Source organism: Actinospineispora eucalypti, assembly GCF_039543365.1.
In the GTDB taxonomy this organism is placed as follows: Bacteria; Actinomycetota; Actinomycetes; order Mycobacteriales; family Pseudonocardiaceae; genus Pseudonocardia; species Pseudonocardia eucalypti.
The window spans coordinates 507,324-562,915 of record NZ_BAABJP010000001.1; the positions used below are offsets into that span (position 1 = coordinate 507,324).

Here is a 55,592-nt window from a genome sequence, read left to right on the forward strand (position 1 = left end):
GAAAATTGCTGGTCACGGGGTGTCTCCAGGTTCGCCGTGTCCGGTGCGGGCACCAGACATCGAGCTAGGACACCTCCCCGCTCTGTCCTGTGGACCTGAGAGTTTCGGCGCTCGTCGGCGCTTAGCCCCTTCGGTAAGCGCACGGCCTGGCCGGCCGGCACTTTCTCCAGAGTTGCCTCGGCGCCACGGTACTGAAGCCTGAGAGATTCCCGGGAGGAAGTTGCTCCTTCGGCGTCCCGTGAGACCACGAGACTCTCCCGCTGCGCGTCGTCGGCGTATTCGGTTGTGTGGCCGACGGTACACAGGATGCAGATTTTTGTCTGCCCCTAGACTCCGGTCATGACCACCGGCCGAATCTCCCGGCAATGGTTTGGCCCCGCGGTGCTGGCCACGCTGGGCGTGTTGTTGGTGGTGCTCGGCATCGTCGGCGCGACCATGTTGGTCAAGACCCTGAACGCCACCAAGGCGCCGGCCGTCACCCATATGGGCCAGCCGTTCGAGGTCTCGGACGGGATCTCGGTGCAGGTTGACCCGCCGAAGCACTTCAAGCCCAGCACCCTGGCCACCAACGCGGCCGGCGCGATCCGGTTCGTCTCGGTCACCGTCACCATCGTGAACAACTCCGGGGAGAACCTGGACCCCAGCGAGTTCGCCCTGGCCGCCAGCGCCGACGGCATGGCGTTGAGCGAGGTGCGCGACGCGCCGAAGGGCGTGGTCGGTGCGCCCCGGACGACGATCGTTCCGGGCGGTTCGGTGAGCTACAAGACCGCGTTCGGCCTGCGCTACAACCACCGCATGCAGCTACAGATCGACGCCCGCCTCCCCGACCGCGACCCCGCGATCTTCGTCGGCCAGGCCTAGCCCCAAGGCCGTTCAGTTGGCGTTCTGGGCTTGTCGTTGAGGCTGGCGCGCCGCGATCTGCGTGTTGTCTTGGTGTGCGGGTCGGTCCGGTGGCTGAGCTTGGGTCGTCGGTCCGCCGGTCCGGCGGGGGTCGGGTTCGAAAGATCGGCCTGGAGGGCGCGGACGGCTTGGTCCGGCGCGGCTCGGGTCCCGCCCGGCGGCTTTTCAGTCGGGCGCGGCTCCGGTCCCACCCGGCGGCCGTTCCGGTCGGCGTCCGCGCCGTGCTCACGACCAGCGGTTGGCGTAGCGGCCTTCGTCACGCGGCGTTGCCAACCGCCGAGGCCCCACGGACGATTCCACGTCGGTTCCTCGGCGAGTGCGACACCAGCCTAGTTCGATCTTGAGAAACACCAGACTGGTGTCGACTTCGATGAATGGGACGAACCGAACCCGGCCAACACCGGTCACACTCCGTATCGAGGCTGGCGGCCGGGAGCGTGAACCGCGGCAGGGCGGCCACCGCGCCGCCGTCCAGGCCATCTTTCGAACCCGACCCTCGCCGAACCGGAGGGGCGAAAGCGCCTTGTGCGGCCTCTTAACTGAACGGCCTTGGGCCTAGCCCCCGAGCAAGGGGTTCCGGGTCTTCAGCGGCCCGAACCGGTTGAAGTCACGGTCAGCGGTCCAAAGTTCCCGCGCGCCGTGCGTCAGGCACAGCGTGGCGACCCGTGCGTCGTGCACCATCGGCCCGCTGACCTTGCCGGCGAGCAGCAACGGTTTCAGCCGCGTCCAGTAGTCCGGCGACTCGTGCAGCAGGAACAGGGTGGGCGCGGCCAGCCAGGCGTCGAGCTGGGTGATCGCCTGCTCGCGGGTGCTCGGCGGGTCGTAGATCTTCGGATGGGTGGCGATGGCGAAGAACTCGTGCAGGCACGGCCACGGGATTGCCCAGGCCGAGCGCCCCTCCGCCAGGTCGCGCACGCAACGTGCCGCGGCGGGGTGGAACTCGGCATCCCGCCGGTGCGCGTAGACCAGGATGTTCGTGTCGACCGCGATCACGGCCGGGCCGGGTAGATCGCGTCGCGCACGTGCTCCCAGGGAGCGTCGCGGAACTCGGGGTGCGGGCCGTTGCCGGCAACGCTCGCGTCCTCGAGCCGGAACGCCGGGGTACCTACCCGGAGGTGAGGTGTTCGGTGGCTTCGTGGCCGGCTTCGGTCATCCGGCGCAGGAAGCCGGCGAGCAGCTCCAGCTCGGCCGGCGAGTAGTCGGCGCAGATCCGGTCCATCGCCGCGCTCATCCCGGCGTAGAGGCCGAACAGTTCGTGGTTGCGGTCCGGCAGCGCGCGCACGGTGACCGTGCGGCGGTCGGTGTCCGGGTCGCCGTCGGCCGGTCGGTCGCGGGTGATCCAGCCGCCGCGCTGCAGCCGGTCCAGGATGCCGGTCAGGGTGGCCGGGTGCACACCGGCCCGGCGGGCCAGTGCGCTGGGGCTGAGCGGGCCGTGCATGGCGACCAGCTCGAGGCAGTCCAGGTCCAGGTTCTTGATGGTGAGACGCCCACTGACCTGCTGGTTCAGCAGGGACAGCTGGTTGCGCAGACCGCGCATGGCGGTCTTGATCTCCGTGGTGAGCCGCCGTCGGCGCCGGGCTTCAACAACGTCCATTTTTCCTCTCGAACACATATAGTATGAAACTCATAAGATCTGCGATGCACATCGTATGAGGGAGAGTGTCATGTTCGTTGCTTACCTGGTGGTCACCGGCCTCGCCATCGCGGCCAACGCGTTCTCCGCGACCTGCGACTTCATCAAGCTGGAGCGGATCACCGTGGCCATGGACCAGGCCGGCGTCCCGCGCGGGTTGCTGCCCGTGCTCGGGTTGCTCAAGGCGGCCGGCGCGATCGGGCTCCTGGTGGGCTTCGCGGTGCCCGTGATCGGCACGGCCGCCGCGATCGGGCTGGTCCTGTTCTTCATCCTCGCGATCCTGGCCCACGTGTGGGCCGGCGACCGTGCGTTCGGCCTGGCCGCCGGGTTCTTGGTACTGGCCGCCGGCACCCTGGCCCTGGGACTGCCCTACACCCTCTCCGCTTGACTCGGGCCCGTGACCCGGGTCACTCTGTCGGGTGACGGTTGAGCCGTCAACGAATCGGGGCCGGTCAGCGTCGACTGGGAGGGGGCCACGTGCCTGCGCGTAGCCGATGGGCAATCGTTCTCCTGATGTTGTTCATGGCCCTGAACTTTGCTGACAAGTCAGTGATCGGGCTGGCGGCGCCGCCGATGATGGCCGACCTGGGCCTGACCGCCACCGAGTACGGCACCATCGCCAGCTCGTTCTACCTGCTGTTCAGCGTCTCGGCGATCGCCTTCGGGTTCCTCGGCAACCGGTTCTCCGGGAAGTGGCTGCTGGCCGGGCTGGCCGTGGTGTGGTCGGTCGCCCAGTTGCCGGTGATGATCCCGGCGGCCGGCTTCGCGGTTCTGCTGATCACTCGGGTGCTGCTCGGCGCGGGCGAGGGGCCGGGCCTGCCGCTGGGCGTGCACAACGCGTTCACCTGGGTGCCGCCGAAGAGCCGGGGACTCACCGCCGCGCTGCTCACGGTGGGTTCGGCGCTGGGCGTGATCGTCGGGGCGCCGCTGCTCAACGCGGCGATCCACGGCCTGGGCTGGCGGTCCGCGTTCGGCATCCTGGGGTTGCTCGGGCTGATGTGGGTGGCGGCCTGGTTGCTGGTCGGCGGCGACGGGCCGTACGCCGAACGCGGCCGGCCCCCGGCCGGCGGCGAGGCCGGCATCGGGACCGGCGGCGCGGCGGCCGGCTGGCCGCCCACCTACCGCGCCATGCTGGGCACCGGCACCTGGCTGGGCACGCTGGCCTCCGGGTTCGCCGTGTACTGGGGCCTGGCGGTGGCCATCGCGTTCCTGCCGCTGTACTTCGGCAAGGTCGGCTACGGGCCGACCACGATCGGGTTCCTGGTCACCTTCCCGGCCTACCTGAGCGCGGCGGGCATGCTGCTCGGCGGCTGGCTGTCCCAGCGACTGATCAAGCGAGGGGTGTCCCGCCACCTGGCCCAGGGCATGTTCGGCGGGGCGTTCGCGGTGATCTCCGGGCTGAGCATGCTGGGCATGACCCGGTTCGACAGTCCCTGGCTGGCGCTGCCGCTGGCCGCGCTGGCCTTCGGCGTGGGCAACTCGCAAACCCCGCTGTCCCAGGCGGCGGTGGCGGACACGGTGCCGGCCCGGCGCCGGGGCGCGGTGCTCGGCCTGTGGTACGCGCTGGTCAGCACGGCCAGCATCGTCGCGCCCACGGTCACCGGCATGCTGGTGGACGCCGCGCCCGTTCCCCTGGTCGGCTACGGCTGGGCGTTCGACCTGGCGGGCGCGATGGCGGTGGTCGGCGGGTTGATCGCGGTCTTCGTGGTGCGCCCGGACCGGGACGCCGCCCGCATCGGCGGCGACGCCCCGGCCCGCGAACCCGCTCAGGCCGCGTAGCCCGCTCAAGCCGCGTAGCCCGCTCAAGCCGCGGAGGCGGCTCAGGCGGCGTAGTCGGCCGGCTTGCGGGACAGCCGGAACAGCTTGCGCAGCACCTGGAAGTACTGCTTTCCCAGCCGCCCGGTGGTGTACGGCAGGCCGTACTCGGTGCACAGCGCACGCACCTTCGGCGCGATCTCCGCGTACCGGTTGCTCGGGAGGTCGGGGAACAGGTGGTGCTCGATCTGGTGCGACAGGTTGCCGGTCATCAGGTGGAACAGCTTCCCGCCGGACAGGTTGGCCGAGCCCAGCAGCTGCCGCAGGTACCACTGACCCCGGGTCTCACCCTCCAGCTGGTCCTCGGTGAACACCACCGTGCCGTCGGGGAAGTGCCCGCAGAAGATCACCGCGTGCGACCAGACGTTGCGCACCGTGTTCGCGGAGAAGTTGCCCAGCAGCACCGGCAGGAAGAACGGGCCGGCCAGCGCGGGGAACAGCAGGTAGTCCTTCAGCAGCTGCCGGCGCGCCTTGCGGGCGATCCGGCCGAGCTGGGCCAGGAACTCGGGGAACGGCCGGTTCCCGGCGAACGCCCGCTCGTACTCCAGGTCGTGCAGCGCCACGCCCCACTGGAAGAACAGCGACAGCAGCCCGTTGTAGACCAGGTTGCCCCGGTAGTACGGCCGCCACGGCTGCTCCTCGGTGATGCGCAGCAGCCCGTAGCCGACGTCCCGGTCCTTGCCCAGCACGTTGGTGAACGTGTGGTGGGCGTAGTTGTGCGAGTTCTTCCAGCCCTTGGCGTCGCTGACCAGGTCCCATTCCCAGGTGCTGGAGTGGATCTTCTCGTCCTTCATCCAGTCCCACTGGCCGTGCAGCACGTTGTGGCCGATCTCCATGTTCTCCAGGATCTTGGCCACCGACAGCATCGCGGTGCCGGCCACCCAGGCCGGCGGCAGGATGCCGGCGAACAGCATCGCCCGGCCGCCGATCTCCAGGTAGCGCTGGGCCTTGATCACCCGGCGGATGTACGCGGCATCGCTGGCGCCCCGGGCGGCCAGGATCTCCTCGCGGATCGCGTCCAGCTTGCGGCCGAACTCCTCGACCTGCGCGGTGGTCAGCCCGAGCGCCTCCGGCGCGGGCGTGGACGGGACGGGCCGAATCACGATCCGCGGGTTGGTGGTCTCGCGGGTGTCCAGGACAGTCATTGGAACCTCCGGTGTCTCCCGCGTGCGCCGAACTGGGCGCACGCTCCGTACGCGCTTTCCGCGCTAAATTCCCAGCTCGGCCGGGCCGGCCGCGCCGTTGATGCAGGTCTGGATGAGGTCGCCGGGCTCGCCGTGCACCTGGCCGGAGCGCAGGTCACGCACCTGCCCGGCGCGCAGCGGCACCAGGCATCCGAAGCAGATGCCCATCCGGCACCCACTGGGCATGGCAAAGCCGGCCCGCTCACCCGCCTCCAACAAGCTCGCGGCCGGCCCCACCTCCACCTCCCCCGAGTCGGCGTTCTCAGCACACTGAGTCGACGTTCCTGGCCCACGGTCCGAGGCGAACCGCACCCGTCCGCCGGTACCGGCCACCCGGGGCGGCGGGGTGAAGCCCTCGGTGCGCAGCCGGTCCGGGGCGTCCGACCAGTGCGCCCGTGCGGCGTCGCGCAGCGCGGCCGGGCCGCACACGAATGCCGCGCGGTCCGCCCAGTCGGGGCAGTGCTGATCCAGTTCGGCCAGGTCGAGGCGGCCGTCCAGGGCGGTCTGCCGGATCTCGACGCGCAGCTCCGGGTGCGCGGCGGCCAGTGCCCGCAGCTCGTCGTGGAAGACCACGTCGGCGGTGCGCGGGGCGCTGTGCAGCAGCACCGTGTCGGGCATCCGGCCGCGCGCGGTGTTTCCGTCGGGCGCCAAACTGGGCGCCCGACCGAGCCCGCCGGCTCCGCCGGCGGCGAGCGTGCGCAGCATGGCCATCACCGGGGTGATCCCGCTGCCCGCCGTGATCATGAGCAGCTTGGCCGGCACCGGGTCGGGCAGCACGAACTCGCCGGCCGGCGGGTCGGCGAGGTACAGCAGGTCGCCGACCTCGGTGCCGTGCGCGAGCTTCGGCGAAACCACGCCGTCCGGCTGCGCCTGCACGGTCACTTCCAGGTCGGCGCTGCCGGGCACGCTGGTCAGCGAGTAGCTGCGCCAGTGCCGCACACCGTCCACGTCCACGCCCAGCCGCAGGAACTGCCCCGCCCGGTGCCCCGCGCCGCGGGCCGACCAGCCGCGACCGGGGCGGATGCGCAGCGTGGTGGCCCGTTCGGTCTCCCGCCGTACCGCGACCACCCGGCCGCGCGGCGCGGACCGGGACCAGAGCGGCGAGACCAGCTCGGTGAAGTCCTCCGGCAGCAGCGGGGTGGTGAGCAATCGAAGCATGACATCAGGACACCACAACTTGATGTCACATGGCAACTGAAGATCTTTGAATTCTGTGTCACACAAGCATTGTGATACGGTCTGTCACATGTCAGTCGAAGAAGTCGATGTCGAAAAGGACGCCGGCTGGCGCACGATCGACGAGCTGGCCCAGGTCAGCGGGGTCACCGTGCGCAACATCCGCGCCTACCAGGCCCGGGGCCTGCTGCCGCCGCCCCAGGTGCGGGCCCGCACCGGCTACTACGGCCCCGGCCACGAGGCCCGGCTGGAGCTGATCCGCGAGCTGCAGGGCGAGGGCGTCAAGCTCGACACGGTCAAGAAGTTGCTGGAGACCACGGGCGGCACCACCGAGGAGGTGGTGCGGTTCATCCGCACGGTGCGGCAGCTGTTCGCCACCGAGGAACGGCAGATCGTGCACCTGGACGAGCTGGCCGAGCGGTTCGGCGGCGCGGACGCCGACTCGGGCATCCTGCGCCGCGCGGTCAAGATGGACCTGCTCCGCGAGGTCGGCGACGACCAGTACGAGGAGGTCAGTCCCCGCTTGGTGAACGTGGCCCGGTCCATGGTGGACATGGGCATCCCGCTGAACCGTGCGCTGGACGTGGTGGAGCAGCTGCGCAAGCACGCCGACGGGATCGCCAAGACCTACGTGGAGCTGTTCCTCGGCGAGGTGTGGCGTCCGTTCGACGACTCCGGCCGCCCGGCCGAGCGCTGGCCCCAGCTGTACGAAACTATCGGCCAGCTGCGCACCGTCTCCGGCGAGGCCATGCTCGCGGTGCTGGAGCTGGCGGTGGCGGAGCGCCTGGACGTCACGTTCGGCAAGGACATAGTGCGCAACGTCCGCACCACCAGCTCCGCCCCCACCTCCGACCCCTCTTGATTCAGTGCTTTCTGCAGCCTGATTCAGTCACTCCAGCAGTGAGTCACCCGGCCAAAGTGACTGAATCAGCCTGCCAATGTGACTGAATCGGCGTGCTGGAGGCACTGAATCAGTGCAGGGGCACCGGGTCGCCGAGGGCTTTGCGCAGGGCGTCGGGGATGGGGCGTTTGGTGTAGTCGGCGGTGTTGACCACTACGTAGGTCGTGCGGCCGTTGGTGGTCACCTCGTCGCCGTTGCGGCGCACCTGGAAGTCCAGCGCGAAGCTGGTGTTGCCCAGCTTGGACGGGCTGACCAGCACCTCGACCTGGTCACCCCAGCGCACCCCGGCCTTGAAGTCGATCTCCGTGCGGACCAGCTGCACGTCGAAACCCTGGGCCACCATGGCCTGGTATGCCAGGCCCCGGTCCGCGAGGAAGTACGTCATCGCCTCGTCGAACCAGGTGAGGTACCACCCGTTGAACACGACGCCCTGGGCGTCGACCTCCATGTACCGCACGTTGACCGGGAAGCTGAACACAACCCGATCCTAATAATCAGCGCCCGAGCAGGCCGCCCAACAGTCCGCCGGCCGCCCCGCCGCCGGCCTGGTCGCCGGAGCCGGTGCCGGAGATCAAGCTCGCGGGCAGCTCTTCCGAGGGCTGCACCACGACGAACCCCTGCCCGGCGAAACTCATCGTGTAGGACTCGCCGGTGGTCCGCCCGAGCAGCGTGCCCAGGCCCAGCTGGTCGGCGCGGTGGAAGCCGGTGCGCAGCCCGGCCGACCAGCACACGGCGGCCTGCGGGTCGGCGTAGGTGGGCTGGTCCACGTTCAGCACCACCGGGGTGCCCTTGCAGGTGATGGCGATCCGGCCCCGGCCGCTGAACAGGCAGTTGAACAGCCCGGACGTGGACAGCATCCCGGCGCCCTGTACCCGGTGCAGGTCCCAGGACAGGCTCGGCTCGAAGGCCAGCACGTTGCGGCCGTTGATCGTCAGCTGGTCCTGGCCGCCCTCCAGGTCGATCACGAAAACGTCCGAGGCCAGGTCGGCGAGGAACAGGTCGCCGCGCCCGCTGACCTTCATCAGCGGGATGCCCTCGCCGGTGAGCTGCTGCTTCAGGAACTTGCCCAGACCGCCGGCGCCGAGCGCCTGGAAGTCCATCTGTCCCTGGTAGGCCACCATGGCGCCCTGGCGAGTGATCACCTCGCCGTTCAGCGCGACCTTGAGCATCTTCGAGTTCTGCAGGGTCATCCCGGCCTGGGCGGTTGCCGCCTCGGCGTGGCTGGGGTTGAACAGGTCGCTCCGCATGGCCGTCACGATAGGACGGTGCGGGGCCGCCGCGGCAGGTTAATTCGGGCGTTGGAAAGCCGGCTGAAAGCCCTGGTAGGGCACCTGCAAGCGGTCAGGGCTTGTAGCGCTTGATCACCTGGCGGGTCATGGCCCGGGCGAACGCGTTCACCACGCCCTGCACGGCCAGCGGCTTCATCTGGTTGAACTGCTCGCGCAGCCGGGCGCGCTCGGCCACCGGGCGGCCGCGGTCCCGGTACGGCTGCAGGACCTGGTTCTGGAACGCCTCGAGCAGGTCGTGCACCAGCGCGTCCATGTGCTTCTCGAAGGCGTCCCGCAGCGACTGCAGGTGGGCCAGCGGGACGCCGGTGCCGATGAACACCAGCGCGGTCTCCAGCGCCTGGCTGCCGCGCATCACGATCGACCCGCCGGGGCGGAGCTCCAGCACGCCGAGGGCGTCCAGGGCCTCCAGCTCGTCCTCGGTCAGCGTGCGGCCGACGCGGCGGTTCAGCTCGAGCAGGCTCAGCTCCTCGGGCTGCTCGGCCACCCACGGCACCAGCAGCGCGCGCTGCAGGGCCAGGGCGTCGGTGTCCGCGTCGGCCGGCAGCTTGGCCAGGAACCCCTCGACCGCGGCCAGCGTGTAACCCATCGCGGTCAGTTCGGAGATCAGCTCCAGGCGGGCGATGTGCTGCGGCCCGTAAAGGCCCAGCCGGCCGCGCAGGGTGGGCGGCGGGAGCAGGCCCTTGCCCGAGTAGAAGCGGATCGTGCGGACGCTGACGCCGCTGCGACCGGACAGCTGGTCGATGGTCAGCAAGCCGGCGTCGTTGTCGGTCTGCTCGGATGCGGTGGTCGTCACGGTGCGGCAGCCTACCCAGATACTTGACCTATGTGACAGTGCTGCTGTAGCAAAGATGGAACAAATGTGTTGCAGCCCGATACTAGCCCGATGCCCTACCGGGAGAGGTACTTCCATGAGCGGCTCAAGCGGGGGAATCCCCGAGGCCTACGTATATGACGCGATCCGTACCCCGCGCGGCCGAGGTAAGGCCAGCGGCTCGTTGCACGAGGTCAAGCCGGTTTCTCTGGTCATCGGCCTGATCGACGAAATCCGCCGGCGCTTCCCCGAGCTGGACCCGGCGAGCATCGACGACGTGGTGCTGGGCGTGGTGTCCCCGGTCGGTGACCAGGGTGGCGACATCGCCAAGACCGCGGCGATCGCCGCCGGGCTGCCCGAGACCACCGCCGGCGTTCAGCTGAACCGGTTCTGCGCCTCCGGGCTGGAGGCGGTGAACCAGGCCGCGCTGCGCATCCGCTCCGGCATGGAGGAGCTGATCCTGGCCGGCGGCGTGGAGGCGATGTCCCGGGTGCCGATGGGCTCCGACGGCGGCGCCTGGGCGATGGACCCGGACACCTCCTACACGACCGGCTTCGTGCCGCAGGGCATCGGCGCCGACCTGATCGCCACCCTGGAGGGGTGGTCGCGGGAGGACGTGGACACCTTCGCGGTGGAGTCGCAGACCCGCGCGGCCAAGGCCTGGGCCAACGGTTACTTCGCCCGCTCGGTGGTCCCGGTCAAGGACCGCAACGGGCTCACCGTGCTGGACCGCGACGAGCACATCCGGGCCAACTCCACGCTGGAGACCATGGGCTCGCTGCCCCCGTCCTTCGCCATGATCGGTGACCAGGGCGGTTTCGACGCGGTGGCGCTGCAGAAGTACCACTGGGTGGAGAAGATCGACCACGTGCACCACGCCGGCAACTCGTCCGGCATCGTGGACGGCGCCGCGCTGGTGCTGGTCGGCACCGAGGCGGCCGGCAAGGCCGCCGGCCTCACCCCGCGCGGGCGGATCGTGTCCACCGCCGTGTCCGGCGCGGACCCGACGATCATGCTCACCGGCCCGGCGCCGGCGTCCCGCAAGGCGCTGGCCAAGGCCGGCCTGACGGTCGACGACATCGACCTGTTCGAGATCAACGAGGCGTTCGCCTCGGTGGCCATGCGGTTCATGAAGGACATGGGCATCCCGCACGAGAAGACCAACGTGAACGGCGGCGCCATCGCCATGGGCCACCCGCTCGGCGCCACCGGCGCGATGCTGGTCGGCACCGTGCTGGACGAGCTGGAGCGGCGTGACCTGCGCCGGGGCCTGATCACCCTGTGCGTGGGCGGCGGCATGGGCATCGCGCAGATTATCGAGAGGGTCTGAGTCACCGATGAGTCAGAAGACGCTGCGCTGGGAGAAGGGCGCCGACGGCATCGTCCTGGTCACCCTGGACGACCCGGCGAAGAGCGCGAACACCATGTCCGAGCAGTTCAAGGCGGACTTCGACGAGCTCACCCACGAGCTGGTCAAGGCCAAGGACGACATCACCGGCGTGATCATCACCTCGGCGAAGAAGACCTTCTTCGCCGGCGGTGACCTGAACCGGCTGATCCAGGCCACTCCGGAGGACGCGCCGCGGATCTTCGCCGAGGGCCAGGAGCTCAAGGCCGCACTGCGCCGGCTGGAGACGCTGGGCCGCCCGGTGGTCGCGGCGATGAACGGCACCGCGCTGGGTGGCGGCCTGGAGATCGGCCTGGCCTGTCACCACCGCATCGGCCTGGACGCGAAGGGCGTCGTCTACGGCCTGCCCGAGGTCACCCTGGGCCTGCTGCCCGGGGCCGGCGGCGTGGTCCGCATCACCCGCCTGCTGGGCATCGCCAACGGCTTCATGAACGTGCTCGCGCAGGGCCAGCGGCACAAGCCGGCCAAGGCGCGCGAGGTCGGCATCATCGATGACCTGGCGTCGTCGCGGGAAGAAGCGCTGGAAAAGGCCCGGGAGTGGATCAAGGCCAACCCCGAGGCCGCGCAGCCGTGGGACAAGAAGGGCTACAAGATCCCCGGCGGCGCGCCGTCCCACCCGGCCCTGGCGTCCATCCTGCCGGCCTTCCCGGCCAACCTGCGCAAGCAGCTGAAGGGCGCGCCGATGCCGGCGCCGCGCAACATCCTGGCCGCCGCCGTCGAGGGCGCCCAGGTGGACTTCGACACCGCGCTGAAGATCGAGGGCCGCTACTTCGTGGACCTGGTCACCGGCCAGGTGGCGAAGAACATGACCAAGGCGTTCTTCTTCGACCTGCAGGCGATCAACAACGGCGAGTCCCGGCCGGACGGATACGACAAGTACACGCCGCGCAAAGTGGCCGTGCTGGGCGCCGGGATGATGGGCGCGGGCATCGCCTACGTGTGCGCCCTCTCCGGCTGGGAGGTCGTGCTCAAGGACGTCTCGCTGGAGGCGGCCGAAAAGGGCAAGGAGTACTCCGAGGGCCTGCTGGCCAAGGCGGTCAAGCGCGGCAGCTCCACCCCGGCGAAGGCCGAGCAGCTGCTCTCCCGGATCACCCCGACCGCCGACTACAACGACCTGGCCGGCGCCGACGTGGTGATCGAGGCGGTCTTCGAGTCGGTCGAGCTCAAGCAGGAGGTGTTCCGCGAGGCGATGAAGGTCGTCGAGCCGGACGCCCTGCTCTGCTCGAACACCTCCACGCTGCCCATCACCGAGCTGGCCGCCGGGCTGGACCGGCAGGCCGACTTCATCGGCCTGCACTTCTTCTCCCCGGTGGACAAGATGCCGCTGGTGGAGATCATCCGGGGTGAGCGCACCGGTGACGCCGCGCTGGCCAAGGCGTTCGACCTCACCCTGGGCATCCGCAAGACGCCCATCGTGGTCAACGACAGCCGGGGCTTCTTCACCAGCCGGGTGATCGGCACCTTCATCAACGAGGGCGTGGCGATGGTCGCCGAGGGCATCGACCCGCAGACCGTCGAGCAGGCCTCCTCGCAGGCCGGCTACCCGGCTCCGGTGCTCCAGCTGCTGGACGAGCTCACCCTCACCCTGCCGCAGAAGATCCGCAAGGAGACTCGCGCCGCGGTCGAGGCGTCTGGTCAGACCTGGACGGAGCACCCGTCCGAGGCGGTCATCGACAAGCTGGTCGAGCTGGGCCGGCCCGGCCGCGCCGGCGGCGCCGGGTTCTACGACTACGGCTCCGACGGCAAGCGGCTGGCGCTGTGGCCGGGCCTGCGCACCGAGTTGGGCGCTGTACGCCATGACGTTGACCTGCACGAACTGTCCGAGCGGATGCTGTTCGTGGAAGCGCTGGAAACCTGGAGGTGTTTCGACGAGGGCGTGTTGAAGACGGTGCCGGACGCCAACATCGGCTCCATCTTCGGCATCGGCTTCCCGGCCTGGACCGGCGGCGTGCGCCAGTACATCGACGGCTACGCCGGCGGTGCGGCCGGCTTCGTGGCCCGGGCCGACGAGCTGGCCAAGAAGTACGGCGCACGCTTCACCGTGCCCGACTCCCTGCGCGCGGCGGCTAAGTAGCTCCCGCGTTCACGAAGGCGCGCCACCGGGCCGAACTCGGTGGCGCGCCTTCGTCGTGTCCACCCAGCTCGCTTTGGCTCTGCGTGGAAATATGCAACACCGGGGTCGCGCCGAGTTCATCCGGAGAGACGTTCGATCATGGTGCCGGGTCTCTCATGATGAGCTCGATGTTCGCGGGAGGGTGTTATGGGCGTGCGTGAGGTGCGCGAGGGCGACCTGCCGGAAGTGGTCGCGATGGTTTACGGCCTGGCCGAGTACGAGCGGGCGCCGGACGACTGCAAGCTGACCGTCGAGCAGCTGCGCGGCGCGCTCTTCGGGCCACATCCGGCGCTGTTCGGGCACGTCGCCGAGGTACCGGAGACCGGCGAGCTGGCCGGCATGGCGCTGTGGTTCCTGAACTTCTCCACATGGGAGGGAGAGCACGGGATCTACCTCGAGGACCTGTTCGTGCGGCCGGAGCATCGCGGCGGCGGGTACGGCAAGGCGCTGATGGTGGAGCTGGCCAGGGTGTGCGAGCGCAACGGCTACCGGCGGCTGCAGTGGGCGGTGCTGGACTGGAACCAGCCGTCCATCGACTTCTACCGCTCGCTCGGGGCGGTCCCGGAGGACGAGTGGGTCGGCTACCGGCTCACCGACGACGCATTGACGGAGCTGGCTTCCGGCTAGCGCCGGTCAGCGTCGGTCGCCGGTGTGTTCGGGCGCGGGGGTGGCGGCCTGCTCGGGCACCGGCTTGGCCGCCTTCCATGACTGGTTGACCAGGTCGGCGGCCACCGCGCGGACCGAGGTCGCGTGCCGGCGGGCCTGCTCGCGCAGCATCCGGTAGGCGGCGTCCAGGTCGACCTGGTGGCGTTCGGTGAGCATCCCCTTGGCCTGCTCCACCGGGCGCTGCTCGTCCAGCGCGTCGGCCAGCTTGGCCACCATCGACGCGGAGTGCTGGTAGGCCTCGGCGTTGTCCAGGGTGGCGCCGAGCAGCAGGGCGAACGGGCGCAGCTCGGCCAGCAGGTCCAGGGTGACCGTTCCGGGCTCGGCGGCGAACAGCTGCAACCGGCCGACCAGCCCGGTCGGCCCGGGCAGCGCGACCATCGCGCTGATCGGCAGCCCCACCTGACCGGCCGCCTGGGCCAGGTCCATCCGCTTGGACTGGGTCAGGTCCTGCACCACGTACTCGCGCCGCGCGGAGTCCTCGTCCATCTCCCGCATCAGCCGGGTCAGCTGCACGGCCGCCGGGTGCGAGCCGAGCATGGCCCGCACCGAACCCGTGGAGTCCAGCAGCACCGCCGCACAGCCGGCCAGCCCGTACAGCTCGGTGAGGGTGTGGCAGGTGCGCTGCAGCAGCGCGGGCACGTCCAGTTCGGCCACCGAGGTGCTGGCCGCCTCCAGGGCGAACTCCACCAACTCGGGGGGCGGATGCCCGACATCCGGCATGCCGGCGGTCCTTTCACCTGACGCGAGTTCACGGTGCGGCCAAGCCGGCATCTTGACCGACGGTGACCACTCGGTGTCGGAGCGCGCGCCGACACCGAGTGGATTATCACTCGGTCGAGTTAGGTAGGTGAAATCAGGTGACGTCCCAGACCACCGGGAGGTAGCTGAACCCGCTCACCAGCAGCGCCTTGTTCCGTTCCGGCTGCTTGTCCGGATCGGGGCGCAGGTTCGGCAGCCGGCGCAGCAGCGTCTCGAAGGCGATCTTCAGTTCCATCCGGGCCAGCGCGGAGCCGAGGCACATGTGGATGCCGTGCCCGAAGGACAGGTGCTTGCGCACCTGCACCCGGTCCCGGTCCAGGTCGAACTCGTCGGCCCGCTCGAAGGCCCGCTCGTCGCGGTTCGCCGAGGCCATCAGCCAGCGCACCTTGCCGCCCTTGGGGATCTTCACCCCGGCGATCTCGGTGTCCTCGGTGGCGGTCCGGCACAGCCCCTCCAGCGGGGAGGCGTAGCGCAGCACCTCCTCCACCAGCACCAGGATCAGGTCCGGGTTGTCCTTCACCTTTTGCAGCTGCTCGGGGTGCTGGTTGAGCAGCCAGATGCCGCTGCCGATGGTGGTCGTGGTGGTCTCGAAGCCGGCCACCATGAACTGCTGCGCGCCCATGAACAGCTCGACGTCGGACAGCTTCTTGCCGGTCTCCTCGTCCGCCGCGGTGATCATCGCGGTGAGGATGTCGTCCGGCACTTCCTCGTCGTTGGCCAGCTTGGTCCGGCGGTCCTCCAGCAGCTCGTTGAAGTAGGCCAGGAACTCCATCCCGGAGGTGAACGAGCGCTTGATGCCCTCCTCGTCCGCCCCGAACGCGCCGATGGTGTCGTTGCCCCAGCGGAAGAAGTCGTCGATGCGCGAGTCGTCCACGCCGACCACCTTGGCCACCACCCGGATGGTCATGGCGGCGGCGAACTCCAGGTGCAGGTCGCATTCGCCGCGCGGGTAGAGCTGGTCGATCAGGTCGTCCGCGACCTTCTGGATGTCCGGTTCCAGAAGCGCGACCCTGCGCGGGGTGAACGCCTTGTTGGCGATGCTGCGCTGCCAGCGGTGCGCCGGGTCGTCGGAGAACAGCAGCATGCCGTCCTCGGTGAGCGCCCGGGTGCGTTCCGGGCCGGGGCCTTCCTTGCTGGAGTACAGCGCCGGGGTCTGCAGCACCTGCACACAGTCCTGGTAGCGGGACAGCGACCAGAACTCGGTGGTGGGCTCGGCGATCCACGGGTTCTCGTTCATCTTGCCGACTTCCACGTCGTCGATCACGTGGTGGTGGACCGGGCAGCCGTCACGCAGTGGCTTGAAGTACTTCTGCGGGTCTTCCTTGACCGCCGGATCGTAGGGATCATAGCTGGTCATGACGTCCCTCCCAGTTTCGGCCGACGGCGTCGAAGGTTCAGCTTAAAGAGTGTGCACAAACTTCACAATGCTTGAACCGAACCACCATTCGGTATAAGGGCCTATTGGGCCGAGGTCCGGCGGCGGATCGTCGGCCCGAGGGCCAGCAGGCCGGCGAACAGGGCCAGTCCGATGATGACGCCGGCCGTTCCCAGCGTGCTCGGTCCGGCGTGGTCGAGAAGGAAGGCGCCGGTCAGCGGCCCGAACACGGCGCCGATGCTGAAGGTGGTGGAGGCGACGCCCATGTACCCGCCACGCAGATCGGCCGGCGCGAGGTCGGCGAAGGTGGCGCCGAACATGACGGCCACGCCGATCTGGCCGAGGGTCCAGACCAGGACCGAGCCGGCGTAGCCCGCACCGCCGTGCACGATGGTGCTCAGGCCGACGCCCGCGCCCACCAGGAGCATCGAGACGGCCAGCACCGTGGTGCGGTCGCGACCGGTGAGCAGCCGTACCGCGAGTGGCTGGGCGGCGACGATGGTGAGTCCGTTCAGTGCCAGCACCGCGCCGTAGGTCGCGGGGCCGTGGCCGTCGGTCGACATGAGCAGCGGCAGCGTCGTGAACGTCTGCAGGAACAGGGTGAAGTAGACGATGTGAATCCCCGCCATGGCGATCATCGGCCGGTCGCGGAGGAGCACCGGCAGCAGCGCGCGCCGGGTGTGCTCGGCCGTCGGCGGACGGGTCTCGGGCACGCGGCGCCAGACGATCAGCGCCGCGGTGATCGCGGCCGTGATGTTGATCCAGAAGAGCGGGCCGTACCCGGTCTGGGCGAGATTCCCGGCGGTGACGGTGGCGACCGAGAAGCCGAGGTTGGCCGCCCAGAAGAGCAGTCCGAAGGCCCGGACCCGCTGCGGGGCGGGGAGGTCGGCCACCGCCGCGGACGCGGCCGGGCGATGCAGCTCCGACATCAGCCCGACGCCGAAGGCGGCCGCGCAGATCGCCGGCACCGTGTCCGCCGCACCGAGCCCGACCAGCGCGACGGCGGTCCCCGAGAACCCCACCAGCATGGTGTGGCGCCGGCCGATCCGGTCGCCCAGCCAGCCGCCGAGCAGCTGGGACCCGACGTCTCCCACTCCGACCGCCGCGACCACCGCACCCGCGGTGGCGAGCGAGAAGTGCCGGTCCTGGGTGAGGTAGAGCACCAGGAACGACCGCACCAGGCTCCCGGCGCGACTCACGAACTGGGTCGCCGCCAGCGCCCAGACCAGCTGTGGCAGGTCCAAACGAGGTCGGACCGGTCGGTCCGCGGCCGGGGCGGCGGCCAGGGTCTGCGTGCCGTAGGTCGTCATGTCAAACGACGCTAGAACCGCTAATGCATTGTGAAAAGCGATAGATCTCGATCAATTCGATCGCCATATGTTATGTTAATGCTGTGGCTGACATCGAGCTGCGCCATCTGAGGGCCATGGCGGTCATCGCCGAGGAAGGAACGTTCGGGCGCGCGGCCGCCCGCCTGGGCTACACCCAGTCGTCGGTGAGCCAGCAGATCGCCGCGCTGGAACGGGCCGTCGGCGGCGCCGTATTCGACCGGCCCGGAGGTCCCAAGCCGGTGCGGGTCACGCCCCTCGGGGAAGTGGTCCTGGCCCACGGCCGCGGCCTGCTGACCAGGGCGGCTGCGCTGGCCGACGCCGTCGACCGGTTCCGGGCGGGTCACGGCCGGATCGACATCGGCACGTTCCAGGGCGTGACCAGGCTGATCCTGCCGGCCGTCGTGAGCCGGTTGCTGGAGGAGTATCCCGGCTGTGACATCCGGCTGACCGAGGTCGCACCGGAGGAGCCGCGGCTCGGGGATCTCGACCTGTTGTTCCACGACGGCCGGATCGAAGGCGATGTCGAGCACGTCAAGCTGCTCGACGAGCAGTACCTGCTGGTGGCCGGCGCCGGCGCGTTCCCCGATGGCCCGGTACCGGTGAAGCTGCTCGACGACGTTCCGATGGTCGCCTGGCCGCGCACCCATCACCAGAAATGGCTGGAACGGGCGCTGGCCCAGGCCGGCGCGCGGCCGCGGATCGTGTTCCGGACCACCGGCCACGAGGCCATCCTGGCCATGGTGCGGGCCGGCATCGGCTCGGCGGTGCTGCCCCAGCTGGCCCTGCACGGAACCGATGCCTGGTCCGACGGCCGGCTCGGCGTCCACCAACTGCGGCCATCGCCGACCCGCGAGCTGTACCTGTACTGGCCGGCCAGGCGCACCCAGCCGCCACTCGCCGCCCGAGCCGTCGACATCGCCGTCGAGACCGCCAACGAGCTGGCCGGCCGGATATGACACCCGGCGAAGGGTGCTCCCGGCGGCCGGTCAGTCGGGATCGGTGGTGGTCTCGGCGGAGCGGACGCCGGGCAGCTCGGCCAGCAGCGCCGCGAGGTCGGGCAGTTCGCCGCGGCCGGCGAGGCGCAGGGTGACCTCGGCGACCCGTTCGCCGTCGCCGGTCGACTCCTCCCGGGCGACCAGCAGGCGCTCCACCGACCAGCCGGCGTCGGTGCAGGCGGCGAGCACCGCGCGCAACACGCCCCGGCCGTCCAGGTAGCTCAGCCGCAGCGCGGGCGGGGCGCCGCGCAGCCGGCCGACGGCCCGGGACAGCGGCGGGAAGCCCCGGGTGATCAGGAAGTGTGCGGCGGTCGCGGCCAGCGCCAGAACCGGCAGTCCGCCGCCGCAGGCCATGCCCACGCCGGCGGCCAGCCACACGGTCGCGGCGGTGGTCAGCCCGCGCACCGCGTCCTTGCGCACGAAGATCAGCCCGCCGCCGATGAACCCGATGCCGGAGACGATCTGTGCGGACACCCGGGACGGGTCCAGGGCCACGTGGTCCAGGCTCAGCAGGTCGGAGAAGCCGTACTTGGAAACCTCCATGAACACCGCCGCCCCGACGCCGACCAGGGTGTGCGTGCGCAGCCCGGCCGCCTTGGCGCCGATCTCCCGCTCCAGGCCGATCGCGGCGGACAGCACCAGTGCCAGCAACAGCGGCAGAAGCAGCGACCACTGGGCGTTCGTGGAGTAGAACGGCTCGAGCCCCATGCCTCCAGTCTCGCCGACATCCCTTGACGGGACGCTGAGCATCCCGTAGGAACAGACACATACCGACGGTATGTCTGAGTGGAGGGTCGGCGATGACCGATACCGGCTACGTGTTCAACCCGTTCGCCCCCGGCTACACCGACGATCCCTACCCCTTCTACGCCGAGCTGCGCGCGCTGGAGCCGGTGCACGCCAACCCGCTCGGCTTCTGGGTGCTCGGCCGGCACGCCGACGTGACCGAGCTGCTGCGGTCCCGGCAGTCGGTGGAGGACCGCAACGTCGGCCCCAGTCCGCTGCGCGACCTGGCCGAGGCCGCCGCCGCGCAGACGCAGACCGGGAACCGCCCGATGTCCATGCTGGACCGCGACCCGCCGGACCACACCCGGCTGCGCAAGCTGGTCACCAAGGCGTTCACCAAGCGGGCCATCGACGCGCTGGAGCCGCTGGTCGTCGACCTGGTGGACGCGGCGCTGGACCGGATCGAGGCGAGCATCGCCACTACCGGTAGCGCCGACCTGATCGAGGAGCTGGCCTACCCGCTGCCGTTCACGGTGATCTGCGAGATGCTCGGCATGCCGGACACCGACCACGCCCGGCTGCGTGATCTCGCGGCCACCCTGGTCCGCTCGCTGGAACCGGTCACCGACGTCGAGGTCTTCAAGCAGATCGCGGCGGCCGACCGGGAGATCAACGACCGGATTGCCGCCGTGATCGAGGCGAAGCGGGGTCGTCCGGGGGAAGACCTGCTCACCGCGTTGATCCAGGCCGAGGACGACGGGGACAAGCTCACCGACGAGGAACTGGTCGCGCAGGTGGTGCTGCTCTACGTGGCCGGCCACGAGACCACGGTGAACCTGATCGCCAACGGCACGCTGGCCCTGCTGCGCCACCCGGACCAGTTCGCGCTCCTCGCGGCCAACCCGGAGCTGGACACGAACGCGATCGAGGAGCTGCTGCGCTACGACTCACCGGTGCAGTCCACCCGGCGGATCACCCTCGAGCCGTACGCGGTGGGTGGCCGGGAGATCCCCGCCGGGTCGTTCGTGCTGGCCATACTGGCTTCGGCCAACCGGGACGAGGAGTTCTGGGGGCCGGACGCCGGCGAGCTGAAGCTGGACCGGCCGAACGCCAAGGCCCAGGTCAGCTTCGGCGGCGGACCGCACCACTGCCTGGGCGCATCCCTGGCCCGGCTGGAAGGCCGGGTCGCCATAACCCGCCTGATCCGCCGCTTCCCGACGTTGGCCCTGGCCGCCGAGGTCACCTGGAACGGCCGCCAAAACCTCCGAGGCCCCGCCACCCTCCCCATCACCTCCCCTCCCGATTCAGTGCCTTCCGCACCGTGATTCAGTGGGTTCAGCACCGTGATTCAGTGACTTCTGCAGGGTGGTTCAGTGGCTCTGGCTGCTGAACCGACTGAACCAGCGTGCTGAACCGACTGAACCAGCGTGCTGAACCCACTGAATCAGCGGAGGGGTTAGAGGCGGCCGGCGGCGACGAAGATGCAGACCAGCAGGATTGCCACGTTGACGGTCACGTTGAACCATTCCTTAGGCCTGCGCTGGGTGATGGCCAGGCGGGCGTGCATGGCCATCGCGCCGAGCATCACCACGGCCAGCCCCACCGCCGCCCAACCGGCCAGCTGGGGCGCCACGCCGACCAGCGGCGGCACGATCAGCCCGACCACCGCGAGCAGCTCGCACACCGCGGCGAACCGGACCACCGGCAGCGGGTAGGCGGCCGCGCCGGTCTGCCCGGTCTCCAGCATGCGCTGCCGGGACATGGTCGACTTCAGGGCGCCGGACAGTGCGAAGATCGCGGCGAGGGCGATCTGCCCGGTCCACAGTGCTGCGTTCATCTCCGGTTACCTCCTCAGGTAGTTGCCCCCCAAGACGAGGCGGCCGGATCGCCGGTGACAGCTTCCGGGATGAGACGCCGCTAACATCGGCGGCCGTGGATGCACCGCGACGGCCGAGCCCGGGATCGCCCACCTCGTTGAAGGAGGCGAACCAGGCGCGGCTGGTGGACGCGCTGCGCGACGCGGGGACCATGACCCAGGCCGAGCTGGCCCGGTTCACCGGGCTGGCGCCGTCCACGATCTCCAACATCGTGCGCGCGCTGACCTCGGGCGGGCTGCTCGAGGTGTCGCCCACGGTGAGCCGGGGCCGCACCGCCCAGGCGGTACGGCTGTCCCGGTCGGCCGGGTTGTTGCTGGCCGCCGACTTCGGGCACCGGCACCTGACCGTCGCGGTGGCCGACCTGGCCTACCGGATCCTCGGCCGGCGCCGGGTGGCGCTGGAGTGGGACCACCGGGTGGATGACGGGTTGTCCGAGGTGGACCGGCTGGCCGGCGAGCTGCTCACCGAGCTGGGCGTGGACCGTTCCGCGCTGGTCGGCGTGGGCATGGGCCTGCCGGCCCCGATCGACGTGCGCACCGGTCAGGTCGGCGCGCCGTCCCAGCTGCCCGGCTGGATCGGAGTGGACGCGGCCGAGCTGGCCGGCCGGCGGCTGGGGGTGTCGGTCCGGGTGGACAACGACGCCAACCTGGGCGCGTTGGCCGAGCAGCGCTGGGGGGCCGGGCGCGGCGCGGAGCACCTGGCCTACCTGAAGCTCTCCGACGGGGTCGGCTGCGGGCTGGTGATCGCCGGGCGGCTGTTCCGGGGGGCGATCGGCACCGCCGGCGAGTTGGGCCACGCGACGATGAACGAGTTCGGCGCGCTGTGCCGGTGTGGCAACCGGGGCTGCCTGGAGACGCTGGTGGCCACACCGGCGCTGCTGGCCGAGCTGGCCCGGGTGCACGAGGACGAGCTGACCTCGATCGGCGACGTGATCCGCCTGGCCCGGGCCGGTGAGGTGACCGCGCGGCGGGTGCTGGACGACGCCGGCCAGCACATCGGGGTGGCCGTGGCGAACCTGTGCAACATCTTCAACCCCGACCGGATAGTCGTCGGCGGCGAACTTTCTCAGGCCGAAGACCTCGTTCTTGCGTCCATGAGTCGAACGCTAAACCGTCAGGGGATCCCGGCCGCCGCGCAGGCCGCCGAGCTGGTGCTGGCCGAGCTGGGCACCGAATCACAACTCCTCGGCGCCCTGCTGCTGGCCGGAGAGGCGGCCGGTCCACACCTGCTCGCGACGTTACCGCCGGTCGAGTTGGACGCGGGCTGACTCGTGGTGGCCCGGTCGGTGTTTCCGGCGCGCCACGGCGGTCCGGGGTAAACCGCATGATCTCGGCGCGCCGGGTGGCCGCCCGGGGTGATCGTCATCTCTGGCGGTTCAGCGTCGATTTTCGCGGCTGGACCGCCAGAGACCGCGATCACCCTAGGCGGGTCACGGTGCGGCAACGCGCGCCCGGCGTGCCCGGGTCGTCTCGGCAGTCTCCGCCCGCGTGACCGACTCCGGGAAAGATCCGGCGAAGCTGTCTAATCGTGCACCCAATAGCCCAATTTGCTTACAAGTCTTGAACACAAGACTGTTGCGGGTGCAAACTACCGAGTGAGCTTCGGTCCAGATCAAGGGAGATCACCATGGCCCTCGCCGGCGACGGCCCCGCAAGCCGCCTTGACGAAGTCACCCCGCACCTCGGACGCACCGTGCTGGTCGCCTCGACCGCGGCGCTGGCCGGCTTCCTGTTCGGCTATGACACAGCGGTGATCAACGGCGCGGTGGAGGCGGTCGGCGAGCATTTCGGGCCCGGGAAGTTCGTGCTGGGGCTCGCGGTGGCCATCGCGCTGCTCGGCGCGGCCGTCGGCGCCTGGTACGCGGGCCGGCTGGCCGACCGCTACGGGCGCATCCGCGTGATGGTCATCGCCGCGGTGTTCTTCCTGGTCAGCGCGCTCGGGTCGGCGTTCGCGTTCACCATCTACGACCTGGCCTTCTGGCGGTTCATCGGCGGCGTCGGGGTGGGCGCGGCCTCGGTGATCGCGCCCGCGTACATCGCGGAGATCTCCCCGGCGCACCTGCGCGGGCGGCTCGGCTCGCTGCAGCAGATGGCCATCGTGGTGGGCATCTTCGCCTCGCTGCTGGTGGACTACGCGCTGGTGTCGGCGTCCGGTTCGGCGGCCAACCCGCTGTGGTTCGGCATCGAGACCTGGCGCTGGATGTTCCTGTCCCTGGCGGTGCCGGCGCTGGTGTACGGCGTGCTGTCGCTGACCATCCCGGAGTCGCCGCGCTACCTGGTCGCCAAGCGGGAGCTGACCCGCGCGGCCGACGTGCTGCGCCGGTTCGTCGGCGGCGACGTTTCGGCGAAGATCAAGGAAATCGCGGCGACCCTGCGCGGCGACGACGACTCCGGGCGGCCCGGCCTGCGGGCGCTGCGCGGCACCGCGCTGGGCGTGGCCCCGATCGTCTGGGTGGGCGTCCTGCTGTCGGTGTTCCAGCAGTTCACCGGCATCAACGTGATCTTCTACTACTCGTCCACGCTGTGGCGCGCGGTCGGCTTCACCGAGCAGGACGCGATGCTCACCAGCGTGATCACCTCGGTGACCAACATCCTCACCACGCTGATCGCCATCGCGCTGGTCGACCGGGTCGGCCGCAAGCCGTTGTTGCTGGTCGGCGCGGCCGGGCAGTTCGTCTGCCTGCTCACCATGGCCGTGGTGTTCGCCACCGCGCCGGTCGTGGACGGCACCCCGCAGCTGGGCGGCGCCGGCCCGGTGGCGCTGATCGCGGCCAACCTCTACGTGGTGTTCTTCGGCTGCTCGTGGGGGCCGGTGGTGTGGGTGATGCTGGGCGAGATGTTCAACAACCGGATCCGGGCCATGGCGCTGGCCGTGGCCGCCGCCGCGCAGTGGCTGGCCAACTTCGTCATCTCCACCACGTTCCCGCCGCTGGCCTCCGCCGGACTGGGCCTTGCATACGGGCTGTATACGCTGTTCGCGCTGCTGGCCGTTGTCTTCGTGATCAAGTTCATCCGCGAGACTAAGGGCAAGGAACTCGAGGAAATGATCTGAAGGGCGACGCGATCATGGGACTGGTCATCGGCGTCGACATCGGCGGGACCAAGGTTGCCGCGGCGGTGGTCGACGAGGACGGCAACATGATCGAGAAGGCTCGCGTGGACACCCCGGCGCAGACCGCGGGCTCGGTGAACGACGCGATCGCCGAGCTGGTCGGCAAGCTGCACGCGCGGCACGAGGTGGACGCCGTGGGCATGGGGGCGCCCGGGTTCGTCGCGGCCGACCGGTCCACGGTGCGGTTCACCCCCAACCTGCCGTGGCGGGCCGAACCGCTAGGCGCGGAGATGTCCGAGCGGTTGGGCCTGCCGGTGGTGGTGGAGAACGACGCCAACTGTGCCGCCTGGGCGGAGATGCGGTTCGGCGCGGCACGCGGCGAACGCAACGTGGTGGTGCTGACCATCGGCACCGGGCTGGGCGGCGGCGTGATCATCGAGGGCCGGTTGCTGCGCGGCGAGTACGGCGTCGCGGCCGAGGTCGGGCACATGAACGTGGTGATCGAGGGCGGGCTGCGCTGCGGCTGCGGCAACCGGGGCTGCTGGGAGATGTACGGCAGCGGGCGCGCGCTGGTCCGCGAGGCGCGCGAGATGGCCCGGATCTCCCCCTCGCTCAGCCTGCGCATGCTGGAGCTGGCCGACGGGGACCCGGAGAAGATCACCGGCCCGGAGGTGACCCAGGCCGCCCGGGAGGGCGACCCGGCCGCGCTGGAGGCGTTCCGGGTGGTCGCCGGGTCCATCGGGTTCGGCGTGGCCGACCTGGCGGCGATCCTGGACCCGGCGGTGTTCGTCATCGGCGGCGGGGTGGCGGCCGCCGGCGAGATGCTGCGCGAGCCGATCGAGCGGGCCTTCCACGAACGGCTCACCGCGCGCGGCCAGCGCCCCACCGCCCGGTTGGTACTGGCCAAACTGGGCGGCGAGGCCGGCATAGTCGGCGCCGCCGACCTAACCCGCCACCCCTAACCCCTCCAAACCTGATTCAGTGCCTTCAGCACCTTGATTCAGTCACTTCTGGCGCCTGAAAGCACTGAATCACCCTGCTGAAAGCACTGAATCAGCCTGCTGAAAGCACTGAATGGGGGCGGTTGACGGGGGGCGGGGGCGGCACGTAGCTTCACCAGTAGGTCAAGAGCGCCAGCGTTAAGCCCCGGCTCGCTGGCCGGCAACCCTCCTACCGCGATGGGGTGCTCCGGGTGACGACCTGGCCGGCGTGGCGATCACGTCCGGCAAGCGCGGACCCCACGCCGTCCGGTTCGGGTCCCTGACCTGAGAGGCCCGACGATGACCCTCGCCCTGTCCCGACCCGGTACCCACGTCGACACCCCGGCACTGCCGTCCGTGGTGGGCGCCGACCTGCCGGTTCCGCTGGTCACGGGCGGCACCGCCCGCTACGCCAACCTGGACTACGCGGCCAGCGCGCCGGCGCTCACCTCGGTCGCCGAGCATGTCGCCGAGGTGCTGCCGTACTACGCCAGCGTGCACCGGGGCGCCGGCTACGCCTCGCAGGTGTGCACCGGGCTGCTCGAGCGCGCGCGGGAGACCGTCGGCGAGTTCCTGGGTGCGCGCCCCGACGACACCGTCGTGTTCACCCGCAACACCACCGACGCGCTGAACCTGCTGGCCCGGGCCGTGCCGGGCACGGTGCTCTCGCTGGACATCGAGCACCACGCCAACCTGCTGCCCTGGCGCTGTCGCGGACACCGCACGCTGCGCGCCGCCGACACCGTGGAGAAGACGCTCACCGACCTGGCCACCGCACTGGCCGTGGAGCCCATCGCGCTGCTCGCGGTGACCGGTGCGTCCAACGTCACGGGCGAGGTGCTGCCACTGCGCCGGGTGGTCGAGCTGGCCCACGCCGCCGGCGCGCGGGTGGTGCTGGACGCCGCCCAGCTGGCCCCGCACCGGCGGGTGTCGCTGGCCGAGACCGGCGTGGACTACCTCGCGCTCTCCGGCCACAAGCTGTACGCGCCCTACGGCGCGGGCGTGCTGGTCGGCCGGCGCGACTGGCTGGACCTGGCGCCCCCGCACCTGCCGGGCGGCGGTGCGGTGCGCACCGTCGGGCCCCGCTCCGAGGTGTGGGCGCCCGCCCCGCACCGGCACGAGGGCGGCACACCGAACCTGCTCGGCGCGGTGGCGCTGGCGCGGGCCTGCCGCGAGCTGGCCCCGGTGCTCGGCGAGGACGGCCCGGCCCGGGAGCACGAGCGCGCGCTGCTGGCCCGGCTGGAGGAAGGCCTTTCGAGCGTTCCCGGGCTGCGCACGCTGCGCATCTGGCCGGAGAGCGAGGACCGGATCGCGGTGCTCAGCTTCGTGCTGGACAACTACCCGGCCGGGTACGTCGCCGCGTACCTCTCCGCCGAGCACGGCATCGGCGTGCGGGACGGCAAGTTCTGCGCCCACCCGCTGCTGCGCCGGCTGTGCGGTGGCGGCGGCGCGTGGAGCGGCGGGGAGGACTCGGCGCTGCGGGCCAGCATCGGCCTGGGCACCACCGCCGAGGACGTGGACCGGCTGGTCGAAGCGGTGCGCGCACTGGTCACCTCCGGCGCCCGCTGGACCTACGCGCAGGCCGACGGCCGCTGGACCCCCACCCCCGACCCCCGCGACCTGGACCCCTTCGCGGTCGGTGTCGCGCCGCTAGCCCCCCGCCCCTGCGGCGAGTAGCCCGGCGAGGGTGTCGGCGGTCTGTTCGCCGGAGCGGATGGCGCCGTCGATGTAGCCGTACCAGCGGGTGGCGGTCTCCGTGCCGGTCCAGTGGATGCGGCCGGTCGGGCGGCGCAGCGCGGGGCCGAGCTGGGTCCACGCCCCGGGCGGGAACAGCGCGGAGTACCCGCCCCGGCTGAACGGCTCGCCGCTCCAGTCCTGCTCCAGGTAGTGCAGCGGTTGCCGGGCCTCCGGCCCGAACAGCCGGGCCAGGCCGTCCAGCGCGGCCGACCGGCGCTCCGCTTCGGGCCGGGCCAGATGGGTGCGCGCGGCGGGTCCCTCCACGAAGCCGACCAGCACGCCGGGCGGGCCGTCCGGCGGCGAGCTGTCCGCGACCGCCGCGATCGGCCCGGCCAGGCTCAGCGCCTGCCCGGAGAGCCCCGCCACCCGCCAGAACGGCGTCGGGTACACCGCTACCGTCTTCACCACGGTGCCCATCGGGAGGCGTTGGAGAAGGGCGTCCCGGTCGGCGGGCAGCGGCGGGTTGTAGTGGATGCGCGCGGCCAGCGTCGGCGGGACGGCCACCACCGCGTACCGGGCGTCCCAGCACCGGCCGGTCCGGCTGGTCACCCGTACGCCCTGGTCGGTTCGGCTGAGCGAGTCGACCGGTTCGGCGAGCCGCACCAGCTCGCCCAGGTCCGCGGCCACCCGCCGCGCCAGCTGGTGGGCGCCCTCGGCCAGGTAGTCCTGCTGTGCGCCGCCCTCGGTGGAGATCACCGCGCGCAGGCCGCCAGCGGCGCGGGCGTAGAACAGCGCGTGCAGCAGGGACAGCTCCTCCGGCTCGGCGGCCCACACCGCCGACGCGGCCAGCCGGAACATCCGCCGCCCGCCCGCGGTCCGGGTGACGCGGTCGATCCAGCCGGCCAGGGTCAGCCCGTCCAGCCGGTCCGCGCGCGGGGTGTTCCACGGCTCGTCCGGGTGCACGGTGGCGGCCAGCCGCTCGAACCGGTGGAGCGCGAACGCCACGTCGAGCGTGGCGGCCGGTCCCAGCCGGGGGATCATGCCCCGCCAGCGCCGCACCCGCCCGGCGGCGGTTTCCATCAGGTGGCTGCCCTGGGTGCGGGTGCGCACCACGCGCAGCCCCAGCTCCGCCGCGAGCGCGTACGCGCGGTCCTGCCCCGGGCCGAGGAACTGGCCACCCAGCTCGACCCGGCAACCGGCGGCCGGCTCGGTGGCGTGCACCCGCCCGCCGACCCGGTTCCGGGCCTCCAACAGCAGGACGGAATGGCCGTGCCGGCGCAGGCCGCGCGCGGCCATCAGGCCGGCGAGCCCGGCGCCGACGACGATGACGTCAGGGGAATTCGAAGGATCTGGCATGGCGGTCTCCCTGGTCCGGGTCCGTGCACGACGGACCCGGCCAGCGCACCCACCTACCGCCACGGCGCTGACCATTTTTGGTGTTGTGCCGGCAAGTGTAGCGGCCGGCGGGAAAAGCAAACATCTGGTGAACTCGCCCACGATGATCGGGTTGATGCCATAACTTGCACACGGTGGACGAAATCCCCTGGGGCACGATTCTGTCGATCGTCGGACTCGTGGTTCCGATCATCGCGTTCGTCTGGGAATTCGGTGTGGCCGGGCGCAAACGCCTGGGCTATCGGGTGCAGATGGATACCTCCGCCCGGGATCTGACCCAATCCGCCGAGGCGGATGCTTTCGCGAAGCTCAAGCTGGAGAACGGACGAGGACTGGACGATCCGTCGTTCGCCCTGCTGCGCATCGAGAACAGCGGCATAAGCAGCATCAGGCCCGGCGACTATGCGGTGCCCGAGGAGCACAAGGTCGGCCTGCACGTGCACTTCCCGGGTCGCCGCGTGGTCGGCATGGCGATCACCGAGTTCAGCACGGAGTCGCTGCGGGACAGCTTCGGAGCGGACTCCGGCCTCCAGCCGAGGGAGATCGTGGAGGGCGACCAGCGGCGCACGACCGGGATCATCGACCTGCCGAAGGTCACGTTGAACCGGCGGGGGCACTACAAGGTGCTGGCCCTGCTGGAGCGGGTCGACGAGGTCGACGACGAGCAGAAGAAACCCCGGGTCATCGGCGCGATCACCGGTGGCGCCGGCACCGGGGACATCATGTTGACCAAGAGCCACACCACCGGTCTGTCCAAACCGATGGCCGCCCTCATCGCCTTCCTTATGCTGGTGAGCGCCGGCCAGCTGGTCTACTCGTTGTTCCTGGAGCCGGCGAGCGCGCCGTTGGACTGCGCGCGGGGCAAGCTCGCGCTGGTCGGCTCCACCGCGTTCGTGCCGGTGCTGCAAGAGGCCGGCCGGCTCTACGCGGCCAGCTGCCCGGGTTCCGACTTCACCATCGACGCCAAGGGCAGCCTGGAGGGTCTCATCACGCTGGAGCAGCGGGGGCGGACCGCCGGCCCGGAGGGGCCGTCGGCACTGACCTTCTCCGACGGGGAGAAGCCGGACCGCTTTCCCCAGTTGTTGCCGCGCCCGGTCGCTTTCTCTCTCTTCACCCTGGTGGTGAACAAGGAAGCCGGTGTGCAGGACCTGAGTCTCGACGAAATAAGGCGACTCTTCAGCGGGCAAATTGCGAATTGGCGTGACGTTGGTGGACGGGATGTGCCGGTGCGCCTGGTCAACCGCCATTCCGATTCGGGCACCCGGCGAACTCTCGAACAGCAGGTGCTGAATGGCAAGTGGGTGCCCGGCGACAACTCGAACGACTGCCGGGAGGCGGGCGCCGGCGCACCGGCCGGGGTGGTCCGTTGTTCCCGGGCTTCCACCGAGGACGTGCTCGACGCGGTGGCCCAGGTGCCGGGAGCGGTCGGTTACAGCGAGCTCGGCATCGCCGCCGGGCGGACGGACGTGCTGCCGGTGCGCATCGACGGGCACGCGGCCACCCTGGAAGGCGCCCTGCACTCGGCCTACCCCTACTGGCAGACCGAGTACGCCTACACCTACGGCGAGCCGAAGGCCGACTCTCTGGCGGCCAGCTTCCTGCGCTATCTGACCAACCAGGTGGGCAAGGACGTGGTGCGTGCGCACGGCCACCGCCCGTGTGCCGAGCTGGGCAACCCGGTGCTCTGCCGGCCCTCCGCGTCGACGACGCCCTAGCGCGATAACGCCTACTAGGGTGTGCGCATGGCTGTGCACCCGCGCGCGGGGACTCCCGCCCAAGCCGAAGACTTGATCGATCTCGAAGCCCTGCTCGCCGCCTATCACGACATCCATCCGGACCCGGAGAACCCGGTCCAGCGGGTGGCGTTCGGCACCTCCGGCCACCGGGGTTCGTCGCTGGCCGGAACGTTCAACGACGACCACATCGCGGCCACCAGCCAGGCCATCTGCGAGTACCGCGCCGGGCAGGGCACCACCGGCCCGCTGTTCCTCGGCCGGGACCCCCACGCGCTGTCCGAGCCGGCCTGGCGCACCGCCGTCGAGGTGTTCGCGGCCAACGGCGTGCGGGTGTTGGTGGAGGGCGGGTTCACGCCCACCCCCGCCGTATCGCTGGCGATCCTGCGGCACCCCGGGTCCGACGGCGTGGTGGTCACCCCTTCGCACAACCCGCCGCCGGACGGCGGCTTCAAGTACAACCCACCCAGCGGTGGCCCCGCCGACACCGACGCCACCGGGTGGATCGCCGACCGGGCCAACGAGCTGCTCCGGGCCGGGCTGGCCGGTGTGCGGCGCACCCCGTTCGAGCGGGCGGCCACCGAGAACTACGACTTCCTCGGCGACTACGTGGCCGCGCTGCCCGCGGTGCTGGACCTGGACGCCGTGCGGGATGTGGGGATCCGCATCGGCGCCGACCCGATGGGCGGCGCATCGGTCGCCTACTGGGGAGCCATCGCGGACCGGCTGGGCCTGGACCTGACCGTGGTCAACCCGGCGACCGACCCCCGATTCGCGTTCATGACGCTGGACTGGGACGGCAAGATCCGGATGGACTGTTCTTCGCCGTACGCGATGGCCTCACTGGTGCGGCGCCGCGCCGAGTTCCAGATCTCCACCGGCAACGACGCCGACTCGGACCGGCACGGCATCGTCACCGCCGACGCCGGCCTGATGAACCCGAACCACTTCCTCGCCGTGGCCATCGACTACCTCTACCGGCACCGGGACGGCTGGTCGGCCGACGCCGGCGTGGGCAAGACGGCGGTCAGCTCGTCGATGATCGACAACGTGGCGCGGGAGCTGGGCCGGCGGCTGGTGGAGGTGCCGGTCGGGTTCAAGTGGTTCGTGCCGGGTCTGCTGAGCGGGGCGATCGGGTTCGGCGGCGAGGAGAGCGCGGGCGCGTCGTTCCTGCGCCGGGACGGCTCGGTGTGGACCACCGACAAGGACGGCATCATCCTGGCCCTGCTGGCCTCGGAGATCACCGCGGTCACCGGCCTGACCCCGTCCCAGCGCTACGCCGAGCTGACCGCGAAGTTCGGAGAGCCGGCCTATGCCCGAACCGACGTGGCCACCACCCGGGAGGCCAAGGCCCGGCTGGCCAAGCTGTCCGGCGGGGACGTGACCGCGACCGAGCTGGCCGGGGAGCCGATCACCGGGAAGCTCACCGAGGCGCCCGGCAACGGCGCCCCGCTGGGCGGGCTGAAGGTGACCACCGCCTCCGGCTGGTTCGCCGCCCGCCCGTCCGGTACCGAGGATGTATACAAGGTGTACGCGGAGAGCTTCCTCGGTCCTGACCACCTGGCCCGGATCCAGGCCGAGGCCCAGGACGTGGTGGCCGGAGCGCTGGCGTGAAGGTCGGCCTGTTGACCCGCGAGTACCCGCCCAACGTGTACGGCGGCGCCGGCGTGCACGTGGACTTCCTGGCCCGTGAGCTGCGTTCCCGGGTGGACCTGGCCGTGCACTGCTGGGGCGAGCGGCGGACCGGCCCGGACGGTGGAGTGCTGGCCACCGGGCACACCCCGGCGGCCGACCTGGCCGGGGCCAACCCGGCGCTGGCCACCCTCGGCATCGACCTGTCCATGGCGGCGGCGGTGGCCGACCGGGACGTGGTGCACAGCCACACCTGGTACGCCAACATGGCCGGTCACCTGGCCAAACTCCTCTACGACATCCCGCACGTGGTCACCACGCACTCGCTGGAGCCGCTGCGGCCGTGGAAGGAGGAGCAGCTGGGCGGCGGCTACCGGGTGTCCCGGTGGGCCGAACGCACCGCGATCGAGGCCGCCGACGCGATCATCGCGGTCAGCCACGGCATGCGCTCGGACATACTCAATGTATACCCGGCGATCGACCCGGGCCGGGTACACATCGTGCCCAACGGGATCGACTCGACGCTCTACGCGTACACCGACGCGCGGGACGCGTGGGTCAAGCACGGCCTGGACCCCGACCGGCCGACCGTGTTGTTCGTCGGCCGGGTGACCAGGCAGAAGGGCGTTCCGCACCTGGTTCGCGCGGCCGCCGCGTTCCGTCCCGAGGCGCAGCTGGTGCTCTGCGCCGGTGAGCCGGACACGCACGAGCTGGGCCTGGAGTTCCGCTCCCTGGTGGACGACCTGCGCGCCAGCCGCGACGGCGTGCACTGGATCCAGCACATGCTGCCGCGCGACGAGGTGATCCAGCTGCTGTCCGGCTCGACGGTGTTCGCCTGCCCCTCGGTCTACGAGCCGCAGGGCATCGTGAACCTGGAGGCGATGGCCTGCGAGACGGCGGTGGTGGCCAGCGACGTCGGCGGCATCCCGGACGTCGTGCGCAACGGCGTCACCGGGCTGCTGGTGCCCTACTCGGAGGCGCACCCCCGCGAGTTCGAGGCGGCGTTCGCCGAGCGGGTGAACGAGCTGCTGGACAACCCGGCGCGGGCCCGCGAGATGGGCCAGGCCGGCCGCGACCGCGTGGTCGCCGAATACGGCTGGAACGCCATAGCCGACCACACCCTAGCCGTCTACGAAGACCTCTAACCCCGATTCAGTCACCCCAGCAGGCCGATTCAGTCACTTCAGCAGGTTGGTTCAGTCACTTCGGCAGGTTGGTTCAGTCACTTCAGCGCACGGGGTCGGCCCTGGCCAGCGGTCGAGCAGCCGGGCGTCGAGGTCGGCCAGGTAGTCGCGGCCGAACGGGCCGTTCTCCAGGGTGTCGTAGAGGTGCGCGGGTAGGTCCTGCTCGACGTCGGCGGCCCGCGAGCCGGCGGCCAGCGCGATGGTGGCCACCGTGTCCACATCGCCTGTATATCCGATGCATACAGAGAGTAGATCGGTTAGCCGGCGCTTACCGCTGAGCGCGGTCAACGCCGCGCGCACACACATCACGCCGAGCGCGTCGACCTTGCCCTGCCAGGGGACGGACCAGTCCTCGGCGCCGTCCAGCCGCTCGGTGATCCAGTGCGCGACCCGCTCGGTGGGGCCGATGCGGTGGTGGCAGTAGTGCACCGCCAGCGCGGCGGCCCGCGCCGACTCGATACCGGCCGGCGTGTCGTGGGTGACCCTGGCCTGGATCTCGGCGAGTCGCAGCACCTCGTCGACGTCCGGGAGCAGGCCGATCGGTCCGGCGCGCATGGCCGCGCCGCTGCGGTCGCTGGCCGGGGCGATCGCGGCACGCAGCTCCGCACCGGTGCGGTTGGCGTCCAGCAGCGCGCGGAACCCCTTGGCGTAGCCGTCGCGCGGGTCCCGGTGGTAGGCGTCGACGAGCCGGTCGGCCAGGTTCTCCGGGGTCCACGGGTCGCCGTCCAGCAACAGCTCGGCGACCGCGAGGGTCAGCTGCGTGTCGTCGGTGTACATGCCCGGCCTGATCCCCCGGTGCCGGGGATGCTGGCGGTACCCGTGCAGCGTGTTGTGTTCCTCGACCTCCTCGCTGGCGGCGAACTCGAAACCCGCGCCGTAGGCGTCCCCGATCGCCAGTTCGACCAACATCAGTGAACCCGCACCTCCACCGCTCGCCCGTCCGGATCGCGGTGCACTCCCTCGGCCAGCCCGGTTCCCTCGGCCGGGCCGCCCGGTTCGAGCTCGAAGCCCAGCCGCAGCGCGCCGGTGGCCCGCTCCGGCGTACCCGGGTAGAGCTCGAGCACCAGGCCGTCCGCGAGGGTGGCCGCGTAGTGCTCCGGTCCGATCCCGTGCTGTTCGCGCACGAACGTGAGGCCGAGCCGGGTGTAGAACTCCCGGCACTCCGTAATGCGCTGTGTATACAGAACCAGCAGCCGAGTGCGCACCACCCGTGCACGGTACCCAGGCGGGCCCCGGAGAATGGGGGAATGAGCAAGCACCTCGGGTTCGGCGTGGACATCGGCGGGAGCGGCATCAAGGGTGCGCCCGTCGATCTGCACAAAGGCGAGTTGGCCGAGGAACGGTTCCGGGTGCCGACCCCCCAGCCGTCCACCCCGGAGGCGGTCGCCGAGGTGGTTCGCGAGGTGCTGGACCACTTCAAGTGGGACGGCGAGTTCGGCTGCACCTTCCCCGCCGTGATCCAGCACGGCATCGTGCGCACGGCCGCCAACGTGGACGACGCCTGGATCGGCGCCGACGGTCACAAGCTGCTCGAGCGGGTCACCGGACGGCGCGCGCTGTTGGTCAACGACGCCGATGCGGCCGGCGTGGCCGAGGTCCGGTTCGGCGCGGCGCACAAGCACAGGGGCGTGGTGCTGGTGTGCACGATCGGCACCGGTATCGGCTCCGCGCTGGTGGTGCACGGCAAGCTGGTGCCGAACACCGAGCTCGGCCACCTGGAGCTGGACGGGCACGACGCCGAGTCGCGCGCGGCCGACTCCGCCCGGGAGCGGGAAGAGCTCTCCTGGGAGGCCTGGGCGGAGCGGCTGACCAGGTACTTCCGCCACGTGGAGGACCTGTTCTGGCCGGACCTGATCGTGCTCGGCGGCGGGGTCAGCAAGAAGGCCGACCGCTGGTTGCCGCTGGTGCGGACGCGCACCGAGATCGTGCCCGCGAAGCTGCGCAACAGCGCCGGCATCGTCGGCGCCGCCGTGCTCGCCGCCGAGCGGGACTGACCCTCAGGGCAGTGGCTCGTCGGCCAGCGGGACGCCCTCGGCGAGCCGGCCGAGCACGGCGTCCATGGCCTCGATGTAGGAGCTGCCGGGCGGGTGGTCGGCGATCGCCTGGGCGGCCAGCCGGGCGCCGCAGATGAGCCCGGCGAACAGGCGGACGTCCAGTTCCTCCGGTGACCGGCCGAGCCGTTCGGCCAGCCCCCGGGATATCTCCACCACGCCGAACTGGGCCTGTCGCGCATTGCGCAGCTCGGGCACCGTGCGGCCCAGTTCCATGCGCAGCTCTTCCAGCTCGCGCTTCTCCGGGGTGAGCGACTCGAACGCCTCGCGCAGCGCCGCCCGCATGGCGACCAGCAGCGGCGTGCCGGACGGCTGGGCGGCGAACGCGCGTTCCATCAGCGGGTCCACGTCGTCGTAGAAGACGACCTCTTCCTTGCTCGGGAAGTACCGGAAGAACGTCGCCCTCGAGACCTCGGCGGCGGCGGCGATCTGGTCCACCGTGGTTTCCGCGTAGCCCTGCTCGCGGAACAGCCGCAGCGCGTGCCGCTGCAGGTCGGCGCGGGTGCGGGCCTTCTTCCGCTCGCGCAGTCCGGCCATGGGTAGAGGCTAGCATCTGAGACTGAGATGATATTGAGACTGGGTCTCATACGCGCGCTATGCTGGGTTCCATGAGCGGACAGGTGTTGGTGATCGGGGCCGGGCCGACCGGCCTGACGGCTGCATGCGTGTTGTCCAGCTGGGGTATACACGTGCGCGTGGTGGACGCCGCCGAGGCGCCGTTCGCCGGATCTCGGGGCAAGGGCATGCAGCCCCGAACGCTGGAGATACTCGACAACCTCGGGGTGAGCGGCCGCCTGATCGCCACCGGTCGGTCGCGGCTGCTCGCGCGGCATTACCACCCGGACGGCAGTTTCCAGCTGGTGGACCTCAACGAGGGGGCCGAGCCCGGCCCGGACAGCCCCTACGGCCGCTCGTTGATCATTCCGCAGTGGCGGACGGAGCAGGTGCTGCGCGAGCGGCTGGCTTCGCACGGCGTGGAGGTGGAGTGGGGCCGGGGCGTCACGGAGCTGGAGCAGGACCAGGCCGGCGTGGTGGCCCGGTTCGCCGACGGCACCGAGGCCCGCGCCGACTACGCGATCGGCTGTGACGGCGGGTCCAGTACGGTGCGCCGGCTGCTCGGCGTGCCCTTCCTCGGCGAGACCACGGAGAGCGTGCGGATGCTGGTCGGGGACGTGGAGCTGGAGGGGCTGGACCGCGACCACTGGCACATCTGGCTGGGCGAGAACTTCCGGGGCGTGGCGCTCTGCCCGTTGCCCGCCACGGACACCTTCCAGTTCCAGGCGCCGCTGCCGCCCGGGCAGCCGGACGAGCCGAGCCTGGCGAACTGCCAGCGGATCGTCGACGACGTGATCGGCCCCGGCCGGGTGCGGCTGCGCCGGGCGACCTGGCTGTCCAAGTGGCGGCTGAACGTCCGGATGGTGGACCGGTACCGGGTGGGCCGGGTGTTTCTGGCCGGCGACGCGGCGCACGTGCACTCGCCGGCCGGCGGGCAGGGCCTGAACACCGGTGTGCAGGATGCGGCCAACCTGGGCTGGAAGCTGGCGCACGTGCTGGCCGGCGCTCCCGAGTCACTACTGGACACGTACCAGGCCGAGCGGCTGCCGGTGGCCGCCGGCGTGCTGGGCCTGTCCAACCGGCTGATGGACAAGGTGCCCGGCGCGCGCCCCGCCGCCGACCGGACCGAGGCGTTGCAGCTCGGCGTGAGCTACCGGGGCGGGCCGCTGGCCCCGCCCGTCGACGCCGATGGCCCGAACCCGGGAGACCGCGCGCCGGACGCGCTCTGCCGGACCGCGACCGGTGAGCCGGTGCGGTTGTTCGAGCTGTTCCGGGGACCGCACTGGACGCTGCTCGACTTCGGCCATCCCGAGCACACCCTTGGTATACCGACTGCATACATCGGCCGGGACGTGATTGACCACGAAGGGCACGCGCGGCGGGCGTACGCGGCGCGGGACGGCGAGCTGGTCCTGGTCCGCCCGGACGGCTACATCGGCACCCGGTCACTCGACGCGGCGGAGATCGCCGGGTACCTCGGCGCGGCGGGCGCCGGCGTGGTCAACTCGGCGGGAACGGACAGCGACCAGCGAAGGGTGCGGGCATGATCGACGAACTGACGGCGAGCACGGTGACGATCACCGGGCACGGCGGCGACGAGATCGAGGCCTACCTGGCCCGGCCGTCCGGCGAGCAGCCGCGCGGCGGGGTGGTGGTGATCCACCACATGCCCGGCTACGACCGGGAGACCAAGGAGATCGTGCGCCGGTTCGCGGCGGAGGGGTTCGACGCCCTGTGCCCGAACCTGTACCACCGGGAGGCGCCCGGCGCCGCCCCGGACGACGCGGCGGCCACCGCGCGTGCGGCCGGTGGGGTGCCGGACGAACGGCTGGTCGGTGACGTGGCCGGCGCGGCGGACCACCTGCGCGGGCTGACCGGCGCCAACGGCAAGATCGGCGTGATCGGCTACTGCTCCGGCGGCCGGCACACCTTCCTCGCCGCCTGCTCGCTCCAGGTGGACGCGGCGGTGGACTGCTACGGCGCATTCGTGGTGGAGGACCCGCCGGAGGGCATGCCGCCCACCATGCAGCCGATCCTGCACCTGGCGCCGAACCTGAGCTGCCCGCTGCTCGGGCTGTTCGGCGCGGAGGACCGGTTCCCCTCGCCCGAGTCGGTGGCGGCACTGGACGCCGAGCTGACCCGGTTGGGCAAGCCGCACGAGTTCCACAGCTACGACGAAGCCGGCCACTCCTTCTTCTCCGTGGACCGCCCCGCCTACCGCCCGGCGGCCGCGGTGGACGGTTGGTCACACATCCTGGCCTTCTTCCGCACCAACCTGGGGGCCTGAAGCATGTGCACCTACCTGACCGAGAAGATCGCCGTGGACGGCAGCGGGAAAGGCGCGCACGGCTGGTTCGCCGGCACGGAGGCGATCGTGTACGTGGATCACCCGGTGCACGCGCAGTACACCCACACGGTGAACGTGGACGTGCTGAACCCGGCGCTCGGTCCGTCCGCGCGGGTCGCCCTGGAGCTCACCGAGGAAACCGCGCTCGCGCTGGCCGACGCCATTCACCGGGCGATCGCGTCCGCCCCGTCCGGGCTGGCTTCAAAGGATCAGCCCTAGAAGCCGCTACGCGGTCGAGCCCCGGTTCGTGTGCCAGCGGTCCACGGCGGCCTGCACGGCGGCCTCGTCCTCGTCGGACTGGGCGCCGGAGGCGCCGGCCGCGCCCACGATGACTCCGCCCTCGGTCACCAGAATCCCGCCGGCGCGCGGGACGAAGTCGCCGCTGTTCAGGTGCTGCAGGCCGGCGATGATCCCCGGCGGAAGCTTGTCGGTGAGCCCGGACGGCTTCAGCGCGCGCAGCGCGGTGCGGGCCTTGGCCACGGCCATCCGGCTGGTCAGCGGCATGCCGCCGTCCGCGCGGCGGAGCGCGATCACCTCGCCGGCGACGTCGATCACGGCCACCGCCAGGGGTGCGAAACCGCGCTCGGCGCCGACGTCCAGTGCGGTCCGTACCAACTGGTCGGCGTCGGCGAGGGTCAGTCCGGGGAGGCGGGGAGTGTCGGTCACGCGACCGACGCTACGGGAGCGTTATCAGCCGAGCGCGCCGGCCATTGTCTGCGTGTCGGCGAGCAGGTGCAGCAGGCCGGGGGCACCCTCGTGGTGGAACCACTCGGTGCGGTAGCCGGCGGCGAACGCGTCGGCCGGCAGCCGGCCGGGGTCGACCTGGCTGGCGTGCGCCATGATCGCGTCCCGCTTGCTGGCCAGCTCGCCGGCATCGCCGGTGACCGCCAGGGTGATCTCCTCGCCGGCCCGCCCGAAGCTGACCCCGGCCGATGCCGCCGCCGCGTGGACCAGGTGTTCGCCGGGCAGCCGGTCCCGGTCCACGGTGATCCGGTAGCCGACCGCGCCGGTCAGCTCGGCGGCGCCCGCGCCGATGCTGTGGGTGGCCCGGTGGTCCGGGTGCCCGTATACACCCTGTATATCGTCGTAGATCAGCGTGCCGGCGCCCTCTTCCTGGGCCAGCTCGGCGACCTGGCGGGCCAGCCGGTCGTGGTCGGCGGCGGCCAGCGCGAGCGGGTGGTTGTGGCTGGCCCAGCCGGGCAGCCCGGAGTCCCGCCGGCCGAGCAGCACCAGTCGCTCGACGCCCAGCGTGGCGGCGGCCAGCTCCAGCTCGGCGATCCGCCGCGCGGCCACCGTCTCGCCGTCGTCCAGGGGTAGGCGGGAGGAACCCAGCTCGCCGGCGGTGGCCAGCACCAGCACCACCCGGGCGCCCGCGTCGGCCAGCCGGCGCAGCGTGATGCCGGTGAAGATTGCTTCGTCGTCGGGGTGCGCGTGCAGGGCCAGAACGGTCTGACCGCGAAGATCCGCGAGGTTGTGCATTTTTGAGGTGATCCGATGCGCCGAGGCCGCGCCGACGCGGCCGAACTGTCAGGGGGAGGTCAGATGCAGCGACAGCTGCGACAGCACCCCAGACAGCGACAGCTCAGCGTGCGGCTGTCGGCAACGTTGATCACGTCGACCATTATGCCAGGCGCTGGTGGCGGTCGGACAATAGGGCTGACCCTACGGCTGACGCCATCACCTCGCCGAGCAGCACCGGCACCGCGTTGCCCAGCTGGCGCATCTGCTCACCGCGCGGCCCGGCCAGCCACCAGTGGTCGGGGAAGGTCATGATCCGGGCCACCTCGCGCACGGTCAGGTAGCGGATCGAACCGTCGTCGCGGCGCAGCACCGACTCGCCGCCGGGCACCCCGTGCACGCCCGCCTTGACCGTCTTGGCCGGCCGGTCCAGCTCGTTCGGCGTGTGACCCCGGTAGACCCGCGCGCCCGGCCAGCCGAAGTGGTGCAGCCAGTCCGGGTGCTCGATCCGGTCGCCCACGGGTTCGGGCAGGTCGGCGGTGGCGTCGCGCAGGGTCCGCCACGGGGTGCGCGGGCCGCCCCGCTCGGCCGGCTGTGCCGGAGCAGCCGACTCGGAGTGCGCCGGATCGGCCGGCACGAGCCGTCCGGGACCGGCCGACACGAGTCCTCCGGGACCAGCCGGCACGAGCCGTCCGGGACCGGCCGACACGAGTCCTCCGGGACCAGCCGACACGAGCCTTCCCGGATCCGCGAGTCGGCGTTCCCGGCACACCGGGTCGACGCTCCCGGCACCTTGAGCCGACAGACCCGACCCACCGGGTCGGCGGAGGTGGTGGCGGGTCCAGTACGTGCCGTCGGTTTGGGTGGCCAGGAGGGCGGACTCGGAGTGGGTGGGTCCCGGGGGTGCCCAGGTGGTTAGGGCCAGGTCGCGGCGGAACGCGATGACGAAGACGCGGTGGCGGATTTGGGGGACGCCGTAGTCGGCGGCGTTCACCGGAAGGCAGAAGACGTCGTAGCGCTCGGTGTCGTCGCCGTTCGCCCGGGCCAGGGCCTTGGTCAGCCGTTGGTCGTGGTCGCGCCAGTCCTCGCCGTCCACCCGTCGCTCGAACGGCAGCGCCAGCTCCCGCAGGATGTACTCGTAGTACGGCCGGAAGGACGGCCGCAGCAGGCCGCGCACGTTCTCCGCGATCACCGCGCGCGGCCGGGTCTGCCGCACGCAGCGGAACAGCTCCGGCCACAGGTTGCGTGGGTCGTCGTAGCCCCGGTGCGCGCCGCCGAGGCTCCACGGCTGGCAGGGCACCCCGCCGGCGACCACGTCGACCTTGCCGGCCAGCGGCGCGAAGTCCAGCTCGCGCACGTCGCCGGGCACCAGCGGCCAGTCCCCGGCGTTTCCGCGCAGCGTTTCGCAGGCCCGCCGCTCCAGCTCGTTCACCAGCAGGTGCCGGAACCCGGTCCGGTGCATCGCGTACGCCAGCCCGCCGCCGCCGCTGAACAGCTCCACGCTGGTCAACCCGGGCTCCGCCACAGCTAGGGACCATACCCAGCGCGCCCATCGCCCCGGGCCGGTGCCCGGCGGCGGCCGTGCGCGAGAGTGCGCGATGCCGTGCCTCAGAGCGCGCGACCGCGTACCCAGATCCCCGACCCGCCGTACCCGGGTTCCCGATTCGACGTACCCGGATCACGGACTCGCCGTACCCAGATTCCCGACTCGCCGTACCCGGATCCCCGACTCACCGTGCACAAATCCCGACTCGCCGGGTGGGAAGGCCTGACTCACCGGGCGGGGCGGCCCGACTTGCCGGCTGGGAAGGCCTGACACACCGGGCTGAGAGGCGCGTTGACCGGGGTCGGGGGCCGCACCATGATGGGCCGACGCGACGGGTGTGGGAGGTATGGCCAATGGCGGTCGTCGAGACGGTGCGCGGGCCGGTGGAGCTGGACGCGCTGGGGACCACGCTGATGCACGAGCACGTTTTCGTGCTCACCCCGGACGTGATGCAGAACTACGGGCACGAGTGGTGGGACGAGGAAGAGCGCGTCCAGGACGCCATCCAGAAACTGCGCGCGCTCAAGGACGCCGGCGTGGACACCATCGTCGACCCGACCGTGGTCGGCCTCGGCCGGTACATCCCCCGCGTGCAGCGGGTGAACGCCGAGGCGAACATCAACATCGTCGCCGCCACCGGGCTGTACACCTTCGATCACCTGCCGCACTACTTCCACTACCGCGGCCCCGAGACGTTGCTCGGTGGCCCGGAGCTGCTGACCGAGATGTTTGTCGCGGACATCGAGCAGGGCATCGCCGGCACCGACGTGAAGGCCGCGTTCCTGAAGTGCGTGGTCGAGGAAGCCGGCCTCACGCCGGACCAGACGCGGGTGCAGGCGGCGATCTGTGACACGCACAAGCAGACCGGCGTGCCGATCACCGTGCACACCAACGCGGCGCTGCAGACCGGCCGACTGGCCATGGAGTTCTACGCCGACCACGGGGTGGACCTGACCAAGGTGGTCATCGGGCACGCCGGCGACTCGGACGACCTCGACTACCTCAAGTGGATCATGGATCAGGGTGCCACCATCGGGTGTGACCGGTTCGGGCTGGACATGTTCCTGCCCACCGAGCGCCGGGTCGCGGCCATCGCCAAGCTGTGCGCCCAGGGTTACGCCGACCGGATCGTGCTGGCCCACGACGCCGCCTGCTACATGGACTTCTTCTCCGGCGAGACCAGCCAGGCGATGCTGCGGGGCGCCGCACCGAACTGGCACTACCTGCACATCAGCCAGGACGTGCTGCCCGCGCTGCGCGAGCAGGGCGTCAGCGAGGAACAGATCACCACCATGCTGGTGGAGAACCCGCGCCGCTACTTCAGCGCCAAGTGAGCGTCGAGCCGCTACCGCGCGGGGACGCGCCGTTCGACACCAGCGGAATCCACCGTGACGCGACCGGTGTCGCGCACTACGCCGACCTGCCCCGTTCGCTGGTCGACATGTTCGCCACCAGCGTGCGGCGGGACCCGGATGCGGAGGCCCTGGTCGAGCTGGGCGAACCGACGGTCCGGCTGAGCTACGGGCAGCTGTGGGACCGGGCGGCCCGGGTGGCCGGCGGGCTGGCCGACGAGGGCGTGCGGCCCGGTGACCGGGTGGCCATCCTGCTGCCGGCCGGGGCGGACTGGGCGGTCGGGTTCCTGGGCATCCAGCTGGCCGGGGCGGTTGCGGTGCCGGTGAACACCCGGTTCGCCGCCTCGGAGGTCGAGTACGTGCTGTCCGACTCCGGCGCGGCGGTGGTGCTGCGCCCGGACCAGCCGCTGCCCGCCGGCCCGCCGACCGCCCACGACGACCGCTCGCTCGGCGACCTGGCCGCGATCTTCTACACCAGCGGTACCACCGGGTTCCCCAAGGGTGCGATGACCACCCAGGAGAACTTCCTGTCCAACATCGAGACCGCCATCCGGGTCACCGGCACCGACCGGGCCACCGGACACGAGCAGCGCGGGCTCATCTCGGTGCCGATGTTCCACGTGACCGGGTGCAACAGCCAGCTGCTGGTGTACCTGGCGCTGGGCGGGACCACGGTGGTGCTGCCGACGTTCAACGTGCGGGCGTTCCTGCGCGCCATCGTGGACGAGCGGATCAACCAGCTGACCACGGTGCCGGCGATCTACGCCCTGGCCATCGCACAGCCGGAGTTCGCCGCGCTCGACGTCGGCGCGGTGACCAAGGTTTCCTACGGCGGGGCGCCGATCGCGCCCGCTCTTGTGCGGCGACTCGGCGAAGCCTTTCCCAACGCCCGGCTGGGCAACGGCTTCGGCCTCACCGAGACCGCCTCGATCTCCACCTTCCTGCCGCACGAGTGGGCCGCCGAACACGCCGACTCGGTGGGCTTCGCCGCGCCGGTGGTGGATCTCGCGGTGGATGCGCCCGACCCGGCCGGGGTAGGCGAGCTGCTGATCCGGGGACCGAACGTGGTGGCCGGCTACTGGAACAAGCCGGACGCCACCGCCGTCGCCTTCCGGGACGGCTGGCTGCACACCGGCGACCTGGCCCGGGTGGATACGAAAGGGCTGGTCTACGTGGTCGACCGGGCCAAGGACATGATCAACCGGGGCGGCGAGAACGTCTACTCGGTCGAGGTGGAGAACGCGCTGGCCGGCGCGCCCGGGCTGGCCGAGGCGGCGGTGGTCGGGGTGCCGGATGAGGTGATGGGCGAGAAGGTCGGCGCGGTGCTGGTTCCCGTGCCCGGCGCTTCCCTGGATCCGGTCGAGGTAGTCGGGTACCTGGAGGGCCGGCTGGCCGACTTCAAGATTCCGCAGTACGTGGCGGTGCGGGACACCCCGCTGCCTCGCAACCCCGGCGGCAAGATCCTCAAGCGCGAGTTGCGCGAAAGCACCGACTGGGGTCCCCAGCTGCGCCGACGTTTCACGTGAAACACTTGTTCGAATGACTAGTTGGGTGCGGCCTCGATCAGGGAGAACGCGGACGGCGGGGGCAGCGAGGTCAAGCCGGTGACGGTGAAGCCGGCGCGGGCGCAGAGGCTCTCGAAGTCGGCCCGGGTGCGCTCCCGCCCGCCCACGTTGACCAGCATGTTCAGGTCGGACAGGTAGATCGTCGGGGGCAGGTCGCCGTCCACCACCTCGGGCAGCACCGGCTCGACGATGAACAGCCGGCCGCGTGCCGGGATCACCTGCCGGATGTGCCAGAGGATGGTGGCGCACCGGTCGTCGTCCCAGTCGTGGATGACGCTCTTCAGCAGGTAGAGGTCGGCGCCATCCGGGGCGGAGGCGAAGAAGTCACCGGTCACCGTGGCGCACCGGTCCGCCACTCCGGCCGCGGTGAGGGTCTGATCCGCCTGGGCCAGCCCCTCGGCGGTGTCGAACAGGATGCCGCGCACGCGTTTATGGGCCGCCAGCACCGAGGCGAGCAGCGTGCCGTCACCGCCGCCGATGTCGGCCACCGTGCTGAACCGGGCGAAGTCGTACGCCGTCGGCAGCTGCTGCGCGGTGAGTCGGGTGCCCTGCCGCATCGAGGCGTTGAACAGCCCGGACAGCTCCGGGTTCGCCTTGAGGTGGTCGAAGAAGCTCAGCCCGAAGACCCGGTCGAAGGTGGTCTCCCCGGTGAGCACGGCGGTGTCCAGCTCGCGCCAGGCGGCCAGCATTGCCGGGTCGCAGAACATCCGGACGAACGCGTGCACCGAGTCCGGCCGGTCGGTGCGCAGCAGGTGGCCGGCGTCGGTCAGGCGGAAATGGTCGGGCTTGGATTCGGTGACCACCTCGAGCGAGGCGAGCGCTCGCAGCAGCCGGGTGAGCGCGCCCGGATCGGCGCCGACCCGCCCGGCCAGTTCGGCACCGGTCCGTTCCTCGTCGCCGATCAGGTCGGCCAGCCCGAGGTTGGCGGTGGTGGCCACCACCTGCCCCGCCATGTGTCCGAAGACCAGGTCGACCAGCTTCTTCCGTTCCGCGATGCCCGTCACAGAACTTAGGCTACCCTAAGTTTGAGTCGTTCAGGTGGGCGTCCAGGTTGCCGATCACCGTCTCGTGGATCCGGCGCAGCCCGCCCGGCGCGAAGGTGCGCTCGAAGAAGCCGCCGACGCCGGTGGCGCCCTTCCACTTGGTGATCACCACGACGTTCGACTCGTTCTCGTCGTCGCGCGGATAGACCACCCAGCGGGTGACCATGCTGGAGTTCTGGTCGGATTCGATCAGGGCCGGGATGTCCGCGCTGGTGTCCTCGCTCACCTCGACCAACTGGTCCCGCACGCGTTTCGAGGTGGCCGCCAGCTTCCAGTGCACCTTGGTGCCCGGTCCCTGGCCGCCCTCGCGCACTTCGTACTCGCTGTAGTTCTCGGTCAGGATGGCCGGCCGGATCCCGGCGTAGTCGGCGAGCGCCGCGCGCACCCGCTCGGGTGTACCGCGCACCGTGCGGGACGCGGTCACGATCACGTCAGTCATGCCGCCATCCTGCCGCCCCGGCCAGCAGCCGGCGCACCGCCCACCGGAAGTCGTCCTCGCCGGGGTTTTCCGCGGTCTCGGCGGCGCCGGTGCCATGGCCGAACGGGTGCTTGTTCAGCAGGTGGCCCATCAGCAGTGGCCACAGCGCGCGGTAGGTCCGGCGGGCGTCCGGATCGTCGAGGCCGAGCGCGCGTAGCTGGTCCAGGCAGTGCCGGGTGATCGGCAGCGCCGCATCCGACCGGTAACCGCCGCCGCTGATCACCGGTGCGCCCCAGGGGTGCTCGGTGAGGTAGCGGTGCATGGCCAGCCACTGGTCGGTGACCGTGTGCAGCGGGTCCTCTCCCGGCGGAAGCAGGGGGTAGCCGCCGGCCAGGTCGTCGGCGAGCAGGGCGAGCAGCTCCGCGCGGTCCCTGATGTGCCGGTACAGCGAGGCCTGGCCGGTGTCCAGCTCGCCGGCCACCCGGCGCAGGGTCAGCTCGGCCAGCCCGTCGGCGTCCGCGATCCGGCGGGCCACCGCCACGATCGCGTCTCGGCTCAACCCGCGCCGGGAAGAGTGTCCGGTCCGGCGCTCACTCATCCGAGGTCGCTGGCTCTCGGCGGGCCGAGGGGGCTGGCGCTCGCCGACCCGAGGGGGCTGGACCCCGGCGGGCCGAGGGGGTTGGCGCTCGCCGACCCGAGGGGTTTGGGGTGGCCGGTTCTCGGCGGGCAGCGGGGCTTCTGGGTGGCCGGCGCCGGGGCACGGCTCCGGTCCGTCGATGTGGCCCGGTTCGTCTGCCGGGTTCCGGTGGTTGCGGCGCTGGGCGCGGCGTGGCTGTGGGTGTTCCCGGCTCCGGCGCGGTGTCACGGCTCGCATTTTCCTTGCGAACGGCGTTCGCGACTATTTAGGGTCAGCTAAGTAACTTGCGAACGGCGTTCGCGCGTGGGCAATCGGAGGGGCGAGAGATGACGTTGACCGAGCAGACGCCGGGTGAGCACCGAACGAAGCCGGTGTTCCTCGCGCTGGCGTTCGTGGTGCTGGCGTACGGCCTGCTGCAGACCATGATGGTGCCGACAGTGGCGCTGCTCGCGCGGAATCTGAACACCGGGCTGGCCGCCGCGTCCTGGGCGGTGCTCACTGCGCCGCTGCTCACCAGCGTGCTGGTTACTCCGCTGGTCGGCCTGCTCGCCGACCGGCTGGGCGCGCGCCGGGTGTTGACGGCCAGCCTGCTGGTCTACCTGGTCGGCATGGTGGGGTCCGGGCTGGCGCCGGGCATCGAGGTGCTGATCGGGTTCCGCGCGGTTCAGGGCATCGGCCTGGCCCTGGTGCCGCTCTCCTTCGTGCTGGCCGGCACCGCCCTGCCGCGGAACCGCGTGCCGGCCGGGTTGGCGTTGTGTTCCGGCCTGCTCACCGGGTCGGCCGGTGCCGGCCTGCTGCTCGGCGGGCTGCTCGCCGACCTGTTCTCCTGGCGCTGGATCTTCGTGCTGGGCGGGCTGGTCACGCTGGCCGCGCTCGGGCTGAGCCGCTGGGCGTTGCCGCTGGACCCTCGGCCCTCGACGCCGGCGCGGCCGCGGCCGACTCCGGTGCGGCAAAGATCGGCGCAGAGCGACGGGGCGTTGCATATTTCCACGCAGAGCAAAAGGGCGTTGCGTATTTCCACGCAGAGCCAGGGCGTGCCTCGGCGGACGAATCGGGTGCTGCTGATCTCCCACGGTGGGGCGCTGTTGCTCGGCGTGCACCAGTTCCTCTGCTACCAACTGGTCCCCGGGCTGTCCCAGCTCGGACCGGAGCACGGCGGCTTCGGCACCACGGTGACCGGGGCCGCACTGATCCTGCTGCCCGGCACGCTGATCACCATGCCGGCCAGTTGGGCGGCCGAACCGGTGGCCCGGCGCCTCGGCCTGGCCGCGCCGCTGGTGCTGGGCTTGGTCACCGCCGCACTGGCCACCGCCTCGCTCGCCGCCTGGCACGCGGAGATCTGGCAGGTGGTGGCCGGTTACCTGGTGTGCAGTGTCGGTTACGGGCTGGCCATGGCCGCCCTGCCGCGCATGGTCATCCGGGCCAGCACCGCGACCGGCAGCGGCGGCGCGAACGGCGCCAACACCGTCGCGCGCGTCCTCGGCGGCGCACTGGGCAGCCAGCTGGCCGTGCTCACCATGACCGCCGAGAGCTTCGCCCTCGGCTTCCTCCTGGCCACGGCCGCCGCTGCCGCGGGCGTACTCGTCGCCTCCCTCGCGGCCGGCCGCGGCTAGGCCTCTCGAACATCGAGTGGTTGCGGCGGCGCGCGGCGTTCAGGAGCGACCCGGTCTCAGAGCAGGCGCCAGGCCTCCTCCAGTGCGCCTCGCAGGATGGCGGTGATCTCGTCGAACTCCCGCTGGCCGCAGATGAGGGGAGGGGACACCTGGATCACCGGTTCGGCGCGGTCGTCGGTGCGGCAGTACAGCCCGCCCCCGAACAGCGCCCGGGACAGGTGTCCCCGCAGCACCCGCTCCGACTCGGCGGGGGTGAACGTCTCCTTGGTGGCCTTGTCCTTCACCAGTTCCACCGCGTAGAAGTAGCCGGCGCCGCGCACCTCGCCCACGATGGGCAGGTCGAGCAGTGTGTCGAGGGTGGACCGGAACGCCGCTTCGTGCGAGCGCACGTGGGCGTAGAGGCCCTCGCGTTCGATCAGGTCCAGGTTGGCCAGCGCGACCGCGCAGGACACCGGGTGCCCGCCGTAGGTGGAGCCGTGCATGAAGGTGTTGCTGCCCCGGGTGAACGGCTCCATCAGTCGCTCGCTGGCCAGCACCGCACCCAGCGGGGCGTAACCCGAGGTCAGGCCCTTCGCGGTGGTGATCATGTCTGGCTGGTAGCCGTACCGGCGGGCGCCGAAGTCGTAGCCCAGCCGGCCGAACGCACAGATCACCTCGTCGGAGACCAGCAGCACGTCGTGCCGGTCGCAGATCTCCCGCACCCGCTCGAAGTAGCCGGGCGGCGGCGGGAAGCAGCCGCCGGTGTTCTGCACCGGTTCCAGGAAGACCGCCGCCACCGTGTCCGCGCCCTCGAACTCGATCGCCTGCTCGATCTGGTCGGCGGCCCACCGGCCGTACGCCGCGTAGTCGTCGGCGAACACCGGCGCGCGGTAGAAGTTGGTGTTCGGCACCCGCAGTGAGCTGGGCACCAGCGGCTCGAAGTCGGCCTTGGCGGCCGGGATGCCGGTGATCGACAGCGCGCCCTGCGAGGTGCCGTGGTAGGCCATCGCCCGGCTGATCACCTTGTGCTTGGTGGGCTTGCCGGTGAGCTTGAAGTACTGCTTGGCCAGCTTCCACGCGGTCTCCACCGACTCTCCGCCGCTGACCGTGAAGAACACCCGGTTCAGGTCACCCGGGGCGTCGTTGGCCAGCCGCTCGGCCAGCTCGATGGCCGGTGGCGTGGCGTGCGACCAGAGCGGGAAGTAGGACAGCTGGCGGATCTGCCGCGCGGCCGCCTCGGCCAGCTCCTCCCTGCCGTGCCCGACCTGCACGGTGAACAGCCCGGACAGTCCGTCCAGGTACCGCTTGCCGTCGGCGTCCCAGACGTACGCGCCCTCGCCGCGGGCGATGACCGGCACCGGGTCCTCGGCGAACCCGGAGTGCCGGGTGAAGTGCATCCACAGGTGCTCGTGCGCCGCGCGGGCCAGTCCGGCGGAGGAGGTCGAGGCGGCTAGATCGGACAGAGTCATGGCTACCGTTATGACACAGCGCCGCCCAACCAGGCAAGCGGATCAGTTGCGGAACAAGATTTTTCAAACTAATTTAGCGATTGTGCGGCACGAAAACTACGGAATCCGTTGCGCTTCCGGCTTGCTCCACTGGTAGGTCTGTTTCCGCAGCTTGAGGTAGATCAACGTCTCCACGCGGCTCACCCCGGGCACCGCGCGGACCCGGTTGGAGACCAGGTCCAGCAGCGCCTCGTCGTCCGCGCAGACCACCTCGCAGAGCAGGTCGTACCGGCCCGCGCAGAGCACCACGTAGGCGATCTCGTCCAGCTCGGCCAGCGCGTCCGCGACCGGTTCCAGCGGGCCGTCCACGTTGATAACCATCATGGCCTGCCGAAACAGCCCCACCTGCAGTGGATCGGACACCGCGACGATCTGGATCACGCCGGAGTCGGCCAGCCGCTGTACCCGCTGGCGCACCGCCGCCTCGGAGAGGCCGACCGCCTTGCCGATGGTCGCGTAGGCCCGCCGGCCGTCCTCCTGCAGCTGGGTGATGATCCCCTTGTTGATCTCGTCCAGGAGCGGTGGTTTCACGTTCGGTTCGGGGGCGTTCATGGCGGCGATCCTGCCACGAAAGCGATCGTCTTCAAGTCATTGACGACGGATTTCGTTGATTTTCCATCGTTGACAGTGCGGATTCGGTGTTGTTCCATCCCCGGCAGTCGCTGTCGCCCAATGGAGGGACGCACCGCCATGCCGGAAGCCGAAACCCGGGCGGATGCGCCCGCTCCCGTACCGCCCAGCACCCGGCCGCTGTCCCGCTCCATCGGCGTCGGCGGCGGCACCCTGCTCACGCTGAGCTGCGTGACGCCGGCCTCGTCGCTGTTCGTCATCGTCCCGCCGTTGCTGGGCACGCTGGGCAACGGCACCGCGCTGGCCATCGCGCTGGCCGTGGTGCTGTGCATCGGCTGCACGTTCTGCTACTCGGAGCTCGGCACGCTGGTGCCCAGCTCGGGCGGCGAGTACGCGATGGTCAGCACGGTGCTGAACCGGTTCGCCGGCTGGATGACGCTGGCCATCTCCATGATCGTGGTGCTGGTGGTGCCGCCGATCATCGCCATCGGCGTGGCCGAGTACCTGCGCCCGGTTCTGGACGTCGACCCTTCGGTCGCCGGTGCCGTGGTGATGCTGGCGTCCACGCTGATGGGCCTGCTCAACCTGCGGGCCAACGCGTGGATCACCGGGACCTTCCTGCTGATCGAGATCGGCGCCATCGCGGTGGTCTGCTGGTTGGGCTTCGGGCACGCGGTGCGGCCGCCGAGCGTGTTGCTCCCTGGTGCACTGGGTGGCGACTATTCGCTGGTCACCGTGGTCGCCGGGCTGGCCGTAGCGCTGTTCGTGACCCAGGGCTTCAGCACCAGCGTCTACCTGGCGGAGGAGATGCGCGAGCCGCGCCGGACCGTCGTCCGCACCATGCTCTGGACGCTCGGCATCAGCTCGCTGGCCCTGCTCGCGCCGGTGGTAGCGATCACCCTCGGCGCGCCCGACGACGCCGCGCTGGCCCAGGGCGACCTCACCGGCATGGTGGTCGGCTGGAGCTCGCCGGCGGTCGGCGTGGCGATCAGCCTGTGCATCGCGCTGGCCATCATCAACGCGGCGATCGTGATGGTGATCCAGAACTCCCGGGTGGTGTACGCCTCGGCCCGCGATGCCACCTGGCCGGATCCGGTGAACCGGGCGCTGGGCCAGGTCAGCCGCCGGTTCGGCTCGCCGTGGGCGGCCACCATGGTGGTCGGGTTGAGCGAGACGGTGCTGTGCTTCGTGCCGGTGGAGACGCTCACCGGCGTGACCGGGGTGGCGGTCGTCGCGCTGTACCTGATGGTCGCGGTGGCCTGCCTGCGCAGCCGATCCTCCGCCTCGGACACCCGCCCGGACGTGTGGCGGATGCCCTGGTGGCCGGCCGTCCCGCTGGTGGTGATCGCCGCGCTGGCCTACGTGCTGGTCGAGCAGAGCGCGCTGGACCTGGGCATCACCGCCGCCGTGCTGCTCGCCGCCGCGCTGTACTGGTGGGGCTACCTGCGCCGGCACCCGGACCGATGGTCGGTCACCGTCCCGACCGACTAGCAGGAGGTCGGCGCCCTGTTTCGGGCGGTGAGCGCGGTGTGGGCACCTCTTCGGTGGTCCCGGAATTCACTTGCCGGTTCCGGCATAAAAACGGCGTCCTCTATGCCGGAAGCGGCAAGTACTTTCCCGACGGCTGGCATTGGGAAGCGGCTGAAGAATGCTTTCCGAAGATCGAACAGCTCTCAGCCAAACCCTCGCCATGTCGATGTCGCGGTTAATTGTGGCTATCGGGGGTATAGCCTCCGCCATAGCTGAACCGCGTGACCCATCTCGTGGACGGCCACGTTCCGCTTCTGGTCGGTGGTACTGGATCTCCCCACCGACGGTGTATCCGCCCTTCTCGACGGCGTCGAAGTTTGCCGTCGTCCCCGTTGTCCACCGTGGTCGTGGACACGCAGTTCGACCCGGCCGGGCAGGCGTCGACAAGGTGAACTTTTATGCAAGGACTCTTGTTCCACCTTTCCGCCATTCCGGGGTTATCCCGGAGACATCGAAGTACACATTCACATTGCCCGGACCGGTGCGTTTCCAGGGCACTTGTTCATCATCGGGGTCCTGGTCCAGGAGTTTGGTCATGCCGGCCGGTTTGACGCACTCCGATGCCGGAGGTGCATCGTTCGGGACGATGATTGCCACCGTCAGAATGGCGAGGCCGTATGGAATGCGCACAGCTTTCCCTCGAGGTTATCGGCTAGCCCAGGGCGCGGCCGGCCGGGCGGGTGATGCCGACCAGGTTGGCCCGCTTGATCGGGCCGACCTTGACCACCTCGCCGCGCTGCGGGGCGTCGATCATGCGCGTGGCGCTGACGGCGACGCCGACGTGCGTGACGGACTTCGGGCCGCCGCCGAAGAAGACCAGGTCGCCGGCCCGGATGGGCTCCTCCTCGGGTATCCGGGGGCCGGCCTCGAACTGCGCCTGTGCGGTGCGGGGCAGCCGCACCCCGGCGGACGCGTACGCCTTCATCACCAGGCCGGAACAGTCGAACCCGCCGTCGTCCGGGCCGTTGCCGCCCCACACGTACGGGGTGCCGAGCTGCTCGTGGGCGAACGCCAGCGCCACGTCCGCCGCCGGCCTGGCGGCCGTGCCGCGCAGGCAGACCACCTCCTCCGGGTTGCCGGTGAGGATCGCGGCGCGCAGGTCGGCCGGGTTGCTGACCTCCCGCGTGCACGCCCCGGTGGCCTCCTCGACCGGGGTCAGCGCCGGATCCGGCGCCGCCGCGTCGGGCGCCGCCGCCTCGGGTGCCGTCCCGTCCGGTGCCGCGGCGTCGGGTGGTCGGGCTTCCGGCCCGGGGTCGTCCGGTGCCTGCGCGTCGGGTGCCGCCAGGCCGGGTGCCGTCCCGTCCGGTCCGAGGGCGCCCGGTGCCGCGGCGTCGGCGCCGTGCGGGGCGGCCTCCCGTGCGGCGGCGGGTCGGTGCGCCGGGGTGCCGCTCTCCCAGGCTTCCGCGCCGGACGGCTCGACCGGCCCGGAGCCGGGTCTCGGAACCGGCCCGGGTGCGGCGTGCACGGAGGGTTCCGACGGGGCGAGAACACCGGTGCTGACCAGCACACATACCGTCACTGCGGTGCATATCGCGCCGCCGGCGGCGATCTTGCCGGCCGGGCCTTCCCGCCGGGGCCGGTACTCGGCGTACCCCGCGACGCCCCGCTGACCGGCCCTGCCCATGGCGCCATGCCACCCCGTGGCCGCCGGGCGCCGGGCCGGATCCGGCGTGATCGTGTGCTATCGCGAACCGATCACGCGCCGCTGGCGGCCAGCCGTTCGGCGGCCTGGCGAGCCACCCGGTCGAACAGCGCGGTGGTCCCGGCGGGGTCCTGGCCGTGCACCGACGCCGCCACCGAGGAGACCACCGATCCCCGGGCGAAGTAGCCGATGCAGACGTAGCCGGCCGCCTCCGCCAACGAGGTCGGCGGCGGCTGTTTCTGCTGGCACATTGCCCACTGCGCGTCCACCCCGGGGACCGTCGGGAGCACCGGCTCGGTGGCGATCACGTACCGGTTGCCGCCGGACAGCCAGGGGTTGCACTGGGCGCGGGTGGTGTCCCGGACGGCGTCGATGACCTTGGCACCGGTGTCGCCCTGGTAGCTCAGCACGTGGTGGATGATCTCCCCGTGCGGCGGGCTGGCCCGGTCCAGCCACTGGACGCCGTAGGCGTTGGCGATGCGTGAGTCGGCGCCGATGCGCAGGCCGTTGCAGTTGGTCAGCGTGTAGCCCTCGGCGGAGAACTCGCCGGGGCTCTCCAGCGGCAGGTCCACGGCCTGGTCGGTCAGTGCGGCGGCCAGCACGGTGGCCTTCGCGGTGGGCCTCGGCGCCGGTGCGGGTACCGGCGGTGCGGACTGGGCCGGGGGGAGCGCCGTGCCGGGCGGCGGGGGTGCCGCGTCCCGCCGGCCCAGCCAGATCACCACGGCCAGCAGGAGCAGGGCGATCACGGACAGCGCGACCAGCGCCACGGTGGACCAGGACGGCCGCCGCCGCCCCGCCCGGGCCTCGGACGCCGACCAGTGCGCCAGCCGTTGGGCGAACTGCGCGGCGGTCGGCCGCTTCTCGGGTTTCCGGGCCAGGCAGGGGCGCAGCTCGGTGCGCAGTCGGTCGGGCAGGCCGGACAGGTCGGGATCGCCGTCGCTGACCCGCCGCAGCATCGCCACCGGGCTCGGGGCGTAGCCGAACGGCCCCTCCCCGGTAGCCGCGAAGGTCAGCACCGAGGCCAGCGAGAACACGTCCGAGGGCGGCCCGCTGTCCTCGCCCCTGGCCTGCTCGGGCGACATGTACGCCGGGGTGCCGATGGACAGCCCGGTGTGCGTGATGCGGGTGGTGTCGGCGGCCCGGGCGATGCCGAAGTCGAGCAGCCGGGGGCCGTCGTCGGCCAGCAACACGTTGGACGGCTTCACGTCGCGGTGGATCAGCCCGGTGGCGTGCAGCGCGGCCAGCGCCTCGGCCAGCCGCTGGCCCAGCGCGCCCACCGACACCTCGGGCAGGGGGCCGGCGCGGACCGCCTGCTCCAGCGAGGGGCCGGCCACGTAGTCGGTGGCCATCCACGGCCGGGGGGCGTTCGGGTCCGCGTCGAGCAGCACGACGGTCCACGGCGCGCGCACCCGGGCCGCGATGTCGACCTCCCTGGCGAACCTCTGGCGGAACTCCGGGTTGGCCAGGAGGGAGTCGTGGACGACCTTCACCGCCGCCAGCCGGCCCCGCCCGTCGCGGCCGAGGAAGACCTGCCCCATGCCGCCGGTTCCCAGGCGTCCCAGCAACCGGTAGGGACCGACGTTCGCCGGGTCACCGGTCTGCAGCGGGTCCACGCGGAGACATTCTGCGTCATCGCCCGCCGGCCGTCCGTCTGGACAGAAAATGTGATCTCAGACACACATGGTCGTGCGCGGAACAAACCGTGCTTATCGAAACGATTCGATAGAGGTACGGGAGCCAACTGGGTGGAGGTGTGGGGTGTTGTCGATCTTCCGGAGCTACCAGCGCGAGCTGGTGTGCGGGCATTGCCACGGGCTGGTCGCCTGGGTCGGGCTGCGCCCGTTCCGCCACCCCTCGGTGAAGCACGTCACCGGGCCGGCGGTGTTCCCGATGCGCGAGCACATGGCGCGCGCGGTGACCCGGACCCGGCTGGCCCGGGCCATGGAGACCAGCCGCGACCCGCTGTTCGCCGGCGACCCCGAACTGCCCGACGCGATCGACCGGGGCCAGCGGCAGCTGGACTATCTCGGCCGGTCCATGGGTGAACCGGTGTACGAGCTGCTCTGCGGTGGTTGCGGACGGCAGTATCTGCGTTCCATGCCCCACCTGAGCCGGATGGTGCGCCGTGCGCCGACCGGTCGTGTTCCGTTGCGCTGACCCGTACCAGCGCGGGACGCGCTCGCCGAGCGTGCGCCCGGTTCGGCGCGCGGGAAGACGCTAGCGTTGAGCTATGCCGCATTTTGACGTCGTCGTGCTCGGTGCCGGTCCCGGTGGGTACGTGGCCGCGATTCGCGCCGCGCAGCTGGGTCAGCAGGTCGCCATCGTGGAGCAGAAGTACTGGGGCGGGGTGTGCCTGAACGTGGGCTGCATCCCGTCCAAGGCGCTGCTGCGCAACGCCGAGCTGGCGCACCTGTTCACCCACGAGGCCAAGACCTTCGGCATCACCGGGGAGGTGGCCTTCGACTACGGCGTGGCGTTCGACCGCAGCCGGATCGTGGCCGACGGCCGGGTCAAGGGCGTGCACTTCCTGATGCGGAAGAACAAGATCACCGAGTTCGACGGGCGCGGCACGTTCCGGGACGCGAACACCATCGAGGTGGCGCTCGGCGACGGCGGGACCGAGACGGTGACCTTCGACAACGTGATCATCGCGACCGGCGCGGAGACCCGGCTGCTGCCCGGCACCGAGCTCTCCGAGCGGGTGGTGACCTACGAGGAGCAGATCCTCACCCGGGAGCTGCCCGGCAGCGTGATCATCGCCGGCGCCGGCGCGATCGGCATCGAGTTCGCCTACGTGCTGTCCAACTACGGCGTGCGGGTCACCATCGTCGAGTTCCTGGACCGGCTGCTGCCGCTGGAGGACGCGGACGTCTCCAAGGAGCTGGCCAAGCGGTACCGCAAGTACGGCATCGAGTCCCACCTGTCCACCCGGGTCGAGTCGATCACCGAATCCGGCGACGGGGTGGTGGTGACCGTCACGGCGAAGGACGGTTCGACCAAGGAACTGCGCGCCGACAAGGTCATCCAGGCGATCGGGTTCACCCCCCGGACCAGCGGCTACGGCCTGGAGAACACCGGTGTGGGGCTGACCGACCGGGGCGCCATCGCGATCGACGACCGCATGCGCACCAACGTGCCGCACATCTACGCGATCGGCGACGTCACCG

53 protein-coding genes and 2 riboswitches (2 of these 55 cut by a window edge) are annotated in these 55,592 nt (G+C 71.0%); of the genes, 26 read left to right on the plus strand and 27 right to left on the minus strand.

Going from position 1 to position 55,592, the window contains the following annotated elements:
* Positions 1–16: the 5' portion of an aminomethyl-transferring glycine dehydrogenase gene (gene gcvP, locus ABEB12_RS02440; protein ID WP_185058734.1), read on the minus strand. The gene continues 2,915 nt to the left of window position 1, outside the view; the window shows 16 of its 2,931 coding nt (coding positions 1–16); its start codon is at positions 14–16; the stop codon falls past the left edge of the window.
* A gap of 160 nt (positions 17–176) precedes the next feature.
* Positions 177–270, minus strand: a riboswitch (glycine riboswitch).
* A gap of 69 nt (positions 271–339) precedes the next feature.
* On the opposite strand from gcvP, the gene ABEB12_RS02445 reads away from it, so the two are divergent.
* Positions 340–861: a hypothetical protein gene (locus tag ABEB12_RS02445; protein WP_185058735.1), complete on the plus strand. Its 522-nt coding sequence runs from the start codon at positions 340–342 to the stop codon at positions 859–861.
* A gap of 594 nt (positions 862–1,455) precedes the next feature.
* Here ABEB12_RS02445 and ABEB12_RS02450 read toward each other — a convergent pair.
* Together ABEB12_RS02450 and ABEB12_RS02455 are read right to left on the minus strand one after the other, a co-directional pair.
* Complete coding sequence (locus tag ABEB12_RS02450; protein ID WP_185058736.1) at positions 1,456–1,893, minus strand: TA system VapC family ribonuclease toxin; 438 nt, start codon at positions 1,891–1,893, stop codon at positions 1,456–1,458.
* A 112-nt stretch (positions 1,894–2,005) separates the two neighbouring features.
* Positions 2,006–2,494, minus strand: coding sequence for a MarR family transcriptional regulator (locus tag ABEB12_RS02455; RefSeq protein WP_185058737.1), 489 nt, complete (start codon positions 2,492–2,494; stop codon positions 2,006–2,008).
* Between the two features lie 70 nt (positions 2,495–2,564).
* On the opposite strand from ABEB12_RS02455, the gene ABEB12_RS02460 reads away from it, so the two are divergent.
* Together ABEB12_RS02460 and ABEB12_RS02465 are read left to right on the plus strand one after the other, a co-directional pair.
* Positions 2,565–2,921, plus strand: a complete 357-nt coding sequence (locus tag ABEB12_RS02460) for a DoxX family protein (RefSeq protein WP_185058738.1) — start codon at positions 2,565–2,567, stop codon at positions 2,919–2,921.
* Positions 2,922–3,046: 125 nt separating this feature from the next.
* On the plus strand, positions 3,047–4,312 hold the full coding sequence (locus tag ABEB12_RS02465; RefSeq protein WP_185058739.1) for an MFS transporter: 1,266 nt from the start codon (positions 3,047–3,049) through the stop codon (positions 4,310–4,312).
* A 41-nt stretch (positions 4,313–4,353) separates the two neighbouring features.
* Here the strand turns inward: ABEB12_RS02465 and ABEB12_RS02470 are convergent, their stop codons facing one another.
* Together ABEB12_RS02470 and ABEB12_RS02475 are read right to left on the minus strand one after the other, a co-directional pair.
* Positions 4,354–5,493, minus strand: a complete 1,140-nt coding sequence (locus ABEB12_RS02470; RefSeq protein ID WP_185058740.1) for a fatty acid desaturase — start codon at positions 5,491–5,493, stop codon at positions 4,354–4,356.
* Between the two features lie 63 nt (positions 5,494–5,556).
* Positions 5,557–6,690: a 2Fe-2S iron-sulfur cluster-binding protein gene (locus ABEB12_RS02475; protein ID WP_185058741.1), complete on the minus strand. Its 1,134-nt coding sequence runs from the start codon at positions 6,688–6,690 to the stop codon at positions 5,557–5,559.
* Positions 6,691–6,778: 88 nt separating this feature from the next.
* On the opposite strand from ABEB12_RS02475, the gene ABEB12_RS02480 reads away from it, so the two are divergent.
* On the plus strand, positions 6,779–7,570 hold the full coding sequence (locus tag ABEB12_RS02480; RefSeq protein WP_185058742.1) for a MerR family transcriptional regulator: 792 nt from the start codon (positions 6,779–6,781) through the stop codon (positions 7,568–7,570).
* A 109-nt stretch (positions 7,571–7,679) separates the two neighbouring features.
* Here ABEB12_RS02480 and ABEB12_RS02485 read toward each other — a convergent pair whose 3' ends face one another.
* From ABEB12_RS02485 to ABEB12_RS02495, 3 genes are all read right to left on the minus strand, one after another.
* The gene (locus ABEB12_RS02485) at positions 7,680–8,087 is read right to left on the minus strand and encodes an acyl-CoA thioesterase (protein WP_345702495.1); all 408 of its coding nucleotides are present in this window, start codon (positions 8,085–8,087) and stop codon (positions 7,680–7,682) included.
* Positions 8,088–8,103: 16 nt separating this feature from the next.
* Positions 8,104–8,856 carry an AIM24 family protein gene (locus ABEB12_RS02490; protein ID WP_185058743.1) on the minus strand — a complete coding sequence of 251 codons (753 nt, stop codon included), beginning with the start codon at positions 8,854–8,856 and terminating at the stop codon, positions 8,104–8,106.
* A gap of 94 nt (positions 8,857–8,950) precedes the next feature.
* Entirely contained in the window at positions 8,951–9,691 is a 741-nt protein-coding gene (locus ABEB12_RS02495; protein ID WP_345702496.1) for a MerR family transcriptional regulator, read from the minus strand.
* Positions 9,692–9,806: 115 nt separating this feature from the next.
* Between ABEB12_RS02495 and ABEB12_RS02500 the strand changes: the two genes are divergently transcribed.
* From ABEB12_RS02500 to ABEB12_RS02510, 3 genes are all read left to right on the plus strand, one after another.
* Positions 9,807–11,039: an acetyl-CoA C-acetyltransferase gene (locus tag ABEB12_RS02500; protein ID WP_185058745.1), complete on the plus strand. Its 1,233-nt coding sequence runs from the start codon at positions 9,807–9,809 to the stop codon at positions 11,037–11,039.
* 7 nt (positions 11,040–11,046) lie between these two features.
* Positions 11,047–13,191 (plus strand): 3-hydroxyacyl-CoA dehydrogenase NAD-binding domain-containing protein, encoded by a 2,145-nt coding sequence (locus ABEB12_RS02505; RefSeq protein ID WP_185058746.1) that lies wholly within the window; start codon positions 11,047–11,049, stop codon positions 13,189–13,191.
* A gap of 186 nt (positions 13,192–13,377) precedes the next feature.
* A complete protein-coding gene (locus ABEB12_RS02510; RefSeq protein WP_221497528.1) occupies positions 13,378–13,857 on the plus strand; it encodes a GNAT family N-acetyltransferase in 480 nt (159 codons plus the stop codon).
* 6 nt (positions 13,858–13,863) lie between these two features.
* Here the strand turns inward: ABEB12_RS02510 and ABEB12_RS02515 are convergent, their stop codons facing one another.
* From ABEB12_RS02515 to ABEB12_RS02525, 3 genes are all read right to left on the minus strand, one after another.
* Positions 13,864–14,616: an ANTAR domain-containing protein gene (locus ABEB12_RS02515; protein WP_185058747.1), complete on the minus strand. Its 753-nt coding sequence runs from the start codon at positions 14,614–14,616 to the stop codon at positions 13,864–13,866.
* A 133-nt stretch (positions 14,617–14,749) separates the two neighbouring features.
* Positions 14,750–16,012 (minus strand): cytochrome P450, encoded by a 1,263-nt coding sequence (locus tag ABEB12_RS02520; RefSeq protein WP_185058748.1) that lies wholly within the window; start codon positions 16,010–16,012, stop codon positions 14,750–14,752.
* Positions 16,013–16,113: 101 nt separating this feature from the next.
* Positions 16,114–17,340 carry an MFS transporter gene (locus ABEB12_RS02525; RefSeq protein WP_185058749.1) on the minus strand — a complete coding sequence of 409 codons (1,227 nt, stop codon included), beginning with the start codon at positions 17,338–17,340 and terminating at the stop codon, positions 16,114–16,116.
* Positions 17,341–17,423: 83 nt separating this feature from the next.
* Here ABEB12_RS02525 and ABEB12_RS02530 point away from each other — a divergent pair, with 83 nt between their 5' ends.
* Positions 17,424–18,317, plus strand: coding sequence for a LysR substrate-binding domain-containing protein (locus ABEB12_RS02530; protein ID WP_185058750.1), 894 nt, complete (start codon positions 17,424–17,426; stop codon positions 18,315–18,317).
* A gap of 30 nt (positions 18,318–18,347) precedes the next feature.
* Here the strand turns inward: ABEB12_RS02530 and ABEB12_RS02535 are convergent, their stop codons facing one another.
* Positions 18,348–19,064, minus strand: coding sequence for an MgtC/SapB family protein (locus ABEB12_RS02535; protein ID WP_185058751.1), 717 nt, complete (start codon positions 19,062–19,064; stop codon positions 18,348–18,350).
* A gap of 92 nt (positions 19,065–19,156) precedes the next feature.
* Here ABEB12_RS02535 and ABEB12_RS02540 point away from each other — a divergent pair, with 92 nt between their 5' ends.
* Positions 19,157–20,407, plus strand: coding sequence for a cytochrome P450 (locus ABEB12_RS02540; protein ID WP_185058752.1), 1,251 nt, complete (start codon positions 19,157–19,159; stop codon positions 20,405–20,407).
* A gap of 131 nt (positions 20,408–20,538) precedes the next feature.
* On the opposite strand, the gene ABEB12_RS02545 is transcribed toward ABEB12_RS02540, so the two are convergent.
* Positions 20,539–20,919, minus strand: coding sequence for a DoxX family protein (locus tag ABEB12_RS02545; protein WP_185058753.1), 381 nt, complete (start codon positions 20,917–20,919; stop codon positions 20,539–20,541).
* Between the two features lie 95 nt (positions 20,920–21,014).
* Here ABEB12_RS02545 and ABEB12_RS02550 point away from each other — a divergent pair, with 95 nt between their 5' ends.
* The 4 genes from ABEB12_RS02550 (at position 21,015) to ABEB12_RS02565 (ending at position 26,667) form a co-directional block, all read left to right on the plus strand.
* A complete protein-coding gene (locus tag ABEB12_RS02550; protein WP_345702497.1) occupies positions 21,015–22,226 on the plus strand; it encodes an ROK family transcriptional regulator in 1,212 nt (403 codons plus the stop codon).
* Between the two features lie 359 nt (positions 22,227–22,585).
* Positions 22,586–24,010, plus strand: coding sequence for a sugar porter family MFS transporter (locus ABEB12_RS02555; RefSeq protein WP_185058754.1), 1,425 nt, complete (start codon positions 22,586–22,588; stop codon positions 24,008–24,010).
* 14 nt (positions 24,011–24,024) lie between these two features.
* Positions 24,025–24,972 (plus strand): ROK family glucokinase, encoded by a 948-nt coding sequence (locus tag ABEB12_RS02560; protein WP_185058755.1) that lies wholly within the window; start codon positions 24,025–24,027, stop codon positions 24,970–24,972.
* Between the two features lie 160 nt (positions 24,973–25,132).
* Positions 25,133–25,248: riboswitch (SAM riboswitch) on the plus strand.
* A 42-nt stretch (positions 25,249–25,290) separates the two neighbouring features.
* Positions 25,291–26,667 (plus strand): aminotransferase class V-fold PLP-dependent enzyme, encoded by a 1,377-nt coding sequence (locus ABEB12_RS02565; RefSeq protein ID WP_185058756.1) that lies wholly within the window; start codon positions 25,291–25,293, stop codon positions 26,665–26,667.
* Here ABEB12_RS02565 and ABEB12_RS02570 read toward each other — a convergent pair.
* Entirely contained in the window at positions 26,641–28,023 is a 1,383-nt protein-coding gene (locus tag ABEB12_RS02570) for an FAD-dependent oxidoreductase (RefSeq protein ID WP_185058757.1), read from the minus strand. The genes ABEB12_RS02565 and ABEB12_RS02570 overlap by 27 nt on opposite strands.
* Before the next feature lie 173 nt (positions 28,024–28,196).
* Between ABEB12_RS02570 and ABEB12_RS02575 the strand changes: the two genes are divergently transcribed.
* From ABEB12_RS02575 to glgA, 3 genes are read left to right on the plus strand one after another with little or no spacing between them, the layout of a single operon-like run.
* On the plus strand, positions 28,197–29,777 hold the full coding sequence (locus ABEB12_RS02575) for a substrate-binding domain-containing protein (RefSeq protein ID WP_185058758.1): 1,581 nt from the start codon (positions 28,197–28,199) through the stop codon (positions 29,775–29,777).
* A 27-nt stretch (positions 29,778–29,804) separates the two neighbouring features.
* Positions 29,805–31,409, plus strand: coding sequence for a phosphoglucomutase (alpha-D-glucose-1,6-bisphosphate-dependent) (gene pgm / locus ABEB12_RS02580; protein ID WP_185058759.1), 1,605 nt, complete (start codon positions 29,805–29,807; stop codon positions 31,407–31,409).
* Complete coding sequence (glgA, locus tag ABEB12_RS02585; RefSeq protein WP_185058760.1) at positions 31,406–32,572, plus strand: glycogen synthase; 1,167 nt, start codon at positions 31,406–31,408, stop codon at positions 32,570–32,572. The genes pgm and glgA overlap by 4 nt, the downstream gene beginning before the upstream one ends.
* A 51-nt stretch (positions 32,573–32,623) precedes the next feature.
* Here glgA and ABEB12_RS02590 read toward each other — a convergent pair whose 3' ends face one another.
* Together ABEB12_RS02590 and ABEB12_RS02595 are read right to left on the minus strand one after the other, a co-directional pair.
* Positions 32,624–33,520, minus strand: coding sequence for an ADP-ribosylglycohydrolase family protein (locus ABEB12_RS02590; protein ID WP_185058761.1), 897 nt, complete (start codon positions 33,518–33,520; stop codon positions 32,624–32,626).
* Entirely contained in the window at positions 33,520–33,819 is a 300-nt protein-coding gene (locus tag ABEB12_RS02595; protein ID WP_345702498.1) for a VOC family protein, read from the minus strand. The genes ABEB12_RS02590 and ABEB12_RS02595 overlap by 1 nt, the downstream gene beginning before the upstream one ends.
* A gap of 39 nt (positions 33,820–33,858) precedes the next feature.
* Between ABEB12_RS02595 and ppgK the strand changes: the two genes are divergently transcribed.
* Positions 33,859–34,605, plus strand: a complete 747-nt coding sequence (gene ppgK / locus ABEB12_RS02600; protein ID WP_185058762.1) for a polyphosphate--glucose phosphotransferase — start codon at positions 33,859–33,861, stop codon at positions 34,603–34,605.
* A 3-nt stretch (positions 34,606–34,608) separates the two neighbouring features.
* On the opposite strand, the gene ABEB12_RS02605 is transcribed toward ppgK, so the two are convergent.
* Complete coding sequence (locus ABEB12_RS02605) at positions 34,609–35,199, minus strand: TetR family transcriptional regulator (RefSeq protein WP_185058763.1); 591 nt, start codon at positions 35,197–35,199, stop codon at positions 34,609–34,611.
* A 71-nt stretch (positions 35,200–35,270) separates the two neighbouring features.
* Between ABEB12_RS02605 and ABEB12_RS02610 the strand changes: the two genes are divergently transcribed.
* Genes ABEB12_RS02610 through ABEB12_RS02620 form a run of 3 tightly spaced genes read left to right on the plus strand, consistent with a single transcriptional unit; the run spans position 35,271 to position 37,783 of the window.
* Entirely contained in the window at positions 35,271–36,764 is a 1,494-nt protein-coding gene (locus tag ABEB12_RS02610; RefSeq protein ID WP_185058764.1) for an FAD-dependent monooxygenase, read from the plus strand.
* Positions 36,761–37,504 (plus strand): dienelactone hydrolase family protein, encoded by a 744-nt coding sequence (locus ABEB12_RS02615; protein ID WP_185058765.1) that lies wholly within the window; start codon positions 36,761–36,763, stop codon positions 37,502–37,504. The genes ABEB12_RS02610 and ABEB12_RS02615 overlap by 4 nt, the downstream gene beginning before the upstream one ends.
* 3 nt (positions 37,505–37,507) lie before the next feature.
* On the plus strand, positions 37,508–37,783 hold the full coding sequence (locus ABEB12_RS02620; RefSeq protein WP_185058766.1) for a DUF6295 family protein: 276 nt from the start codon (positions 37,508–37,510) through the stop codon (positions 37,781–37,783).
* A 6-nt stretch (positions 37,784–37,789) separates the two neighbouring features.
* Here ABEB12_RS02620 and ABEB12_RS02625 read toward each other — a convergent pair whose 3' ends face one another.
* From ABEB12_RS02625 to ABEB12_RS02635, 3 genes are all read right to left on the minus strand, one after another.
* Complete coding sequence (locus ABEB12_RS02625; RefSeq protein WP_185058767.1) at positions 37,790–38,230, minus strand: heme-binding protein; 441 nt, start codon at positions 38,228–38,230, stop codon at positions 37,790–37,792.
* Between the two features lie 24 nt (positions 38,231–38,254).
* Complete coding sequence (locus ABEB12_RS02630; protein WP_185058768.1) at positions 38,255–39,043, minus strand: PIG-L family deacetylase; 789 nt, start codon at positions 39,041–39,043, stop codon at positions 38,255–38,257.
* A gap of 142 nt (positions 39,044–39,185) precedes the next feature.
* Entirely contained in the window at positions 39,186–40,547 is a 1,362-nt protein-coding gene (locus tag ABEB12_RS02635) for a DNA cytosine methyltransferase (protein WP_345702499.1), read from the minus strand.
* Between the two features lie 374 nt (positions 40,548–40,921).
* Between ABEB12_RS02635 and ABEB12_RS02640 the strand changes: the two genes are divergently transcribed.
* Together ABEB12_RS02640 and ABEB12_RS02645 are read left to right on the plus strand one after the other, a co-directional pair.
* Positions 40,922–41,902, plus strand: coding sequence for a phosphotriesterase (locus ABEB12_RS02640; protein WP_185058769.1), 981 nt, complete (start codon positions 40,922–40,924; stop codon positions 41,900–41,902).
* A complete protein-coding gene (locus tag ABEB12_RS02645) occupies positions 41,899–43,446 on the plus strand; it encodes an AMP-binding protein (protein ID WP_221497530.1) in 1,548 nt (515 codons plus the stop codon). Before ABEB12_RS02640 ends, ABEB12_RS02645 begins: the two co-directional genes overlap by 4 nt.
* Before the next feature lie 17 nt (positions 43,447–43,463).
* Here the strand turns inward: ABEB12_RS02645 and ABEB12_RS02650 are convergent, their stop codons facing one another.
* The 3 genes from ABEB12_RS02650 to ABEB12_RS02660 are packed head-to-tail and all read right to left on the minus strand — an operon-like array spanning position 43,464 to position 45,544.
* Positions 43,464–44,489, minus strand: coding sequence for a methyltransferase (locus ABEB12_RS02650; protein ID WP_345702500.1), 1,026 nt, complete (start codon positions 44,487–44,489; stop codon positions 43,464–43,466).
* Positions 44,490–44,499: 10 nt separating this feature from the next.
* Positions 44,500–44,967, minus strand: coding sequence for an SRPBCC family protein (locus ABEB12_RS02655; protein ID WP_185058770.1), 468 nt, complete (start codon positions 44,965–44,967; stop codon positions 44,500–44,502).
* A complete protein-coding gene (locus tag ABEB12_RS02660; protein ID WP_185058771.1) occupies positions 44,960–45,544 on the minus strand; it encodes a TetR family transcriptional regulator in 585 nt (194 codons plus the stop codon). Before ABEB12_RS02660 ends, ABEB12_RS02655 begins: the two co-directional genes overlap by 8 nt.
* Positions 45,545–45,909: 365 nt before the next feature.
* Between ABEB12_RS02660 and ABEB12_RS02665 the strand changes: the two genes are divergently transcribed.
* Positions 45,910–47,196 (plus strand): MFS transporter, encoded by a 1,287-nt coding sequence (locus tag ABEB12_RS02665; protein ID WP_185058772.1) that lies wholly within the window; start codon positions 45,910–45,912, stop codon positions 47,194–47,196.
* Between the two features lie 56 nt (positions 47,197–47,252).
* Here the strand turns inward: ABEB12_RS02665 and ABEB12_RS02670 are convergent, their stop codons facing one another.
* Together ABEB12_RS02670 and ABEB12_RS02675 are read right to left on the minus strand one after the other, a co-directional pair.
* The gene (locus tag ABEB12_RS02670) at positions 47,253–48,644 is read right to left on the minus strand and encodes an aspartate aminotransferase family protein (RefSeq protein ID WP_185058773.1); all 1,392 of its coding nucleotides are present in this window, start codon (positions 48,642–48,644) and stop codon (positions 47,253–47,255) included.
* 96 nt (positions 48,645–48,740) lie between these two features.
* The gene (locus ABEB12_RS02675; protein WP_185058774.1) at positions 48,741–49,235 is read right to left on the minus strand and encodes an Lrp/AsnC ligand binding domain-containing protein; all 495 of its coding nucleotides are present in this window, start codon (positions 49,233–49,235) and stop codon (positions 48,741–48,743) included.
* A 138-nt stretch (positions 49,236–49,373) separates the two neighbouring features.
* Here ABEB12_RS02675 and ABEB12_RS02680 point away from each other — a divergent pair, with 138 nt between their 5' ends.
* A complete protein-coding gene (locus ABEB12_RS02680; RefSeq protein ID WP_185058775.1) occupies positions 49,374–50,744 on the plus strand; it encodes an amino acid permease in 1,371 nt (456 codons plus the stop codon).
* A gap of 691 nt (positions 50,745–51,435) precedes the next feature.
* Here ABEB12_RS02680 and ABEB12_RS02685 read toward each other — a convergent pair.
* Positions 51,436–52,407: an NlpC/P60 family protein gene (locus ABEB12_RS02685; RefSeq protein WP_185058776.1), complete on the minus strand. Its 972-nt coding sequence runs from the start codon at positions 52,405–52,407 to the stop codon at positions 51,436–51,438.
* Positions 52,408–52,478: 71 nt separating this feature from the next.
* A complete protein-coding gene (locus ABEB12_RS02690; RefSeq protein WP_185058777.1) occupies positions 52,479–54,038 on the minus strand; it encodes a protein kinase domain-containing protein in 1,560 nt (519 codons plus the stop codon).
* A 148-nt stretch (positions 54,039–54,186) separates the two neighbouring features.
* Between ABEB12_RS02690 and ABEB12_RS02695 the strand changes: the two genes are divergently transcribed.
* Both ABEB12_RS02695 and lpdA read left to right on the plus strand, forming a co-directional pair.
* Positions 54,187–54,582, plus strand: a complete 396-nt coding sequence (locus tag ABEB12_RS02695) for a hypothetical protein (RefSeq protein WP_185058778.1) — start codon at positions 54,187–54,189, stop codon at positions 54,580–54,582.
* A 73-nt stretch (positions 54,583–54,655) separates the two neighbouring features.
* On the plus strand, positions 54,656–55,592 hold the 5' portion of the coding sequence (gene lpdA / locus ABEB12_RS02700) for a dihydrolipoyl dehydrogenase (RefSeq protein ID WP_185058779.1). 470 nt of this gene lie beyond the right edge of the window; 937 of the gene's 1,407 nt are visible here — the first part of the coding sequence; the start codon lies at positions 54,656–54,658; the stop codon falls past the right edge of the window.

Excerpts from the sequence above, each read along its gene's own strand:
- ABEB12_RS02445 (WP_185058735.1), top strand. The coding sequence starts at position 340 with ATGACCACCGGCCGAATCTCCCGGCAATGGTTTGGCCCCGCGGTGCTG.
- ABEB12_RS02455 (WP_185058737.1), bottom strand. The coding sequence starts at position 2,494 with ATGGACGTTGTTGAAGCCCGGCGCCGACGGCGGCTCACCACGGAGATC.
- ABEB12_RS02460 (WP_185058738.1), top strand. The coding sequence starts at position 2,565 with ATGTTCGTTGCTTACCTGGTGGTCACCGGCCTCGCCATCGCGGCCAAC.
- ABEB12_RS02465 (WP_185058739.1), top strand. The coding sequence starts at position 3,047 with ATGTTGTTCATGGCCCTGAACTTTGCTGACAAGTCAGTGATCGGGCTG.
- ABEB12_RS02470 (WP_185058740.1), bottom strand. The coding sequence starts at position 5,493 with ATGACTGTCCTGGACACCCGCGAGACCACCAACCCGCGGATCGTGATT.
- ABEB12_RS02475 (WP_185058741.1), bottom strand. The coding sequence starts at position 6,690 with ATGCTTCGATTGCTCACCACCCCGCTGCTGCCGGAGGACTTCACCGAG.
- ABEB12_RS02480 (WP_185058742.1), top strand. The coding sequence starts at position 6,779 with ATGTCAGTCGAAGAAGTCGATGTCGAAAAGGACGCCGGCTGGCGCACG.
- ABEB12_RS02490 (WP_185058743.1), bottom strand. The coding sequence starts at position 8,856 with ATGCGGAGCGACCTGTTCAACCCCAGCCACGCCGAGGCGGCAACCGCC.
- ABEB12_RS02500 (WP_185058745.1), top strand. The coding sequence starts at position 9,807 with ATGAGCGGCTCAAGCGGGGGAATCCCCGAGGCCTACGTATATGACGCG.
- ABEB12_RS02505 (WP_185058746.1), top strand. The coding sequence starts at position 11,047 with ATGAGTCAGAAGACGCTGCGCTGGGAGAAGGGCGCCGACGGCATCGTC.
- ABEB12_RS02510 (WP_221497528.1), top strand. The coding sequence starts at position 13,378 with ATGGGCGTGCGTGAGGTGCGCGAGGGCGACCTGCCGGAAGTGGTCGCG.
- ABEB12_RS02515 (WP_185058747.1), bottom strand. The coding sequence starts at position 14,616 with ATGCCGGATGTCGGGCATCCGCCCCCCGAGTTGGTGGAGTTCGCCCTG.
- ABEB12_RS02520 (WP_185058748.1), bottom strand. The coding sequence starts at position 16,012 with ATGACCAGCTATGATCCCTACGATCCGGCGGTCAAGGAAGACCCGCAG.
- ABEB12_RS02525 (WP_185058749.1), bottom strand. The coding sequence starts at position 17,340 with ATGACGACCTACGGCACGCAGACCCTGGCCGCCGCCCCGGCCGCGGAC.
- ABEB12_RS02535 (WP_185058751.1), bottom strand. The coding sequence starts at position 19,064 with ATGGGGCTCGAGCCGTTCTACTCCACGAACGCCCAGTGGTCGCTGCTT.
- ABEB12_RS02540 (WP_185058752.1), top strand. The coding sequence starts at position 19,157 with ATGACCGATACCGGCTACGTGTTCAACCCGTTCGCCCCCGGCTACACC.
- ABEB12_RS02545 (WP_185058753.1), bottom strand. The coding sequence starts at position 20,919 with ATGAACGCAGCACTGTGGACCGGGCAGATCGCCCTCGCCGCGATCTTC.
- ABEB12_RS02555 (WP_185058754.1), top strand. The coding sequence starts at position 22,586 with ATGGCCCTCGCCGGCGACGGCCCCGCAAGCCGCCTTGACGAAGTCACC.
- ABEB12_RS02560 (WP_185058755.1), top strand. The coding sequence starts at position 24,025 with ATGGGACTGGTCATCGGCGTCGACATCGGCGGGACCAAGGTTGCCGCG.
- ABEB12_RS02565 (WP_185058756.1), top strand. The coding sequence starts at position 25,291 with ATGACCCTCGCCCTGTCCCGACCCGGTACCCACGTCGACACCCCGGCA.
- ABEB12_RS02570 (WP_185058757.1), bottom strand. The coding sequence starts at position 28,023 with ATGCCAGATCCTTCGAATTCCCCTGACGTCATCGTCGTCGGCGCCGGG.
- pgm (WP_185058759.1), top strand. The coding sequence starts at position 29,805 with ATGGCTGTGCACCCGCGCGCGGGGACTCCCGCCCAAGCCGAAGACTTG.
- ABEB12_RS02590 (WP_185058761.1), bottom strand. The coding sequence starts at position 33,520 with ATGTTGGTCGAACTGGCGATCGGGGACGCCTACGGCGCGGGTTTCGAG.
- ppgK (WP_185058762.1), top strand. The coding sequence starts at position 33,859 with ATGAGCAAGCACCTCGGGTTCGGCGTGGACATCGGCGGGAGCGGCATC.
- ABEB12_RS02605 (WP_185058763.1), bottom strand. The coding sequence starts at position 35,199 with ATGGCCGGACTGCGCGAGCGGAAGAAGGCCCGCACCCGCGCCGACCTG.
- ABEB12_RS02610 (WP_185058764.1), top strand. The coding sequence starts at position 35,271 with ATGAGCGGACAGGTGTTGGTGATCGGGGCCGGGCCGACCGGCCTGACG.
- ABEB12_RS02615 (WP_185058765.1), top strand. The coding sequence starts at position 36,761 with ATGATCGACGAACTGACGGCGAGCACGGTGACGATCACCGGGCACGGC.
- ABEB12_RS02620 (WP_185058766.1), top strand. The coding sequence starts at position 37,508 with ATGTGCACCTACCTGACCGAGAAGATCGCCGTGGACGGCAGCGGGAAA.
- ABEB12_RS02630 (WP_185058768.1), bottom strand. The coding sequence starts at position 39,043 with ATGCACAACCTCGCGGATCTTCGCGGTCAGACCGTTCTGGCCCTGCAC.
- ABEB12_RS02640 (WP_185058769.1), top strand. The coding sequence starts at position 40,922 with ATGGCGGTCGTCGAGACGGTGCGCGGGCCGGTGGAGCTGGACGCGCTG.
- ABEB12_RS02655 (WP_185058770.1), bottom strand. The coding sequence starts at position 44,967 with ATGACTGACGTGATCGTGACCGCGTCCCGCACGGTGCGCGGTACACCC.
- ABEB12_RS02660 (WP_185058771.1), bottom strand. The coding sequence starts at position 45,544 with ATGAGTGAGCGCCGGACCGGACACTCTTCCCGGCGCGGGTTGAGCCGA.
- ABEB12_RS02665 (WP_185058772.1), top strand. The coding sequence starts at position 45,910 with ATGACGTTGACCGAGCAGACGCCGGGTGAGCACCGAACGAAGCCGGTG.
- ABEB12_RS02670 (WP_185058773.1), bottom strand. The coding sequence starts at position 48,644 with ATGACTCTGTCCGATCTAGCCGCCTCGACCTCCTCCGCCGGACTGGCC.
- ABEB12_RS02675 (WP_185058774.1), bottom strand. The coding sequence starts at position 49,235 with ATGAACGCCCCCGAACCGAACGTGAAACCACCGCTCCTGGACGAGATC.
- ABEB12_RS02680 (WP_185058775.1), top strand. The coding sequence starts at position 49,374 with ATGCCGGAAGCCGAAACCCGGGCGGATGCGCCCGCTCCCGTACCGCCC.
- ABEB12_RS02685 (WP_185058776.1), bottom strand. The coding sequence starts at position 52,407 with ATGGGCAGGGCCGGTCAGCGGGGCGTCGCGGGGTACGCCGAGTACCGG.